The following is a 57,671-nucleotide window of genomic DNA, read 5'->3' on the forward strand; positions in this document are numbered from 1 at the left end:
GCTGGCAAATCATTTAATGATAGACTCATTAACGCTTTCGCTGTTCAGTTTTCAAAGAGCATTTTCACTAGCACTTCAAAAGCGCTAGATTCACAATATACCATGTATCATTACTTAAAATCAACAGGTAATAATTGGTGTGTTTCATTTTGTTCCGCTCTTTTTGGAAGGCGGATTTTTAATATAACATGAGCGGTTCGTTTGATCAAATGCAATATTTGGTAATTAGTTATAGAAGAAGGCTACATCATAAGAGAAGCAGGAGATGCCTCCGTCTGACTACAGATAAAACAGAGACTGGAAGCCCGTCTTAATAGCAAAGGGATGCCCCACGAGTCTCCAACTTTATTTTCTCCGTCAATAGATTTTCACGCTACAACTATTAAAGAAGAGAAAGAATATCAACTCTTCCTCTCTTCGGACCGCTCCATTCTCTCACGAATCATCTCCACGAGAGCGTCCATATAGTCAGCCGAATCATTCAGAAATTCAGTGGAGACAAACTCCAGCCCGCAAGCTTCTGCTTTCACCCGGCAATGGATTCTGCAATCGAAAATCGCCTCTACATTTTCGGTCAAAGACAGCAAGTCACAGACAACGACTGCCTTGCCGCCTGACTCGGGCACTTTTTCAATCATTGCATGCACATCCGGTCCTAACCATTTCTGCGGGGCCGGGCCTGCGCTTCGGTAAGCGAGTTGCCACTTCTTGCAATCAGCTCGCATGGCGACCTCTTCAGCCAATTCTTTAAAAGCTTGGATGAACTCGTTGTTCACTTCTGGCACCCCCGGTTGACTGTGGGCTGTAAACAACACAGTCGCTTCGGAACGGTTCTCCACGGAGAGCCATTGCAGTGCCGTTCGTAGACGAAGACTGATCGCTTCTGCAATCCCCGGATAGCGGTGCCAATGATTGATTTCCACAACCGGAATGTTTGCACCGCTAGCTTCGAGCGCTTTTCGGACACTTTGATAATAGGCTGCTGTTCCCGTTCTCGAATACAAGGGGGACGTCGGAAACGCGTACAACTCAGTAACACCGTCTGCGACCATTTGTTGAACCGTCTCGTGCACAAAAGGAGACGTATGCTTCGTAGCTTGATAGACTTTGATTCGCTCGCCGCCTTCAGTTTGATTCAACCGCCGCTCCAAGGCCAGCGCTTGCCGAGCTGTTACCGAGCCAAGCGGATCTGCAACGCCAATTGATTGAAAGCGTGTCTTGGCAGCCTTCAACGTATCCGACGAAGGAACTTTGCCGTGAAACAGATGGGTATAAAAAGGCAGTACATCATCGATTGATTGCAGTGAGGCGTAAGACAACATGAGCAGGGCTTTCATCTGATTTTCGCAGCTCCTTTTGGCTATTTTACATGAAGTCCTTGCTCTTGAACAAAAAAGACGACCTCTGATCGCTCGGAAGTCGTCGGTGTGTTATTTCCGTGTGTCTCTTATTTTTTTACAGAAGGCATAACACCCTCTGGAATCGGGCACTCATACGTTTGACCGCCCAGACGCTGTTTCAGCTCAGCTTTTGCCTGTTCAATCAGCTCTGGGTTTTTCAGCATGTCAATAGCTGTGGAAGCCATGACTTTCCCCGCATGCAGCATCCCTTTATGTGCCATGGATGTCGCCCCGAGGGACACCCATTGCCAGGAGTGCAGGGTGGAGCCGTTTATATAGCACGCAGTTGTGCATTGCGCAGTTGGCGTAATCCAGCTCACATCCCCTACATCTGTGGAGCCGTTCAGCGGGATTTTTGATCCGTCGTATGGATTGAGCCATGTCACCATGTCTGGTGCAGGCATGTCCGGTGACTGTTTTTCCGAAGTAGCGAGTTCCTGCTTGGACAGCGTCGCACGCATTTCTTTTGCCAATTGCAGTTCCGCTTCATCATGCACAGGGACGCCAAGCTCCTTGAAGTTTTTGTACATGACCTCTTCGAGCAGCTTGTTTTGCACCAGATTTGAGCACGCTTTGTCGAATACGATCTCTACCTTTGTTTCGGTCATGAGCGCAGCGCCTTGGGCAATTTTGCATACGCGTTCGTAAATCTCCTGTACTTGATCAACCTTTGGCGCACGTATGAGGTACAGTACCTCTGCTTTTGGTTGAACCACATTTGGCGACAAGCCGCCGGCGTTCGTGATGGCATAATGCACACGCGCTTCCGGGATGATGTGCTCGCGCAAGTAGTTCACGCCGACGTTCATCAATTCCACCGCATCCAATGCGCTTCGACCGAGATGTGGACTTGCTGCCGCATGGGCGCTTTTTCCTCTAAACTTGAAGTAAATTTGATAGTTCGCAAGTGAATCGATGGACATGATACTGTTATACCCCATTGGGTGCCAGCAAAGTGCGAAGTCCACGTCGTCAAACAATCCTGCTCGCGCCATGAACGCTTTCCCGGAGCCGCCTTCTTCACCTGGGCAGCCGTAATAACGAACTGTCCCTGTCATGTTGTTCTCTTCCATGTACTCTTTCACGGCAACGGCTGCCGCAAGAGAAGCGGTACCGAGCAAGTTATGTCCGCAGCCATGGCCGTTTGCCCCCGCTACGAGAGGCTCTTCCGTAGTTTGACCTTTTTTCTGGCTCATGCCCGACAGTGCATCGAACTCGCCCAAGATCGCCACGACGGGATTACCGCTGCCAAAGCTTCCGATGAAAGCTGTTTTGATCCCACCTACACCGCGTTCAACCTTGAAACCCTCTCCTTCGAGTGTTTGAGCCAGCAGTTCAGCCGATTGGTACTCTTCAAAACGCGTCTCCGCAAAGTCCCAAATCTGGTCGCTCACCTTGATGAAGGCATCTCGTTTTTTCTCAATCATTACTGCAATTCGCTCGGTATGCATTCGCAAACATCCTCCTCTGACCTCGTTGTCCACATGCTTTTTCGCTCAGGTAGGAACGTTTTTTACGTCAGCAATCGTCTGGCAATTCGGTTCAAAAGCGCTACGCTGCGTGGCAAAATCTCTTCTTGTATATCGAACTTCGGATGGTGGTGAGGCGCCGGGATATCCGTACCGATTGCCATATACGTTCCTTTTCCGCCACGATCCTGAACGCGTTTAATCATAAAGCTGGCATCTTCACTGCCCATCGAGTTGTACTCGCCGTGCTTAAAGGAATGGAAGCCTTCTACTTGCCGTGCTTCTTCCAGTGCCAGTTCTGCCATCTCCACATCGTAGCTGATCGGGATTGCTCCCCCGACGACTTCGATCTTGTAATCGAGCTCATGCATAGCGGCACTATGCGCGATGATGTTGCGTACACGGTTTTCTACTTCTTCATTTACTTCTTCGGTAATGGAGCGAGTCTCTACAACCATCTTGGCATAGGCCGGAATGATGTTCGCTGCTGTTCCGCCTTCTAAAACACCCACATTGATTCTCGTATCACCCGTGCTGAAGCGGGGAATCGCATGAATGTTCAACAGGGCAGTAGCCGCTCCGAGCAATGCATTTTTCCCTTGCTCTGGCGACGCACCAGCATGAGAAGAAACACCGTAGAAATGCGCCATCATTTTCGTGGTAGCCAAAAATCCATAGGAACCGCCGTGTACCTCACCCAGCGGTACATTGACACCCAAATGGTTGCAGAAAATATAATCAACATCGTCCAAATGACCTTTCTCCACGATTGCGTATGCACCGCGAACACCTTCTTCGGCTGGTTGAAAGATCAGTTTGAGTGTACCGGAAAAATCTCCTGCTGCAAGCGCTTCTGCCAGTCCCAAGCCAATCGTGGTATGACCGTCGTGAGCGCAGGCATGCATGTTGCCTTCATAGTGGGAGCGGAAGCCATTCGCTTGTGGAAAATGGTCTTGCTCCCTACTTTCCAATACAGGCAGTGCATCCATGTCAAAACGGAAAGCAACCGTTGGTCCAGGTGCCTTCCCTTTCTTTACACCGATCACTGCTGTATAGCCACCGCGCATTTTTTCAGCGATCGCCGGGTTTGCACCGTCACGCAAAGCTCTTTCATACGTTTCCTGGAGAACCGCCTCGGAGGGCAAGCCCCGACGGGAATCTCCATCGATTGCTTCTTGTCCGTATATGACCTCATAGCCGAGGGACGTCAAAATCTCTACTACCTTGGAAGCGGTACGGAACTCCGTAAACCCCACCTCTGGATGTCTATGAAAATCTCTTCGCAACGAAACCAGATCCAACATCGTTCAATTCCTCCTGTTAACTCTGGAGCATGTCTTTTTCCATGCCCAGGTCCGATAGGCAAGCTGTAGAAATATGAGAAGACTGGCGAATGTAAACCCTTACAATATACGAATATTAAAAGACAATTTCGCTTAATTGAATTATATAGTTGGCTCGTTCTTTTTTCAATAGGAGTTGTTAGACTTATTGAAAAATAGAAAAATTTCGTCTCGTTGTTGTGGAGGGGAGGAAACAGGAGAAAACGCTCAGATTCTAGGGCCACCCGCTGGGGGATTGACTGCCCGACTCCATGCAAAAAGCGAAACCGCGTCCAAAGTGGTCCAATCAGGATGTGTTTCAGAGGTGGACGCTTAAGAGCGTGTTTCGCTTTTGGCATTGCGTCTCGGTCGGTGTCCCTAAGCTCTTCGCTTATTTCTCCTGTTTCCTCTACGAGCTTTCCATGTTTAAACGAGCTTTTAAAGATTTATATGAATGAAGAAATATCATCAGTTACGACAGAGAAGAATATTTCCAGACGTAGCGACTTGTGGAGTCCTACCGAGCGGAGAAGGGATTCGCGGGCAAAAGAAACGCAACCGTGCCCATACGACGTAGCGGCTACCACTTTTGCGTTTCCCCGCGAATCCCTTCGGAGCGGACAGTCATAACCCCCCAGCAGAACGGAGCCTGGAGCCTAGTCTGGAAATGTTCTTCTCTCCACTGCAGCCCCATGACATGAAAAAACACCCGAAACCTCTCGTCGGGTGCTTTCATTTCTTTAACTGATAAAGCTTCTTCGGACGCCCACGCACAGCCTGCTGCTCTTCCCCGCTGAACTCGGCCAAATCCACTTCGCACAAGCTGCCCATGATCCGCTGGGCATTTCGTACCGTCATCGACAGTTGCGAAGCGATATCCGTCGTCGAAAACGACTTCCAGCCCATACGCTGAACCAGCGCACGCAGCTTGTGATACGATTTGACACTTACATTGGCCCGGTTTAGCTTCTCCAACAACTCGCGATCACTGGAGCGGAACGAATAGGCGAGCTCCTCTGTTTCTCCCACCGATTCCATCATGACGCCATTATCCTGTACGACGACAATGCCCGCCCCCGGTCGTTCTTTTGCATGCTGGATTGCTTTTCGCGCATTGTTTTCCGCAGAAAAAGCTGTATCCCCAAAGCCCACACCTACTGCAACCGGAACCTCTGCCTCCAAAGAGAGCTGTTCCACTGTTTGTCGGAGCATTTCAATTTCTCGTTGTATCGCACCACGCGAACTGAAAATCTGGTAGCGTCCGTTGCCATTTGCCAACAGGGAGCCGTCCAGCCGATCGCAGAGCGCAAGCAAAATTTGTCTGATCTTCAGCTCCAGATGCTGCAAGTAAAAGCGCGTGCTGGCCCGCTCAGGAATTTTGTCAAACTGTTCCAGCTCAATGATTTCTACCCCGATTTGTGTGTCCTTGAAATAGGAGCTTTTCACCTTTTCAATGACGATTTTCATCGCCTGACGAATCTCCATTTTCGTCATCAGGACACGATAGACAGGAATACCTTCCTCGCGCAGCGCATGTTCAACCACAGAAAACGTAGTGAATGCTCCTTGTGTCTTGCCTTCACGCCACAGCGATATATGAAACTGCGTGATCGCATCGAGGTCAAAATGCTCGTCGTACGTAGTAACGTAAATCTCCTCGTCCGGTATGTCCAGCTCCGACATCGACTCTCGCAAATGTGTCCCCTCCGACTCAATCATATCGATGGAAACACGGTTCACGGCTGTATTTTGGTCAATCGACATCTGAATGAAGCAGCGATACAAATTCGAACCGTTCGGCGGGCAATAGACGATATTGGCATCCGGGGTGAGCACGTTTTTGGCGATGGTAAACGGAACCGGCCCTGAGAAAAACCATCCGTTTAACTCTGGATGATGCTCCCGGACGATTTTGCTCACTTCACGTACGTCTTCATAACGAAAGGGGACAAATTCGATTTCATGCTCAAATTCATTGGCGACCGCCAGTATCCGCTCCACCGAAGGAAGCGGTCCTACAACACCGATTCTATACATAAGGGCGTTATCTCCTACCTGTTCTTGATCGACACCTTTTCCTCATTCATATCATGTACGCTTCTCTTTGTCCATCGAATGCCAAATGCGTTACTGAACGAAAAAAAGAACTGATGGCAATATACCCCTTAACCATCAGTTCGAACTTTATTTGAATAGGACTACTAGCGATTCAAGTTTTTAATGTACATGCCAGCAGCCACTTGTCCCTCGTAAACCCATCCTGGCGGAACAGGTGAATATTTGCTTACTAATAATACGGTTCCATAAGGAGCTCCAACGACATTCATGATGGTCTTGCTATCATAATTTTCTCGCGATACAACCCATCCAGTTGGAATGGGGGAGAACTTGGTCACATTGAACTCCGTACGATAAGATGCTCCTATTACATATTTGATCACTCGACCAGCTACTTCATCTCTTAAAACTACCCATCCCGCTGGAACGGGAGAATATTTGCTAACTCGTAATTCCTCACCATAGGGAGCACCTGCTGTATTTTTAATGAGCTTGGAGCCTAGATCTTCACGGATGACGACCCAACCTGCCGGGACAGGAGCAGATTTTCGAATCCATTCCTCATCTGAGCTCCATCTGGCAGAAACGAAAGATTGTTCTTTCTGCTCGCCAACACTAGTTGATGTGTTTGCGGCTTGAATCGGAGACGTTAGCACTGCAGAAAATACGGCTACACTTAATGCTGAAAAAACCATTTTCTTGAACATAGTGATTCCCACCTCTCCTATCATTAATATCTACCAAAATATACCATAAATTTAAAAACGAGTAAATTTTTAAGAAAAATCAATTAACTCCCTATCAGTATTCCTATCAATCAATAATCTAAGTAAATATTTTTTATCGAGAAACTAAAAAAATTTCTTTGCTATCGAAACCCTCAGCAAATATTCTGAATATACGTTTTCTATCATTTTAAGGGGGGTATTTATGAAAAAGGGACTGGCAATTGCAACCTGTCTTACCTTGCTTTTCGGGGTACTAGCGGGGTGCTCGAACTCTTCCGCACCTGCTGAACCCACTGGCTCCACTACACCTGCAGAAGCGACAAAAACAGAGCCGATGGTGTTAAAATGGAGCATTAACAGCGAGCCTCCTTCGATGGACCCTGGGATCGCCGTCGACGCGGATTCGTTTGACATGATTTACGCTGCCTTTGAGGGTTTGACCAGCTATGACCTGAATGGACAACTCGTCAATGCTACGGCTGAGAGCTTCACCAACTCGCCGGATTACATGAACTACACCTTCAAAATTCGCAAGGACGCCAAATGGAGCAACGGAGATCCTGTCACCGCCCATGATTTCGTCTATGCGATCAAGCGCAATCTCGATCCGAAAACAGCGTCCGAGTACGCCTATCAGCTTTACTACATTAAAGGAGGAGAGGAGTACAATACGGGGAAAGGCAAAGCAGAGGATGTAGGCGTCAAAGCTGTAGATGACTACACCGTCGAATTTAACCTAAAGGCCCCGACTCCGTTTTTCCGTGAACTAACCTTCTTCCCGACCCTCTTCCCGTTGCATCAAAAAACGCTGGAAGGAAACCCGAAATGGGCGAATGAAGCGAAAACCATCGTGGGAAATGGTCCCTTCATCATGGACACGTGGGAGCACAAAAGCAGAATCGTCTTTACGAAAAACCCGAACTACTGGGACAAAGACAACGTCAAGCTCGACCGGATTGAAATCGCTATGATCGAGGACAACAATACAGCGTTCTCGATGTTCGAAAATGGCGACATCGACTGGGGCGGCTATCCTGCCTCAACTCTTCCGACCGACGCAATCCCTACACTCAAAGATGCTGGCAAGCTGATGGTCGCGGATAATCCGGGCACGCAATCCGTTGTTTTTAATACAAACAAACCACCTTTCAATAACAAAAAAATTCGCCAAGCCTTCGCGTATGCCATCAACCGTCAGGAAATCATCGACAATATTTTGCAGACGGGTGTTCCAGCCGCCTATGGTTGGGTACCGACTTCCATGGGATTAAAGCCAGACGGCTACTTTAAAGAAGATCAGGCGAAAGCAAAAGCATTACTGGAAGAAGGTATGAAGGAGCTCGGACTCTCGACCTTCCCGACTGTTACCTACACCTTTGACACAAATGATACCAACAAAAAACTGGCAGAAGCCCTGCAAGATCAGTGGAAAAAGGCACTCGGTGTCAACGTGAAGCTGTACACGGCGGAGCTGAAGGTGTACCGGGACATGAGATCGCAAGCGAACTTTGACATGATCCGCTTCCAATGGGGCGCAGACTTCAATGACCCGATCAACTTCCTGGAGATGTTCCGTGATAAAACGGGCGGAAACAACCACCCGGATTGGGAAAATGCCAAGTTTAAAGAGCTGATCGATAAGAGTTACAACGAGCCTGATCTGGACGCGCGCAAAAAAATTCTGCTCGAAGCTGAGACGATTCTTATGGAAGAAATGCCGCTGGCTCCAATCAACTTCCGTGGAAGCCCTTATGTGAAAAACGACAAGGTGAAGGATTTCATCATCTTCCCGCTGGGCGGCGCTTACTTTAAGTACACCTCGGTTAATCCGTAGGGAATGAAAACATCTTTGGTTTGTGCGAACATAGTGGTGGGGAAGAGAAAAACGGGCTTCCTCCGTTCGTGGCACGCCAACAAGGAAGCGGAGATGTCCGTCTCCACTCCAAAAAGCGGTACGTCGACCAAAAGCCACCCGATGGGCGGAAGCTTCTCAGCGAAGAGGTTGGTCGAAAAGCGTGTACCACTTTTTTCCGTTCCGACTGGGTAGGCCCGCCAAGGCCTCCAGTCGCTCCGTTTTTCTCTTCCTCTCCGTAGCCTTTGTATACACGAGTTAGTTTCTTGAAACCACATAAATCAAAACAAAACAGGCTGTACCTGTCGCAAGAGACGGTACAGCCTGTTTTATTACAATTACACAGTCAGCGTTTTTTGGTCGGTTCCGTGGTAAGCATTGGTATCCAGCTCTTTTGTCACTCTGCTCGTCAAGAGACCGGACGTCATGCTGCCGCTTACGTTTAGTGCTGTGCGGCCCATGTCAATCAACGGCTCAACGGAGATGAGCAGACCGACAATGGCAATTGGCAAATTCATCGTGGACAAGACGAGCAGTGCTGCAAAGGTCGCCCCGCCACCTACGCCTGCAACCCCGAAGGAGCTGAGTGCCACAACTGCGATCAGTGTCAGGATGAACGATGGTGTCAACGGATCAATTCCTGCGACAGGTGCTACCATGACAGCCAACATGGCTGGATACGTACCGGCGCAGCCGTTTTGTCCGATGGAGAGTCCAAAGGAGCCTGCGAAGTTGGCAATTCCCTCAGGAACCCCCATGCTTTGCTGCGTTTTTACATTCAGTGGCAACGCGCCCGCGCTCGTACGCGAAGTGAAGGCGAACGTCAGGACAGGGAATGCTTTTTTCACATAGGTGATTGGATTCAATCCCGCAAACGTCAACAGCAGCAAATGAACGATAAACATGATGATCAGCGCCACATACGATGCGACAACGAACTTGCCCAGCTGCCAGATGGCATTGTAATCGCTGGTAGCTGCGACTCTGATCATGATTGCCAGTACACCATATGGCGTCAGGCGCAAGATCAATGTCACGATACGCATAGTGATCGTATGGAATGCATCGACGATTTTCGCAAACAATTCAGCTTGCTCCGGATTTTTGCGCTTTACCCCTAAATATGCTACACCGATAATCGCGGAGAAAATCACAACAGCAATTGTAGAAGTCGCCCGGTCTCCAGTCAGGTCGAGGAAAGGATTGGCTGGAAGCAGTTCCAGGATTTTCGCCGGCATGCTCAAGTTCTCGATATCACCCAAGCGCTGCTCCACCTGTTCGATCCGAGCAGATTCCGCATCCCCTTGCTGGAATTGTGCCCCGTCGAGATTAAATGCCAAGGTAGCCGAAATCCCGATCGCAGCCGCGACAGCAGTCGTCCCTACCAAAAGTCCGATAATCAGCGTACTGATTTTCCCAATGTTATTGGTTAGTTTCATTTTGGTGAAAGCCGATAAAATAGAGATGAATACTAGTGGCATTACGATCATTTGAAGCAGTTTCACATAGCCTTTCCCTACTATGTTGTACCATTCGATAGTGGATTTGAGTACATCCGATTTGGCTCCGTATACGTATTGCAAAATGAGTCCAAATAAAATCCCGAGTCCGAGACCGACAAATACCCGCTTGGAAAAAGAAATATGCTTCTTTTGCATGGCATACAATCCAGCAATGAATAAGAGCAATAAAACAATGTTTACGATGATCAATAACGTCGACATATATTCCCCTCCCTTTCGTTTTATGTACCTCTCATTATTGTATTCGGTATAGATATAGTTATATTACCAACAATCCCTACTGGTCAAGTAAGAATTGTTTTTATATTATTCCAAACTGTCTTACAGAGGTACATAATGTCCGGCTGCAGTGGTGGGGAGGAAACAGAAGAAAACGCTCAGATTCTAGGGCCACCCCCTGCGGATTGACTGCACGACTCCATGCAAAAAGCGAAACCGCGTCCAAAGTGGTCTCTTTCTCGAAGTTATTTCAGAGGTGGACGTTTAAAAGCGTGTTTCGCTTTTTGCATTGCGTCTCGGTCAGCGTCCCTAAGATCTTCGCTTATTTCCCCTGTTTCCTCTGCGAGCTATCGTTTTTAATGCTTTAAAAGATGGAAGAATGCACTCTCGTTACGTCAGAGAAGAATATTTCCAGACGTAGCGACTTGTGGAGTCCTACCGAGCGGAGAAGGGATTCGCGGGCAAAAGAAACGCAACGTGCTCTCGCTACGGAGCGGCTACCACTTTTGCGTTTCCCCGCGAATCCATTCGGAGCGGGCAGTCTTAACCCTCAGCAGGACGGAGCCTGGAGCCTAGACTGGAAATATTCTGCTCTCCACTACAGCTCCGCATAAAAAACCAGGAACCGCCCATTTGGACGATCCCTGGTTCGTTAGTAATACGAAATTGTTTCGCTTATTTTAATTGCTTCACCACCAAACACCACAACCAAGTGATGACGACCGCACCAATGGCTCCGGCAATGACGTTGAAGCCGGCCCACATCCACAGCCAATCACCCAGTACCAAATCGCCCAGCCAGCTACCCAAAAGAGCAGCAATGAGCGAAGCCCACCAGCCTGATCCTGCCGCTTTTCCTGTACAGATCAAGCTCATTGCCCACCAAACGACCACACCGACGACAGCCCATACGAACCAGAACATTCGTACACACTCCCTCTCTCATGATGGTGACGCTTACATAAGGGCCAAAATAATGACTGATTATCTGTTACCATCATATTGAACAAAAGAGAAAGTGTGCATAGGCATTTAATTGGTATACAGTTCCGCTCGGCGGTTGGCTACGCTTGGCAATTTGCCCCGTACTCGCTCAATCCGACTTACATCCAGTTCTGCGATCAATAACGTTTCTTCTTCCCCTGCACTCGCTATCACGACACCCATCGGATCGACGAACATGCTGCGTCCGGCAAAAATATTTCCGACCTGGTCAGCCGCACATACGAACATTGTGTTTTCAATGGCACGCGCACGAACCAGCGTCTCCCAGTGATCCTCTTTCATCGCTCCCGCTACCCAGCCTGCTGGCACAAACAAAATATCGGCACCCTGGAGCGCAAACTGTCTCGCGATTTCCGGGAAGCGCACCTCGTAGCATACCATCAGCCCGATTTTGCCGAATTCCGTTTCCACCACTTGATACGGATTATCCCCAGGCGCGATGAAGTCCGATTCTGTGTAGGAAAAGGCATCGTATAAATGTGTCTTGCGGTACGCATGCAGCAGCTGTCCATCACGTCCTAGAAAAACAGTTGTATTGTAGGCACGATTTTCATCACCCTCGATGGATTCGAACACACCACAAACCACATAAACTCCGTGCTCCGAAGCGAGCTCTGCCAAGCCGGACACAAATGGACCATCCAGCTTTTCCGCTACCTCCGCTGGGGTTACTCCCGACTTTGGCGTGGCAGGTGTGCTGTACATTTCAGGCAAGATGACAAAATCTGCCCCTGCTGCCTTTGCTTTGGCAATGTAATCGGCTGCTTTTTGCAAATTTTGCGTCTTATCCATCGTCGCTGTCAGTTGTGCAATGGCTACTTTCACGAATATCCCCGTCCTTCCCATTCATACAAAGCTCTCGTTTTCTTACTTGCTAGTATAACTGATTTTGACAGAGTTCCAAGTAAATCTGCTTTACCAACTGGACGTCTTGTATATAATGGACTTGTCATCTTGCGTATAAATTTTCACCCTATTGAAAGCAGGTGAGTCCATGTCCATCCGTATCAAGCTGCTGCTCTCTTACACAGGGATGCTAGTCATCAGCTTGCTGACGTTTTTTGTAGCCGCCAGCCTGTTTACGATTGCGGCGACAGGCGATTTCAACAGCTTTCGCGATTTTTATAAAGTGCATTATCAGCTCAATCCGCTGACAGAACAAGAAGAGAATATTTTCCTTGAATTGAAATATCTCGCCAAGAATGAGCCGGATCAGTTGCAAAATCAGGAGCTGCTTGCCGATTACGATTTCAAGCTCAAAACGGTACGGGCCGGCCTGTATGTCCGCAGAGAGAGCAATCAAGTCTTTACCTCTCCAACCATCAATCAGCCCGAGCTAGAAAACAGCTTGCCGCCCTATGACTTGAACAACAACCAGATTCGCAACACGTTCAACATCGGCGAAAGATTTTATGCGTATGCCAAGTTTGACTTCAAGTTTTCAGATGGCGCAAAAGGCAGTGTCTTTGTGATCCGCGAACGCAGTCCATTTGGTGAGGTTATCCGCAAACTGCTGCCGATGCTCGTGTTCCTCCTCCTCGGCGTCATTGTCATCGCAAACGTCCTGTTGTACCGCTGGATTACTCGTAGCGTCGTAAAACCGCTCGATTTACTGCGCAATTCGGCTGAGAACATCAAGGAAGGCAATCTGGACTTTGAGCTCCATCTGTACACGAAAGACGAGATTGGACAACTGAACGAAGCTTTCGAAAACATGCGCAAACGATTGCAGGAATCGGTGCGACTGCGCCTTGCGGACGAAGAAAGCCGCAAAGAGTTGATTTCCAACATCTCGCATGATTTACGGACACCGATTACCAATATCAAAGGCTACATCGAGGGAATCCGTGATGGCGTAGCTGATACCCCGGAGAAAATGGACAAGTACGTCAATATCATTTACTCCAAGGCAGTAGACCTCGACTTGCTCGTCGATGAGCTGTTTCTCTACTCCAAGCTCGATCTGAAGCAAGTGCCCTTTACATTTGAACATGTAGATATCGTGCGGTTTTTGGATGACTGCATCGACGAGCTGCACTACGATTTGGAAAAGAAGGGCATCACGATTCAGTGGAATCAACGCGCAGCAGAAGGCACCCTGGTCATCGCCGATCTGGAAAAAATCAAGCGCACCGTCTTAAACATCCTTGGCAACTCACAAAAATACATGGATAAACCTGAAAAAATCATCTGCGTCTCGGTTCAAGCAGACCCTCATTGGGCCACCATTGAAATAAAAGACAACGGCACCGGTATTCCGCAGGAAGCCATTCCTCACCTGTTCGAACGATTTTATCGAGTGGAGCAATCCCGTAATTCTTCCACGGGCGGTAGTGGTCTCGGACTGTCCATCGCGCGCCAGATCGTCGAGGGTCACGGCGGCAGAATCTGGGTGGAGAGCAAGCAAGGTGTAGGTACCAGCCTGTTCTTTACGTTAAAACGTACCCACAAACAATAGGAGGTGCACATTCCCATGTCTTCACGCATCCTCATCATTGAAGATGAGACGACCATCGCTCAACTGGAGCGGGATTATTTTGAACTGAACGGCTTTCAGGTCGATTTATGCCACTCCGGCAGCGAAGGCTTGCCGCTTGCCATCAATGGCGACTACAGTTTGATCATCGTTGATTTGCAGCTTCCGGGCATGGACGGCTTCGAATTGTGCAGCCAGATCAGACAAGTCAAGGAAGTGCCAATCCTGATCGTCTCCGCCAAAAAAGAAGAGATCGATAAAATCCGCGCCTTTAATCTCGGTGCCGATGACTATATTACAAAGCCGTTTAGTCCCAGCGAATTAGTAGCCAGAGCCAAAGCCCATCTGACAAGATACGAGCGTTTGACAGCCCGACAAACTCAACCAACGAACGCAGAAATTCACATTCGCGGTCTCGTCATCGACAAAGTATCGCGGAGAGTCTATGTACGCAATCAGGAAGTTATTTTCACGACAAGAGAATTCAATCTGCTTGAATTTCTAGCGACTCACCCGAATCGGGTTTTTAATAAAAATGAGCTGTTCGAACGAATCTGGGGCATGGATTCCAGCGGAGATATCGCGACCGTTACGGTGCATATTCGCAAGCTGCGGGAAAAAATCGAAGTCGATCCATCCAATCCGCAGTACATAGAGACTGTCTGGGGTGCCGGTTACCGATTTACTGTCTAAGCGTAAACGCGAATACCATGATTATTACAAAAACCTTCAGTGAAAACGAGGACGGATTTTCCGCTCCACGTCAAAGCTGGAGGATTTTTTTTCAATAAAGGTCAGTTTATCTTTTTTTAAGAACCTTTTTAGATTCTATTAATCTCTTGTTTCTTGGCAGTTTAGGTCTCTCGACTATTCTACAAGTAGTCAAGCAACACCCATTCAACCAATCTAAAGGAGGACCAACTGATGAAAAAGTTTTCCAATAAAATCGCGATCATGATGCTCGCAACTATTATGGGCACAGCATCCCTTCCTTACGCTGCATTAAACGTACAAGCGGCTTCCACTCCCCTGAATGCACAAGAAATTCAACAAGCCGTTACTGAACTCTCCAAGCTGAAAGTTATGCAAGGCAGTAACATTCACAATCAAGTTACGCGTGCCGAGCTGGCAAAAATGGTCGCACACACCTTTGGCTTGCAAGGCGGCAAAACAGATAAATCCGTAACGTTTACGGATGTGAAAGCAAATGACTGGTTCTATAAATACGCGGTTGATCTGGTATCCCTCGATATCATGCAAGCAAAAGATGGCCAATTTGATCCACGCGGAACCGTAACAGATGCTGAATTCGTGCAAATCGTCGCAAAAGCGCTCAAACGTGATGTGAAGTCGGTTAACTACTGGGCGGAACGCTTCTTCTCCGCAGACAGCAACGTTACGCGCGGTGAAGCCGCTTATCTGTTGAATGTGGCTCGCCAGGCAATCCCTTCTGATAAAGCAACCATCACGAGCGTACAATCCTTGAACGAAATTACATTGATTGTGACTTTCGACGCTCCGTTGACAGCAGAAAACGAAGCATTTGCCAAAGCAAAAGAAGACTTTGTCTTTAGCGATGGGCTGACACTGACCAATATGCCACGTCTGAAAACAGGTTCTACCAATACCTACATCGTGCCGACCTCGGTTCAAAAGCCAGGAACCACCTACACCCTGACATACAAAGGGAAAAAGGCGGGCACATTCGCAGGTAACGCAACCAAGATCGACATGACAGAAGTGCGACAAGTAACAAACGACACGTTTGAAGTCGAGTCCCTGCGAGCAAATGGTGTCATTGATTACGGATATGTCATCTCTGCCTACAGTGGAGGGCGCGGTGCAAATGCATTGGTGCTGGATCAAAACAACAGTGCAGACGGTAAAACGTATCAAATCATTTCTTCCATGCAAGCAAGACAAGTGATCATTACACCGGAAGGGGGACAACCAATCGTAGCGAAGTACGTGCCTTTCACACAATCAACAGACGGCAAGCAAGAAATTAAATTCCGTCTCCCAGAAGGCCAAGTCCTGACTCCAGGCGTTACGTACACCATTACGTCCGACTGGGCGAATATCGCAAATCCAACCTTCGTCGCAAAAGAAATCGCTCCGCTCGAAATTAGTGAAGCCAAAGCAGTTAATGAAACTTCTATCACCGTTTCCCTCACAGAGGACCCGGGTGACGAGCTGTTCTCCGGACGCAGCGTAGAACTCACTAGTGCAGACGGAGAAAAACTGCTGGCGACGTACAAATATTCCAGCCGCAAAGGTACAACAGGCGTGTTTGACATCCAGCAAGATGGTAAACTGAAAGCAGGTACCACATACACGGTAACACCTGTCGGCGATTGGGCTGGCAAATCTTCTGCCGAGCTGACAGTCGAGTAGTCTTTGTAAGTGTTCAAAAACTGACTTTATGAACTACCTCTTTTGTGTGATGCAGGTATCCAAATCAAAAGAAAGGTGTGGGCTCGCTGTGCTGTATGCAGGTCTTTTGACCGCCGTCATTATTCTGTCAGGGTGTGAAATGAATTGGAATACCATCCTGACGAGTGGCGAGCAGCAAGCAACCCGGGCGGTGAAAGTTGAAATGGATAAGCTGAATCAAGCCTTATTGACAGCAACCAGTCAAGGAGACAAAGCAGCGATTGAGAGGCTGCTTGCAGAAGGCGCGGATATTGACGCCACCGATAGTAGGGGCCGGACCTCTGCAATGATCGCGGTCCACTCCGGTCAACTAGACGTTTTCAACTTGTTGGTTGAACGCGGAGCCAACGTCAACATCCGAGACAACAACTTAGACAATCCCTTGCTCTTCGCTAGCGCAGCAGGCCAGCTCGCATTCGTAAAAGCCTCGATAGCAGCAGGTGCCGACACTACCATTACGAACCGTTTTGGCGGAACGGCCTTGATTCCTGCGGCTGATCGTGGACATGTCGAGATCGTCAAGGAACTGCTCACCACCTCCGATGTCAACATTGATCATGTCAACAGATTGGGCTGGACCGCTCTCTTGGAAGCAGTGATTTTGGGCGATGGTGGCAAGAAGCATCAGGAAATCGTTAAGCTGCTGATCGAGCACAATGCCAATGTCAATCTCGCTGATCACGATGGTGTGACGCCTCTGGGACATGCGAAGAAGCATGGCTACAAAGAAATGATCGAAATGCTCACGCAGGCTGGTGGAAAATAAGAACATCTATAATGGAAGAAACAAAGGATAGGATCGTCAGAACTCATCTGACCCCTATCCTTTTTCTTATTTCCTAGACCAAAAGCCCCTGCAAAACTCAAAACTTTTTCCATATTCAGGCGTCAATTACTAGTGGACTATTCCATTATACCTACACCATTTTGATAGGAGCCTGTTTTACATGACCGTCAGCTCGTATACATCGATTTTGGAAACGGACAAACGCATCCGAAAAGCTTCTCCTAACCTTGAAGCTAAGGTGGAGATGTACAAGCTCTTTCTTGCTTCTACAGACGCTATTGAAATCCATATGAGTAACCTGACGCATCCTTTGACTACCATCAGAATCTATGACATCCATCGAACAAAACTTGCAGAAGCTGAATATAGTCCGAACGCCCCCATCATCCTTCCGTTTTTTCCGGAGGAAGATGGCCTTTACTACGTGCAGCTGACGATTGGACCTGATCCGGACCCGCAGCACACCTACCAACTGCATGTGGATAAGTACAAACGCCTATCGGGAATCATCCATCAATCGGAGGAATTTTCCGCAGAAAATGGTCCGTACATGATCGGACCAGAGGATGCCATCATAGCTGCTGGGACCTCCATCAGCTTTGAAGCAGGTACATCCATCAACGTACGCTGCCAAAACAAGATCGTCGTCCAAAACGGGGCTTCTATTTCTTTTCGCGGGGAACCGGACAAACCTGTCGTCGTCATCGGCGCCATAGACGATACAACCCCGCACCGTTGGAATCAGCTCGTTTTATCTCCCTTGGCTGAGGCAACCTTCCAGCACATCATTGTGCAATACGACAACGATGAAGACGGCGTGGACTTCTTGACCTCAGCGGCCCCTTTCGTGGCAATCGCCTCATCCGTTGAGGAATTCGAGTCAACGGTTGCCAAAGCGAACTATGTGGAGCGGGCCGCAGTCATATCTCCCTCTTCTCGCCTGGACTTCATCAAAACTTGGTTCCAGCAGTCCAGCCCTTATCGTTTCCATATTTTTAGCGACCTCCTGCCTGAGCTTTATTTCGGCATTGATGTCGCCACCTTTGCGCGATGGGAAACGGATACGAAGCGGATTAACGAAGAACGTGTAGAAGCTGGCGAAATCAATTACTGGGATTTTGTTAACGGCAACTTCACTGCTGATTTGATAGAAGCGACGTATCTGTTTGCCAATAATGAGAGCAGCCCGGAGCTGCGGATCCAACGATTGATTGATTTTCTGATCATCGCGCAAAAATGGAGAAGAAAACACGGGTGCTTCAGCCTGTTTGACATTCTCGATCCGTTCCATGATCACGACGAGGAGTTTTACAAAACGTTTGAACAGATGTCGTCCGCCTTCTGGCTCGCGCACAATACGTCCATTATTCACTGGGATACTCTTTCACGAGAGCTCGGCATTTGGCAAAAAGAAAGTTTCTTCGAACGGCAATTCATCAACTCTGTCATGATTCGTCTGCACTTCGCAGCTGATCTGCCGTTCTCCCTTCCCGGGTACGGAAACAACATTCCACCCGTCGGCTTTCTCGGTATTTCCATTCACTTTGGCCCGTTCCGCTATCCAGAGGACTATCCGGCTCCCGAGCCTGAATTCGACGTCAATTACGGCGAACTCTCTACAGCTAGCTATGTGAAATTTATGTTCGAATCGTTGCTCAATGGCAAAACGAATCCCGTCTACACGTGGTGGATCCCTACACAAGCGGATAAGGAGCTGTTTCGAACCTTACAGGAAAAGGGGATTTCGCTGGATTCCCCTCCGGAAGATTGGGATCGCGAATTCGTGCAACCTGCTAGAAAAACGCTGGAGGAAATTCGGGCATTCTACCTTAACCCTACTGCAAGTGAAAGGTTCACCTCCAACTGTTGAGGTCGGGAGAAGCCATGCCACAAGTCTTTCGAACAGCAGATGATTATTTCGGGGGTTAGACCTTTTTGGTAGTTATGTCTGGAAGTCTTTTGGAGGAGATATTCTTTTGTTTCATCATCTTGGGTAATCTGTAGAAAGTATTTCGATTTAAATCTTTTGAATGAACGCTCAGGGAAGCACACAAAGCTACGTGGAAAGAAGCCTCCCCAAGTAGGAAGGCTTCCTCCTTAATTCACAAAATTTTTCCCATAGTAAATCTCGTCCATCTCTATTTGCAATTGCTTCGCAATATCCTCCTGCTCCTCCGGTGTCAGCCTATCCTTCGTGTATCCAAACAAATAATTGTTCAGATCAAATTCCCTGCGTTTGCATTTGGTATGGAAAATATTATCCTGGTACACATTCACATCAATCATGTGGAACAAGTCCTTAATTTCCTCGGGAATATAATTTTGGATGGAACTGATGTCGTGATCGATAAACAGCTTGTATCCATGTATATCCCGGGTAAAACCCCGCACCTTGTAATCAATTGTCATCAGGTCTGTATCAAACGAACGAATTAAATAATTGAGTGCTTTGAGCGGAGAAATTTCGCCACAAGTCGACACGTCGATATCAGCCCGGAATGTACTGATGCCCTCTGTTGGATGGTACTCTGGGTACGTATGAACCGTAATATGGCTCTTGTCCAACTGTAGCACTACATTCTCAGGTAAAGGCCCGGGAGATTCCTCATAAGATTCATTAGGGACTTCTACGACCGGCCCCTCGGATACAAGAAAAGTGACGCTCGCGCCTTGAGGTACATAATCTTGTTGGGCGACATTCAGTACATGTGCGCCGATAATATCCGACACGTTTTTTAGGATATTCGTCAATCTCTCTGCATTGTATTGTTCATCTATGTATTCGATATACGCTTCCCGTTCCGCTTTTGTTTTGGTGTAGCAGATGTCGTACATGTTGAAGCTGAGTGACTTGGTCAAATTGTTGAAGCCATGCAGCGTAACGTTTTGTTCTGTTTTTTGTTCCAAGCGTCATTTCCCCCTGTAGTAGCATCCAAAACTCGTTTGGTCTTACTTTTTCCTCCATCTCGTTCATAAATACCCACTACTTTTGTCCTATCAAAAATTGATTCAATAGCATCAGGGAAACTTAACAGAATATGGTTCTAATCCCCTTGGTTTAGTGATAAAATATCGAAGTGTGTCAAAATTTAGAAGAAAGGGGGAAATTATCATGCATTGGTATACAAGCGTATTGAAAAAATACGTCGCTTTTACAGGAAGAGCTAGACGTCAAGAATATTGGATGTTCACTTTGTTCAACATCATCGTATCTCTGGTAATTGCTCTCGTAGACTCATTAATTGGTACAGCATCTGTTTTGGGCATGATTTATTCACTAGCAGTATTACTGCCTAGTTTGGGCGTAACTGTTCGCCGATTGCACGATACAGGAAGAAGTGGTTGGTGGGTCCTTCTTGGATTAATTCCTTTTATCGGTGCTATTATTTTGATCGTATTCTTGTGCCAAGACAGCCAAGGAGACAACCAATACGGTGCGAATCCTAAAACTTCGCAATCCTTCTAATGTCTTCAACACCTCTCCTCATAAGGGAGAGGTGTTTTATTTTTTTGGCCCAAAGAAAAAACGGCAGTTCGGGGCTCCCCAAATGCCGTTTTTCCACTACCGTTTTACGCCTCGTCCCAAAAACGTCGCAGGTTGTCCATCCCGATCTTGGAACCTTCTCGACACTCCTCCATGCCTTCGAACTCAACCGTGATATAGCCATCATAGCCGGACTGCTTGACCAGCTTGACGACTTCGCGTATGTTGATGTCGCCTTGTCCGACTATCGCTCCACGCAGGAAGTTGCCATTCACGGTCTTGAACCATTTGCCAGCGCCTGGGTCATGGTAGGACGGACGGAAGTAGAAATCTTTAAAATGGACGAGCGAAGCATAAGGCAGATTTTTTTGCACACCAACCAGCGAAGCTTCGTCCACGCACATGAAGTTTCCGATATCGAGCGTTGTTTTGAAATTCGGGCGATTGACCTCATGCAAGACACGCTGCACACGATCACTTGCCTGCACCAGCCAGCCGTGATTCTCGATTGTCGTCGTTATTCCGAATTGCGCGGCATAATCAGCGATTCGACAGCTGCCCTCAACCATCTCAGCCAAATGCTTTTCAAAGTATTCGATCGTCGTCTCCTCTACGGGAACAGTAAAAGCAGACACGTCGTGGCGCATATGCTTGATACCCATGCGGTGCAGCAGATCGACATGTGTTTTTACACGTGCGACTTCTGCTTCGAAGGCTTCTTCGTCTGGTTGAATAAAGTTGGTCGGCATCGAGTAGTTGGACAGCTCAATCCCTACCGCTTTTGCCTTATCCCGAACAGCGTCTGCCAATTCGTAGTTATCAACTAGTGTAAAACCGTACGGCACAATTTCCATGTGTTCACCGCCGTTATCCGCGATCCATTGCACGACATCCAGTACATCCATTTCCCCAGCTCGGATTGCTGTCAGTAGACTGTAAGTGCTCAATCCAATTTTCATCCGTTCCACCTCGTTTGATTTATTTGTATAGAAAGGCTACAGCTCATCATGATGAGAAATGCACCTTGTTGATAGTCACGGCTTGCTTCAGACGATGAGATTCATAGGCTGCCTTCACCACTTCTAGCGTCCGCAGTCCATCCTCTCCTGTAATAGACGGAGGTCGGCTTTCCATGACATTTTGCACAAAATCAGATATAAGCCGTTCATCCATATCCACAGCCCAAGGCAGATTTTGCAGCTTCGAATCGCGGTCATTGTAATAGAGCGCGTGTTGCTTGAAGACATCGATTTCCAACGTGCCTTTGGTGCCGACAATCCGCATCATCACATCTCCCCACGTCGGGAACGTCTTCGGCCTCGACCAGCTCGGATCGATTCCAACAATTACGCCAGACTCCATTTCCACAAAAACCAGTCCACAATCCTCTACCTCCAACTCGTAAAAACGTGTGTCCAGCTCAGCGTAGACGCTTTTTACTTCGTCCTGGAGCATCCAGCGGACGAGGTCCATCAGATGGACGATGTGATCCGTCGCTGCTCCACCGCCAGACAGCTCCTTTTCAATGAACCAGCCACCTGGCATTTGTCCGTGGTTCGTGCCATCGATGGCGAGAATGTCTCCAAGAGCACCCGACTGAACGATCTGCTTGACACTTTCCATCACGGGTGCAAATCGGACAGGATAGGCAACCTGAAGCATGACACCTTCCTCTTTGCAAACCTGAATCATTTCGCGTGCATCCGCAATCTCAGTGGCAATTGGTTTTTCGCAGAGAATGTGCTTTTTCGCTCGCGCTGCCGCAATCACGTGCTCCTTGTGCTTGGCATTTTCCGAGCAAACAATGACCGCGTCGATACCGGATTGCAAAAAGGCATGCAGATCTTGATAAAAATTAAGCTGGTAGGCAGTGGCCACTTCCTCTCCACGGCGAGAATCATCATCCCAGACTGCTATCAGCTGCGCATCCGGGTGCTTCTGCAAATAAGTAGCGTAGCTATGGGCATGCATATGGGCGAAGCTGATAATTCCTACTTTCATCCTTCGCCACCTCCAAGCATGAGACTCACAGGTTGTCCCGTCCTGACCGATTCTCTCGCCGCCGAAGCGATATCGAGAGCCGCGAGCAGATCTCGAGAATGCAGACGTGGTACTTCCTGTTTCTGTACACAGCGAACGAAATGCTCCCGCTGTCGCTGCATCAGATCCATCCGTAGGAATGTTGTCGAAAGAAACTGCTCTCCCCGACTCCAGCGAATGGGGGTGCTTTCCCGGCTATCATGGGCAATCATACCTTGATCACCGGTAAGCTCAAAGGAACCATGTTCTGTCTCCTCGGCCCAAGATAGCTCTACATGCGCAATTGCCCCGCCTGCCATTCGAAGCATGACTAACGCATAATGGACGATCTGTCCTGACTCATTTATGTGCTTGACCTCTCGCGCCATCACTCGCTCAACCTCGCCGAACGTCCAGCGCAGCCAGTCGAATTCACCTATTCCAAGCGCTTGAAAAATGCATTTGTCGGCATTCCGGGATGATGGAGGAGCACCTCTTCGCAAGCGAATGACGCCTGCTTTGCCTACTGCCCCATTCTTTATTTGCTCCTGTGCTTGCTCGTATTCCGGAGCAAAACGCAGTGTATTGGCGAATTGCAGCACGATATCATACTGATCGCACAAACTGATTCCATCACGTCCTAGAGCAGTACCGTCTGCGCATAAAATATGCTTTCCCGCCTGGGCCGCAAGCGTCACCCATGGGTCAGCGCTGTCCGCAACCCAGCCAATATCCACGATATCCACTTTTGTTCCCTGCAAGATTTCGCGCAAAGAAGACAAGCTGTCGGCCACACCTACAATCTCTGCCTCTTTGATCCGAAGCCAAGCCTGCGATTCTTTGACGCTTGTTCCCGCTTCCCCTGCGACTACAACTTTTACCATGATCCCGCTCCCTCTCTTATAGCGAAAACTGAAAGGTATCCTGCAATAAAACAGCGGCAGCTCCTGCGACCTCTACATTTTCACCCAACGAATTCGGCCGAATCTCCAGTTCCTCCGTCAGGATTCCATGCGCATATTCCCCCACGTAGTCTTTTACTTTGGCGATCAACAGCTCATTTTCGAAGGCAATCTCACCGCCTAGAATAATGACCTCCGGATTGAACAAATGAATCAGATTAACCAACCCCGAAGCCAAATAAGAAGCGGTTTCCTCCAAAATGCTGATGGCAAGCGGGTCCTGCTCTGCCAACGCCTGACGAAACACCGCAGGAGTAATCCGGCCAACATCCTGCTCCACCAAATCAGAGATGCGGCTCGCTTTTCCTTTCGCAAGCGAGGAGACGAGCTTGGAGTAAATGGTTGGCCAGCTCACGTAATTTTCCAGACAGCCAACATTTCCGCAGTCGCACCGCACACCTGCCCGATCAATCGTGGTGTGACCGAACTCACCGGCCCCGCCTTTAAAGCCCCTGTAGATGGCACCGTTCATCAAAATACTGGCTCCCAATCCATCCCCAATTGTGACGTACAGCATGTTTTGATAATGACTGAAATCCCCGATGGTCTTCTCGGCTAGCAAGTACGCATTCGTGTCGTTATCCAGCCATGTTTTCAACTGGAACCTCCGCTCGATCATTTCTTTAACAGGAGAATTCTGCAAGCGGAGCTTCGTATTGTAGCGAATCACTCCATGAACCGAGTCCACGATACCTTGAGTGACGATCGAGATTCCCATACATGTCTCCAGACTCGCGGCTCCACGCAAAAATTGCTCAATAACCTCCAGCAAAAAAGCAAGGATACTCTCCCCTTGGTACGGCTTGATCGAGTGAACTTCCTTTCGTTTGACCGCGGCTTCCAGATTCATTTCGGCAATCGTAATCTTCGAGCCAGAGATCGAGATGCCTATCAGAAAACGGCTATCAGGAGAAAACTGGATCAATATCGGTTTGCGTCCGCCATTTGACTCCCCTGTTCCCACCTCGGATACGAACGCGTCACGAATCAACTCACTGACAGCTGAGGTCACGGTAGTAGGACTCAGTTTGTTCCGCTTCGCTATTTCACTCCGGGAAATGGGCCCGTAATGACGGATCGTATCGAATATGATGGAGCGATTCAGTTCCTGGATCAGCTTTAAATCACCCGTCCTACGCATGTAACCATCCCTTTTATTCAAGTCACAAATGGCAAGCGACAAAATGATCTCCGTCTGCCGCTTCCCTCAATGCTGGAGGTGTCGTCTTGCATTTATCCATCACGAACGGACATCGCGTATGAAACAGACAACCTGACGGCGGATTCACCGGGCTCGGCACATCTCCCTGCAAAATGATCCTCTCCCGCTTCGCCCGTGGATCAGGAATCGGAACCGAAGAGAGCAGCGCTTTTGTATACGGATGCCGGGGATTGGCAAAAATTGTTTCCTTCGGGCCGGATTCTACGAGACTCCCCAAATACATCACGCCGATCTTGTCGCTAATATGCTCCACCACGCTCAAATCGTGGGAAATAAACAAATAGGTCAAATGAAATTCTTCCTGCAAATCTTTTAGCAAATTCAAGATTTGCGATTGAATCGACACATCGAGAGCAGAGACTGGCTCATCCGCGACGATTAGCTTCGGCTTCAAAATCAAGGCGCGAGCGATTCCGATGCGCTGCCGTTGCCCTCCGCTGAATTCATGGGCGAATTTCTCCGCATGATAGCTGGAGAGCCCGACGACCTCGAGCATTTCTGCGACAATCCGATCACGCTCTTGGGCAGACAGCTTCGTATGAATGAGAAGAGGCTCTGCTACCACATCGCGAATTTTCATCCGCGGATTCAGTGAGGCGTACGGGTCCTGAAAAACCATCTGTACCTGCTTGCGCACTTCCCGCAGCTTTGTTTCGTTCATCTTGGAGATTTCCTCGCCATTGATCCAAATCTTGCCCTCATCTGGCAACAAAAGCCGTGTAACCAAGCGCCCTGTCGTCGACTTGCCGCAGCCACTCTCTCCGACCAAACTGAACGTCTCGCCTTCCCTGATCTCGAACGAAACGTGATTCACTGCCTTTACGCTTTTTTTGCTGCTGAACAGACCGCTATCAATCGGGAACGTTTTTTTAATACCGTCTACCACGACCAGTGAGTTAGACATGAACATCCCTACCTTCCTCTTGATAGAGCCAGCAGCGGCAAGAACGTTCCTCTCCCACCGTCGTTATGGCGGGCTCCTTTTCCCAACAGACAGACATGACATCCCTGCAGCGCGGAGCGAATTTGCAGCCCTTCGGCATATTGTTTGGTGTCGGTACGTTGCCCGGAACCGAATCCAGCCGCACGCGCTTTTGCCCGATTTTGGGGACGGAGCCGATCAAGCCTTTTGTATACGGATGCTTGGGTTCGTCGAACAAGTCGTAAACAGATGCTTCCTCCACGACACGCCCTGCGTACATGACCACGACACGGTTGCACATCTCTGCCACGACGCCCAGATCATGCGTGATCAATAGCATCGACATATGCTCGTCAGCCTGAAGCTGCTTCATTACGTCGAGGATTTGTGCTTGAATCGTGACATCGAGTGCCGTCGTTGGCTCATCGGCAATCAACAGGTTAGGATTGCAGGACATCGCCATCGCAATCATAATGCGCTGCCGCATACCGCCTGAGAGCTGATGCGGATACTCACCCATGATTTCGCTCGGGCGCGGAATCCCCACCTTTGTCAGCATGCTCACTGCTTGTTCTCGCGCCTTTTGGTCGGAATAGCCGAGATGCAAACGAATGGCTTCCATTAATTGCTCTCCGATTTTCATCACCGGGTTGAGCGAGGTCATCGGCTCCTGAAAAATCATCGAGATTTCTTTTCCGCGAATACGGCGCATATCACTCTCCGAAATCGAGAGCAAATTCGTACCGTTGTAAACAATCTCGCCATTGGTAATCTCACCAGTCGTGTCCTTGAACAGGCGCATGATCGACAAGGAAGTCACGCTCTTGCCGCAGCCCGATTCGCCAACCAGTCCAAGCACCTCGCCTTTTTTTATATGAAAGCTGACATGGTCGAGGACGACTGTCTTCTGGTTGTCTCTCGTAAATTGCGTCTGCAGATGCTTTACTTCCATGATGTTCTCACTCATCTGCCCCATCTCCCTCGTTTAGTTCTTCGTTTTCGGGTCCAAAATATCGCGCAGGCCGTCCCCAACCAGGTTAAACGCCAGCACGGTCAAAAAGATCGCAATCCCTGGAATGATGACCACATGAGGAGAAGTGGCGAGATAGTCACGACCCATACTGAGCATCGCCCCCCAGTCGGGACTCTCGGGCGCGGCTCCCAGACCGAGAAAGCTGAGACTGGATGCTGCCAAGATCGAGGTACCGATTCGCATGGAAAAAAAGACGATCATACTGGAGACGGTCTCTGGAAAGATGTGACGAAACATAATTCGGCTGCTTTTTGCCCCCATGGACCGCGCCGCTTCTACAAACACCGCTTCCTTGGCAGCCAATGTATTGCCCCGGATCAAACGCGCAAACGATGGAATACTGAACACCGCTACCGCTACGACGACATTCGTTAATCCCGGACCGAGAATTGCAACGATGGCGATTGCCAGCAGCAAATCAGGAAAGGCGAACATGACGTCACTCCACCGCATGATGAGGCGATCCATCCACCCGCCGTAATATCCGCTAATCAAACCGAATACCGTTCCAACCACTGCACCGACCAGCACAGAAGAAAAGCTGACGCCAAGAGAGATTCCCGTTCCTACGATGATACGGCTCAAAATATCTCGACCGTATTCATCTGTCCCTGCCCAATGCTGCATGGAAGGAGTATGCAACGTCACATCATAGTTCGGCTCGTACGGATCATAAGGCGCGATCCACGGGCCAAACAACGCGATGACAAACAAAAACAAGATAAAAAACCCCGCCCAGAAAGCTGTCTTTTGCTTCTTCCACTTCTTCCAAAACTCGCGGGCTCTTGATTTCTTTTTGTTGGAAACCGCTACGTTATGCCCGATTTCTTTTACTACCTCCATTTACGTCACCTCCTTGCCATTAGCTGTCATAACGGATTTTCGGATTCAGTGCCTTGTACAAAATATCTACCAGCAGATTCACGAGAATGAACTCCAGTGAAAACAACAGGATGACTGCCTGTACGACCGGATAATCGCGAAAAGCAATGGAATCAATCAACAGACGCCCCATACCTGGAATGCTAAACACCGTCTCCACGACAACCGATCCGCCCAAGAGAAAGCCGAATTGCAATCCGGCGATGGTCACGACCGGAATCATCGAGTTTTTCAGGGCGTGCTTGCGAACGACTACAGATTCCTTCAACCCTTTTGCCCGACCTGTTCGAATAAAATCTTCCTTTAATGTTTCGAGCAGGGAGGAACGTGTAAAACGAGCCAGCATCGACATGATTCCAGCTCCCAAGGTTAACGAAGGAAGCACGTAGCTCTTCCAGCTCTCGACCCCACCTGTGGGAAACCAGCCCAACGTGACAGAAAAAACCTGTATGAGAATGAGCCCCAGCCAAAATCCAGGCAAGGAAATACCGGATATCGCCGTCAGCATTCCTACGTAATCCGGCCATTTATTGCGGAAAACAGCAGAGATCGTCCCAATCAGCAATCCGAGCACCAAGGCCCAACCCAGGCTCATAAATGTCAACGTCATCGTTACGGAAAAACGGTTTTCAAACATATCACTAATAGGAAGCCCCGTCTTCAAGGAGTGTCCCAAATTTCCTGTCAGCAGGTTTTGCATGTAATTGACGTACTGGGTAAGCAATGGCTTATCCAAGCCCAGCTCCTGACGCACCCGCTCGATCTCTTCCAAGGTCGCTTCTTTTCCCGCCGCCAAGCGAACAGGGTCACCCGGAACCAGATGGATAAAGAAGAAAATGAGCAACGACACAACAAAAATAATCGGGATGATCTCGATGAGTCTCTTCACGATATAACGGAACATGGTACGGTTCCTCCTAGAAGAAAAGCAGCGCCCAGCGGCAGACAATGCCCGAACGCTGCTTCAAGTATTATTGGAACGCCGCTTCCCTTACATAGATGCCGCCACTTGGTGTGATATAAACACCGTTCACGTTCGCGCGTTTTCCGTACAAGATTTCATCGACTGCGAGGAAAATCCATGGTGCATCTTTAAACACATTTTCTTGCACGACGCCATACAATTGTTTTTGCTTGTCTTGGTCTGACGATTGTGTCGCTTCCTTGATGCTTTGGTCGACAAGGTCATTTTTGTAGAAAGCCGTGTTCGCTCCCGCAGGCGGGAAGTTCTCGCTGCTAAACAACGAACGCATCGCATTGTCTGGATCAGCAGAGGACCAGCTTACGTACCACATGTTCATCTTCGCTTCTTCTGGCGACTTGATGCCGTAGATTTCATCGGATAGCGTGGCTTCTTCCATCGATTTCACTTCAACGGTGATGCCGACCTTTTGCAACTGCTGCTGAATGAATTGCATGCCCTTCATCGTATCCGAGTTCGTATTGCCCCAGATATCGGTAGTGAAGCCGTTCTCGTAGCCTGCTTCTTTCAAAAGCTGCTTCGCTTTTTCGATGTTGTATTCATACGCGCCTTGCTTCGCATAGTGGGCAATCGTCGGGGACATCACGGATTCCAGTTGTGCGCCATACCCGGATTTCACGACTTTTATGAACGCGTTTTTATCGACTGCATGGTTGATAGCTTGGCGAACGCGTGGATCATCAAACGGCTTTTTCAGCATATTGATCGAAACATACCGGGTGATAGTGGAAGGTGTGCGCTCTACCTTTACTCCCTCTTCACCGTTCAGTGTCTCTACTTGCTGCTCTGGCAACGGATAGATGACATCGGCTTCACCCGTCTTCAGCATGGCTACGCGGGAACCGTTTTCAGGAACGGGTTTGTAGACGATTTTACCGACCTTGGCAGCTCCCTTGTTCCAGTGATCCGGATTAAGCTCTACCGTCAGATGGTCACCCTGTACCCATTCCACGAATTTATATGGACCTGTACCGACTGGATTTTTGGTAATGTCTTTGCCGTACTTCTCCAGAGCCGCCGGGCTGATGATTCCGGTCGTGAACTTGTTGATCATCGCGGAAAACGGCTGGTTCAGCGTCACTTTTACTGTGTGCTCGTCGACAATCTCTGTGGACTTGATGTATTTGTAGTTACGATAAGCTCTCAGATTGTTGTCTTTGTTACTCATCCGGTCGAAGTTGATTTTGACTGCTTCGGCATTGAAAGGTGTGCCGTCATGGAACTTTACATTTTGCCGGAGCTTGAAGGTGTACTCTGTCGCATCTTCATTCACCGAATATTCAGTCGATAAACCCGGCATGAGCTTCAAATCCTTGTCGTAAATCAAAAGCCCTTCGAACATCGCGCTTTGGACACCTGATGACAGTGCATCCCCTGTATTTTGCGGGTCCATCGTGATGAAGTTTTCGTTTACGGCGATGACCATCTGATCCTTTTGCGGCGCTCCCGTCGTTGTCCCCCCATTGGAAGCTGCAGGAGTTCCACTACCATTGCCACCGCCACTGGAACATCCGAAAAGTAAAGCCACTGAAAAAAGTAAGACGGATGCGGTTCGCAAAAACGATGCTTTTTTCATTTTCTTTTCCCCCTTGTCTTCATGTACGCTATGGGTGTTATCTGGATGTCCATGGATAGGTCTAGCCTGCCGGTTATCGGGTAAATACGATTTCTCTTCCGGTCGCAGCTGATTCGTAAATACCGCACAGAATCTTCATCATCTCCACACCGTCCTGCACTGGGCTAAGCGTTTCCTTTTCACCCAATATACATGCGATAAAGTGATCAATCTCATTTTGGAAGCCTCGCTTGAAATCAAACGATAGTTTATCCATCTGCGGGCTGACATTCAGGATCGTGTCATGCTTTTCTGCAATGATGGACAACTCTGGCTCTACCTCTGCGCCTCCCTTGTCTCCGTACAGCTTGACGGCCAGCTCGTCTTTTTTTGCATGCAGTGTATAGCTCACATCCACGAAAAGAGACGCTCCGTTTTCAAAGCGAATGAGTGCATTGGCCATATCCTCGACAGTGTTTTGGGAAGGGTCGTAGTCAGCGGCTTTGTAAAAGGAAAGATTTTTGACGTTGGCGCGATTGCCCAGCTTGTTGTATGTATTGCCACTGACGGTCGTTACTTTTGGGCAGCCCATCAAATACCAGCACAGATCAATGACATGTACCCCGAGATCGATCAGCGGACCTCCACCAGATCTGTCCTTGTCAGCGAACCAGCCTCCCGGATTTCCCAAGCGACGCAGACAGGATGCCTTCGCGTAATAAATCTCGCCCAGCTCGCCCGCATCGATGAACTGCTTGAGCAATTGCGCATTCGTATCGTACCTTCTCACAAAGCCCACCTGGAGAAGCTTGCCACTTTCTTTTACGGCCTTTTCTATCAGGAGAGCGCTTTCAACTGTTGTACTTAAAGGCTTTTCCAAAAGCACGTCTTTACCCGCCCTAAGGGCAGCAATGGCAATATCAGCGTGCGTGTTGTTCCACGTACAAATACTCACTGCGTCTACCTGCTCATCTGCAAAAACATCCTCAAGCTTGCTGTAATAGGTCTCGGCCCCGTACTTCTGAGCTTTTTCCCGAGCGCGCTCCTCGTTGAAGTCGACGACGGCACGAATTTCTGTACGCTCGTTTTGCTGGTACGATTGCAAGTGCATGTCTGAAATAGATCCTGCACCAATCACCGCAACTCTCACTTTTGCCATGATGCTGTCTTCCTCCTTGGTTCTCATTTGTTAATTAATTTTTTCAGTGGAGTAATTAATAAAATGATACAAAATTGTTTTAATTTTTGCAATACGGATTTCAATTAAAAATTGGATTCAAAAACTCCCCCTGCCGCTCCCATCACTCCGGCCTCCACCCCGATTTGGCTTGTGACCACCCGCACTTCATTCGCCAATCCAGAGATGGATCTATCTCTCATACTCTTTTCGATTTCTGGAAGCATTAGTCCAGATGCGTTCATAACCCCGCCTCCAAAGACAATGACCTCCGGATTAAACATATAGATTAGATTGGCTGCTCCTATGCCTAAATAAAACCCGGCTTGCTTTACGATTTGCGCGAAAAATGGATCTCCTGCCAGCGCAGCTTCACTGATCTCTTTTGCCGACAGCTCTCCCTTTTCAACAAGGATTCGATTGGTACCGGGCTCCTTCGTAGATGCCAATTTTTGACGGGCGGCGTTTTCGATAGCAGTACCAGAAGCGTAGTTTTCCAGGCATCCACGATTACCACAGCGGCATGGCGGTCCGTTCCAATCGATTGAGATATGGCCGAACTCACCCGCACTTCCATCTCTACCTGAAACCAAACGTCCGTCGCTAACGATTCCAGCCCCAACCCCTGTGCTGACTGTGACGTAAATCATATTTCGTGTACCGACACCTGCACCCCATAGCCACTCCGCAACCGCCGCAGCATTCGCATCATTGAACAGTCGAGCAGGCAATCCGAATCTTTGCCCAATCAACGTGCCAATCGGAACATTTCGCCAGCCCAGATTGCTCGCAAAAATGACCTCGCCACTATCGCTGTTAATCACACCAGCGGAAGCGATTCCAACCCCGCATACTTCTTCGGAATTGATGCCGCTTGTTGACAGGACATCGTGCGTGGCGGACAACACCCTTTCAATTACTGCCTTTTCTCCCTCTTCCGCGTACGTAGGCAGTTGCTTTCGTGCAATCAATCGACCAGTACGGTCCACCAGGCCAGCCAATATTTTTGTCCCACCCAGATCCAGCCCAATCGCATATTCCTCTTTTGCCATGCTCGTCTCTCCTTTGTTTACCGTAACGCATGATATTAATTTCTCCAATGGTTTTATAAATGTAACTTAGCTTTATTTGTAGCACACACACCTCCAAACGTCCAGACTATTCAAAAAAATCCACCTCGCCCGGAAACTTCTTTCGAATACCAGGAAGTACATAGGACAGAATAAAACTGTTAAAACGCCCAAAAGGAGGATGGTACATGAATAAACAGACGCTGGCTGCCCATGAATCACTGGATATTCATGAAGTACTTAACTTTAAAACACTCTGCCTCGCCAAATCCAAGCTGATGCAAGGCATCGTATTCGATCAGGATTTACGAGCATTGATGCAAAAAGATGTAGAGCAATCCTTGCAAGCAATCGCGGAGCTTCAGGCTATTTACAAGAACGCACCCTTTCAGGCACCGATCCCGCAAACTCGTCCGACCCCCATCATAAACTGAAGGTGAAAATCTGATGAACAACGATTATCAAGATCCCATAAATGCATTAAACATGCCGGAAAAGGCAGATATGACTTTTGCTATGGACTTCCTCATGCGAGCCAAAGAAGGCGTCCGAAACACAGCCATCGCTCTAACTGAAACCGTTACTCCGGAAGCGAGAGCCATATTGCGGAAACAGCTCCACCAAGGAATTGCTCTTCATCAAGAAATCGCGGAACTGATGCTTAGTAAAAAATGGTTCCATCCCTACGAGCTTCATGAACAATATCAACTAGACCACCTCTCAGCCTTGGAAACGATTCAAATCGGGCAAATGAATCTCTTCCCAGAAGATACTTCGCGAAAAGGCATGTTCGATCGGACACCAGATGAACACCAATGATGGAGGAACTTATCGATGAAAGCCGTTACCTACCAAGGCATTAAAAACGTAGTGGTAAAAGAGGTGCCCGATCCGAAGCTTGAAAAGCCCGATGATATGATCGTGAAATTGACAAGCACCGCCATTTGCGGGTCCGATCTCCATTTAATTCATGGCATGATCCCCAATTTGCAAGAGGATTATATTATCGGTCACGAACCAATGGGTATTGTTGAAGAGGTAGGCCCCGGTGTAACCAAGCTGAAAAAGGGCGACCGCGTCATCATTCCATTTACGATTGCTTGCGGCGAATGCTTTTATTGTAAAAACGATTTAGAAAGCCAATGTGACAATTCAAATGAGAATGGCGATATGGGTGGTTTTTTCGGATATTCCGGCACAACTGGCGGTTATCCTGGGGGGCAGGCGGAGTATTTGCGGGTGCCCTTTGCGAATTTTACCCATTTCAAGCTCCCCGAAAACTGTGAAGTAGAAGATGAAAAGCTATGCTTGATTGCCGATGCTATGCCCACTGCCTATTGGAGCGTAGATAACGCTGGTGTCAAGAACGGAGATACCGTGATTGTTCTGGGCTGCGGCCCCGTAGGCCTCCTCGCCCAAAAGTTTTGTTGGCTGAAAGGTGCAAAACGAGTGATCGCGGTTGATTATATCGATTACCGCCTGCAACATGCGAAGCGTACAAACAACGTAGAAATCGTTAACTTTGAGCAAAAGGAAAATATCGGTAACTACCTGAAAGAAATCACGAAGGGTGGCGCTGATGTTGTCATCGATGCTGTTGGTATGGATGGAAAAATGTCCGATCTGGAGTTTTTGGCAAGTGGTTTGAAGCTGCAAGGAGGCGCCATGGGGGCAATCGTCATCGCTTCCCAAGCAGTTCGCAAAGGCGGCACAATCCAAATTACCGGTGTTTACGGCGGGCGCTATAATGCCTTCCCTCTTGGAGACATCATGCAACGCAATGTCAACATACGTTCCGGACAAGCTCCTGTGATCCACTACATGCCTTATATGTACGAGCTCATTACCACCGGAAAAGTCGATCCAGGCGACATCATTACGCACGTCATTCCCTTGAGTGAAGCAAAGCGTGGCTACGAAGTATTTGATACCAAAACAGACAATTGCATAAAAGTCGTTTTGAAGCCTTGATGAAATGAGAAGGAGGGTGCTGCTGCGATGAGTTACGGATTGCATGAACAGCTTGAACTACACGAAATTGCTACTTTTAAAACCATTTGCATGACCAAGTCCAAGACAATGCAAGGCCTGGTTTCCGATGAGACGTTGGGACAGCTGTTGGCTGACGATGTTCTCGTATCCACCAGACAGCTCCAGGAACTGAGCTCTCTACTGACAAAAGCAAATTCATAGGGGGACAACAAATGACTGGCATTCTTCAAAGCTTAGCTGGTATGGGTGGCCTCACGGATCAAGTAATCGCCATGGACTTTCTCATCTCCACAAAGAGCGGTGTGCGGAACTATGCGATGGCACTGACGGAAACAGGCACCCCAGAAATTAAGGAAATACTAACCAAGCAATTGGAAGAAGCAATCGATTTGCATGAAAAGATCAGCCTGTACATGATTGAGCGTGGCTGGTATCATCCATGGAATATTACCGAGCAGATTCAGTTGGATCAGCAAAATATCCAGACCGCGTTAAATCTTTCGTGAAGTGAAAGCACCTTTTTTGGGTGCTTTTTAATTTGTCTACCATTCGACAATATCTCCTAAAGTAAAAAGAAAATATATCCTATAAAATGGTATATATAGCTTTTGTTGGAGGGAAGCAATGATATCCATCTACTATTTTTGATGGAGTACCGCAACTTCTGGCATCCACTCGATGAGCGTTTCAGAGCTACATTACCTCTGTCATGAAAGGTTGATGTTCATGTTTAAAAAAGCCTTGATCATCCTGACATTAAGCTCAGTTGTCGCCGTACCAAGCTTAGCTGTAACAGCCCACGGGGCCGCTCTACCTTCACAGGAGAAGGCACCAGCCTCCTCAAAAACAATAATCAAAAATGCCGCATTTGGTCAAGAAGTCTGGGTAATGCTCGGCTCGCCTATTCCAACCGGATGGGTCGTCATCAGATCTTCCGGCAATATGAACCTGATTAAAGATATGAACAACGCTCCGACTGGTTACGAAGTTTGGGTAATGCTCGGTTCCCCTATGCCAACTGGATGGGTCGTGATTAGAAGTACCGGAACCATGAACCTGCTTAAAAACCTGAACAGCGCCTCTTCTAATCAGGAAGTTTGGGTAATGCTCGGCTCCCCTATGCCTGACGGATGGGTTGTAATCAGAAGTACTGGAACCATGAACCTGCTTAAAAATCTGAACAACGCATCCTCTGGTCAGGAGGTATGGGTGATGCTAGGCTCGCCTATTCCTGACGGATGGATTGTTGTCAGGTCATCGGGAACAATGAACCTGATCAAGCGCCTATAGACTAATCAGAATAATAGGATAAACCGCTTCCCCAATAGCTAGACTCATGGCATGCATCCTGTCCACAAGCTGACGTCGAAACTCAATCGACATCAGCTTTTTTACTTTTCTTGTTAGTTTAAATATGGTATAAATTGTTAATTATTTCGTAACTGCCTTGAAAATACTGGATGCTTATTTTACCATTGGGAAAACAATTTCAAATTACTAAAAAGAGATGGACTAGTAGGAATGGAATTGTTTTTGTAATCAAAAAAATGAGAAGGAGGTCCACAGAGAACTGTACTGGGAACAATGAAAACTCTTATTTGGAAAGGAGCCTCATGATGTTAGAACGAATATTGGGTAAACTTTTATTGCTCACCATTACTCTTGTCACTCTTGTAAATGGATATTTTGTTACGCCGACAAACGCACAGGATCAATCCGAATATCGTGTGGATTTTAGCGGTGTATCCGCACCGATCCCTGTCAATATCCGTACCGGACCGACTACTTCTGCTGCTATCATCGACAGTCTTCAACCAAATACCCGAGTACAATTTTCTGGTTGGACCCGAGGTACCTCGCTAACCGACTATTGGACAGGCTCCCCTGATAATAGATGGTTCTTCTACGAGAAAAACGGCATGAAATACTATGTTGCTTCTGCTTTTATTAACGGAAACCCACCTGCCACCGATCAAAACAAGGTCTTGGTTTCGTATCAGGTAACCATTACGACGAATATCCCTGCTCTTAGACAGGCCTATGAAAATGCCATACAAAACTGGAACAACACAGGCATTGTTTCCTTAACACCAACACAAAACGCCCCCATTACATTAGGTGAAGGCTATGCAAGGGGGTATGATGGATTTGGCTGGTGGCAATCGAATGGCTCCAGAGTTACCGGTGGCACAGTCATTCAATGGAACAGAGTAAGCAACAGAAACGCCGCTTATTTAGAAGCCTTGGCTACTCATGAGATTGGCCATGTATTACGACTAAATCATAGGTCGGATCACTCCATCATGAATAACTCTTGGTTAACGAGAATCACTACTCCTACCCAAAACGACATCAATGAGCTTCGAAACATCTATAGTCGATAACGCTATTGCCCACAAAATAGACTATACAAGGCACTCTTTTGGCTGTCGAAAAAATCGACGGCTTTTTTTGATGAACAGCCCGCCTCTTGGTAATCCCCCCTTTCCTTCTCATGCATCAGCGTATACGATTATGAATATTCCTTACCATTCCCAAAGGAGAATCCCCATGAATAATCAAATTCTCAGTGCACGCCTGACTCTCACTAAAGTGGCATTACCCGATTGGGAGCTGATCAGCTCCATCTATTCCACCCCGACACTGATGGAGCATATCGGAGCAACCATGAGTGACGAAGATATCCGCCGTAACTTTGAGAAAGAACTCGCTCCGTGGAGTCTCGAATCGAACCACTGGCTGACCTGGATCATACGTGAAACCGACTCCGGTAGCGACGTTGGCTTGATTAGTATCTGCACCCGTAACCGAGAAACCCTCACTGCGGAAGTCGGCTTCATCATACTGGACGGATTCAAAGGCAAAGGCTATGCAACGGAATCAATCAGACGCGTATTTGATTTTGCAGTAGATACATTTGGCTTCAAAAAATTTACGGCTGTTTGTTCCGAAGAGCATGCCGCTTCACGCCGTGTTTTGGAGAAGGCTGGAATGAAGCTGGATAAAATCGTGCCCGAAAGCACTGAAATCGCTGGCAAGATGGTGAATGACTGTTTTTATACGTTGGAAAAGTAAAAGATCTTACGCCTTTCACAACGCAATAAGCCACCATACCTGTGAAATGGTTTGCTTATGTCGCTTTTGAACCAATAGAGCGATTTCTGGCTGCGCCTAGCCCAAATATAAAGAGCAAGATTGACGCACCGACCAAAAGTAGCAGGGGAACCGTCCAGCTATCCGTTACATCATGCAGATATCCGAAAAGGGTCGGGCCTATTGCGGCAAGTAGGTAACCAACTGATTGAGCCATACCGGATAGCTCTGCAGCCTGTTGAGCATTCTCTGTACGTAAACCAAAAAACATCATCGATAAACTAAATGCAAAACCTCCGCCAATTCCAAGCATGATGATCCACCAAACAATGAAATTCGCGCTTCCGTAAAGTAATCCAAGCGTTCCCATGAAAAGTAAAATTGCCGTAATCGTAACTAATGAACGTTGACTGGACATACGCCCCGCGATAATCGGAACGATAAAAGTAAAGGGAAGCAAGGCTAACTGCATAATGGATAGGAACCAACCAGATTGATCTGAACTTGTTCCTTGCTGTTTTAAGATTTCAGGTAGCCATGTAATCAGTACATAGAAAAACGTAGATTGAAGTCCCATAAACAAGGTTACTTGCCACGCTAGTGCGGAACGCCATAAATTCACACCACTATCCGCCGATTGATTTTGAACGGTGGCTGTTTCCCTAGTGCGGCGTTTCATTTGAGGTAACCAAAATAATACGGATACCACACTAAGAATGCCCCATATTCCCAGTGCCCCTTGCCATCCAACTCCTAATCCAACTGCAATGGGAACACTAATGCCAGATGCGATTGCCCCTAATATATTCATAGAAATGGAATATACACCAGTCATTAAACCAATTTGTCCAGGAAACTCCCGCTTTATAAGGCTAGGCAACAACACATTAGAAACGGAAATTGCCAACCCAAGAACAGCAGTACCGATATATAAGGTAGCGATTCCTGGGAGAGAACGCAAAATAATCCCAAAAGTAAGAAGGAGGATGGAAATTAGAATCATTACTTCTACGCCAAACCTTCGTCCTAATTTAGGAACAATGGGAGAAAAAAGTGCAAAAGCTAATAGGGGCAACGTGGTAATCATACCTGCCAGCGTATTCGAAATATGAACATCGTCCCGAATAAGACCAACTAGAGGCCCCACCGAGGTTAAAGGGGCCCGTAAATTAGCTGCAATAAATATGATCCCTACAATAACCACCCAAACTGCTGATCTAGTAACATTTGAAGTTGATTTAATCTTTTGCGTGCTCATTATTTTCCCTCTTTGTCTATTAGATTGAATACAGGAGTTCATTCGAAACCAAAGAAAAATATATTATAATATACTTTTACACCAATATCGTATATTATAATACAATAAAAACCCTCTAGCAACCATTCGGTCGATAAAGGGTCATAGTCGTGGTAGTCTATGAACATACAGGGGATCGATTTTTAGACCCCGTATTTCAATATAATATGGAGCACAACAAGCTCGTCAGACTGGTTTATATAGGAATGTGTGCCATCTGCACTAAAACTAATCGAATCATATTGGTTCAAGGTGTACGACTCATTATTTACATGGATGGAAAGGGTTCCTGACATTACTGTCACAATTTCCGTTGTATTGTGGTGATGCTTCTCTGGATGGTATGAGCTATTCGGTTGTAAATAAGCTCTACACGTTTCAATTTCATTGCTTACGTTTTGAAAGATTGGCTCAATGACCCACTCTTTATTATCCCCGGCAATTCTGAGTCCCTTCCCGGCTCTGGACAGATTCACACTGTTTTCGGTTGAGAATAACGCCAAGAGTGGAATAGATAAGCATTTCGAAATTTTCCACAGCACCCCGATTGTTGGGTTGGTTTCTCCACGCTCAATATTTCCAAGTGTCAGCTTGCTCACACCGGATAATTCTGATAAATCTTCCAGGCTCAAATGCTTCTCTTTACGGATTTTTTTTAATACCCCTCCAACCTGAAGAACAACTTGTTTAGGGTCATCGGTTTCTGGATTCATTTTAAGCCTCCCTTTACTATAGATGGAATCTATAAAAAATATGCTAGTAGCATGCCTATACGATAGTGGATGAAATCATATTAAATATACCAGATCATCAATCATAACCCCATAAAAAAGAAACCCTTCCTGCCAAAACAGAAAGGGCCTCCTTCAACTGGTCTGCTACTTAAACCAGCCTTTTTCCTTTGAATGCATAATAGCCTCGATCCGATTGCTCACACCGAGCTTGTCGAGAATGACGGAGATGTAATTCCGCACAGTCCCTGTCGTAATGTACAGCTGACTGGCAATCTCCTTGGTGTTCTTCCCGTCAGCGACCAAAAGCAGGACTTCCTTTTCTCGCTCCGTCAGTGGATTCTCCTGCCCATACGCCTCATCGATCAGCTCAGGCGCATAGATCCGCCGCCCAGCCATAATGCTGCGAATCGAGCTGGCCAGCTCTTCGCTCGGACTGTCCTTGAGCAAGTAGCCGTTTGCGCCTGCCTTCAGTGCTCGTTCGAAATAACCTGGGCGAGCAAAGGTTGTAAGAATCATCACCTTGCACCCGCTACCTTTCAATTCCTCGGCAGCGTCCAATCCGCTTTTGACTGGCATTTCGATATCCATAATGCAAATGTCGGGCTGATGCTGATGCACGAGCTTGACCGCATCCTCACCATTACTTGCTTTTCCGACGACCTTCATATCCTCTTCCAAATCGAGCAGGGAAGCAAGGGCTCCCAAGAGCATCCGCTGGTCCTCTGCAATGACAATGCGAATCATCTTCCCGCCTCCTGTTCCGGTTGTTTGAAGATGTTGGGTACCCGAATCACTAGCTGTGTTCCAGACACGGAGGACTGGATTTCCATGCTTCCGTTGACAAATTCCAGCCGTTCCTTCATTCCACGCAAACCGTTGCCTCGGTAAACCAATTCCTCCGCCATTCCGATGCCATTATCCGTTACGCTTACGACGAGATCGGTACGAGCGGGTTCAATGACAATGGAACAGGCAGTGGCGTTGCTATGCTTCACAATATTGTTGACCGCTTCTTTCAGGCACATGCACAACACGTTTTCTGTCATCAGCGAAGTGTTGGTCAGATTCGTGTTACCTTCCAACACGAATTCAATATCCGCTGCCTTGAAAATTTGCTTGATCCGAAACATCTCATCCTCTAGCCGCGTCCCACGCATTTGCGTGACCATTTCCCGTACTTCCTTCAAAGCGATTCGCGCTGTTTGCCTGATCTCCTCCAGCTCTGTTCTCGCCAGAGCAGGATTTTTGTTGATCAGCTTGTTCGCCAAATCGCTTTTCAACCCAATCAGGGAGAGCTTCTGCCCCAACGTATCGTGCAGGTCGCGGGCAATGCGTTGGCGTTCCTCGAGCTTGACCAGCTCTGAAATCCGCTTGTTCGCATGCTCCAGCTCTCCTTGCAGCTTCTCTCGCTTATTCCAGTTGTACGTAGTCACGGGCAAGAGAATGACAGCAACCATGCTAACCAAAACAAACGGAAGCTGGCTAATCAATTGCGCGTTTTTGGTGAAAAAGCCGATGTTGACCGATATGGCGGTGCTAATCAAATGAACCGTGTACAGCGTAACAAAGCCGATCTTGTTCTCGATATTCCCGATAAAAAACGCCAGAAAGAGCGAGAAATACACATAGCCGAACATCAAGGTCATCGCGATGGATATGATGATCTGCACACCCGTCCAAAAGTAAATCAGCCAGCCCTTTGACAGAAAGGAGAATACATAGCAAATAAAAAACAGAATGATCATGATGATTCCGATCACCGCTTCGTACGTCGATGATGACCGGAAGATGAAATAGAATGGCAGGATGTAGAAGACAACCCACACATAAGGGCTCAAGCCCGTATTTTTTTGAAGAATGTGATACCACTTCTGCTTTTGCATGCTTGCCCACCTTTTCTTCGGCACTCTCTCAAGTGTATCGGAAATCAAGGGTTTATGGCAGGCTTATTTTCCTTCCAAACTCGGTTTGGAGCCTTGGAGTGCATCCATGATCACTTCAGATCGAGCAGCAGCCAATCGCTTGATGCCTTTGAAGCTCACAAAGCGCTTGTTGCTCTCATCCCACAAATGAAAACGCAGGCACTGCACGCTTGCCGCCAGTGTAATCGTTGTCGCCTTCTGAAGCGGCGGTGTCTCGTTATGTGCTTTTTCCAGGTTGTAATTCGGTACACGTGGGCTTAAGTGATGGACGTGGTGAAAGCCAATATTGCCTGTGATCCATTGCAAAACCTTCGGCAACTTGTAGTAAGAGCTTCCTTCTACTGCTGCTTTCACGTAGCTCCACTCTTCTTCGTTCTCAAAGTACGAATCCTCATACGTATGCTGCACATAAAACAGCCAAATCCCAAACAATCCCGAGACAAAAAAGATCGGACCTTGAATCAGCAGGAATGCTTGCCAGCCAACCGCCCAGATTAAGAGCCCATAAAGACCGACCAGCAATACATTCGTCAAATACGTATTCAACCGCTCTTTGCGGCGAGCTCGCTTTACATTAAAACGATATTGGAGCAAAAAGACAAAAATAGGACCCAAACCAAACATAACGATTGGATTACGATACAGCCGATAAGCCATTTTACGCCAGGTAGGAGCTTCGAGATATTCATTAACAGTCAGCATCCACAGATCGCCTACACCTCGTTTGTCGAGGTTGCTGCTCGTTGCATGGTGAATATTGTGACTATTTTTCCACTGTTCATACGGAATGAGGGTAAGCACACCAGTAATCGTCCCCACGATGTCATTTGCCCGACGATTTTTGAAAAAGGATTGGTGGCAGCAATCATGGCAAATGATGAAGGTACGGATGACGAAGCCACCTGCGACAATGACGATAGGCAGCGTCAGCCAATAGGACACAGATAAGCTGAGATAAGCTCCGTACCAGAGAAGAATCAGCGGAACTAGCGTATTGATTAGCTGTCGGATACTCTTTTTCATGTCTGATTTTTCAAAGGGGGCAACATTCTTTTTCAACTCGGCAATATTGGCTTGATGCATCAATTGTTTCCTCCTCGACCGAAGCGCATAGAGACGTGGAGTGCGCCGGACACTTTATTCTATCTTTATTGTAGAAAATAGCGTCTGGCCGCTGTAGTCATAAACGTCAAGTCGAGGACATGACAAATGTCATGGTTGAACAAGCGACTTGAAAATTTAAGGTACATAAACTAAGCAGTCATCCCATATTATGCCAAGAAAAGACCCCATCCATACTTCGGATGAGGTCTCTCGCTTTGACGCCGTATTGTTCTTACTTCACATCGAGGCGCTTCACGATATCTTCGAGCAGCAAATTCGCTGCCTTGATGCCGCCTGCTTTGTTCCAAACCGTTTCGTCTACTTGGAAAACTTGATTGGTCTTCGCCACATTCAGAGATTGGAAGACCGGGCTTTCCATCCATTTTTTTGCGTTGTTCGCAATGTCTTGAGATTCTTTTGTTGGCTCCGTTACCCAGTAGAACAGGATGTCCCCGTCCATAGCAGACATGCCTTCTTCACTGATCATTTCTGCAAAGTTATTAACGTCCTGGGAAGCTGGACGTGCGAGTCCCAGCTGATCGAGCAGCACACCGCTAAATGTATCTTTTTGATAAATTTGTACACCTTTTTTGGAGAATTTCGCTACGGATACTTTGGTAGAAGCTTTAGGACCCAGCTTTGCTTTCACAGCAGCTACGCGGTCGTCGAATTCTTTCAGGACTTGCTCGCCTTCCGCCTTTTTGTTCAGTGCTTCAGCATAGAGTGTGAAGTTGCTTTTCCATCTACCGGACAGCTCTTCGGAGAATACGGTTGGAGCGATTTTGGACAGTTGATCGTAAATCTTTTCATGACGTACTTTGTTTCCGATGATCAAATCAGGGCTCAGGCTTACAATCGCTTCGAGATTTGGCTGGTCTTCGAAGCCCAACACTTCTACGCCTGTCATCTGATCTTTGATGTGAGGATACCAAGGATCTTCATCCCAGGACTGTACAGCAGCGATTGGCTTAACGCCAAGTGCTAGCAAAGCTTCCGTACCTTCATTCGTTAAAATAACTACGCGTTCTGGTGTTCCCTTAATCGGAGTGGTACCCATTGCGTGTTTCACTTCACGTACTTCAATGGAATCGGTTGGTGCTGGTGCCGGAGTAGCCTCAGTCGTCGTGCCCGATGCAGCTGGCGTCTGTTGAGCTTGATTGGCATTGCCTCCGCAACCGGCAAGGACAACCAGCAAGCACAGCGCGAAGAAGCTGGTCATGAGGTGGCGCATGGTACATAAACTGGTCTTACTTTTCATATCGAGAATGCCCCCACTTCTGCTTATCAACTTAGTGATAACAATTATCAATTGATAGTATATAGAGACTCCTCTTCCTTTTCTATGGACGTGATTGTCCAATTGCCATGGACCAGATTATCTCTGTGCGACCTGGAGAAAATACGCTGTGCTCCTTTGAATCGTATGCTCTCTGCCAAACGGTCCCCATGGGTCCCATTCGTGATTGGCGGGATGGTACACTTTGTTTTCCCGCACCGCACGCATCTCTCTCCACTGCGGGTTGTTCCACAGCGCTGCCACATGCTCCCGTTCACTCCAGAACACGATGATTCTCTCCGGGTTCAATTCGATCAGATCGTTGAGCGCATTTGGTTTATAGGCTGCGTGATTCACATTCTGATCAGGCGCAAACCCAAGCTTGTGATAAAACAAGTCAGCGAGGGCGTGCCCCTCTACACCATACAGGCGCACCTCATCTGCAAGGACGCGAATCATCGTCCATTCACCCGTGCGTGTAACCGGTAACAGTGCATCCCTTGCTTGTTTTTCCACTATGTCGATGTGCTTGATGATTTTCTCTGTCAGACTCTCTTTCTTGAAAAGCGTCGCCAATCTCGTTTGGTAGTCAATCCAGTTCGGATAGCCGTCAAAGAAGACCGTTCCTTTTATTTTCTCCCAGTCTCCTGCCTCCCGATTGTGAAAAAAATTCATTTTGACAATCACATCAGGCGACAAAGTCAAAATCTCTTTCGGATCAATCAACCGCTCTGCATTCAGTGCTTTTGTCCCGCGCAGCTTTTGCTGCAAATAAGAAGGAAAGCCCGTCCTCGTTTCAAAGTAGTTCGGGAAGGAGGGGGCTGCAATCGGCTGAATTCCCATCGCGAGAAAATGATCCTGCAAGAACAGCTTGCTGACCACGACTACCCGCTGGTCACCTTGCTTCATATAAATTTGCGGCGACAATCCTTCGCGTTTTTTGAAGAGTCTACTAAAATACAGCTCATCGGCATAACCCACGTTACGAGCTACATCCTTCACACTTCCTCCAGAATGGGCAAGCAGCTCCTTGGCATGCTCCATCCGCAGCCCAGTCAAATACTCCCCAGGTGTCATTCCCGTCGCACGTTTGAAAGCACGGCAATAAGAGCTGGGGGTCAACCCCGCCAGTTTTGGCAAGCTTCCCAATTCCAATGACTCACGGTAGTGTTTTTGCATGTAAGCGATGGTCTCCTCAATCGCTCCAATGCCTTTTTCCTCATTCTTTTTCTGTTCATCATGAACAATACCAAGCAGCTCGTATAGCAGCGCTTGGCTCCGCAAAAAAGAAGAGTAGTCCCGCTTCCGTGTCAATTGCGAGAGTTCCTCCAATACCGTCAGAAATGAAGCGGGAGTAGAGACAGCCAAAACCTCGACTTCTTTCCTCTCGGGAGCGCTCTCGTGCTGATCGTGTCTCGTTTCCGCGTAATGCAGCCTGTATATGTGCAACGGTCCTGATTGGCACCGCAATTCTTCTATCTTTGTCGTCGGGCTAAACAACAAGAGCTTTCCGGCGTCGAGCACCTGCTTTTGACCATCAACTGTCATCTCCGCACGTCCTTCTGCCACATAACAAAGGACATGGGTGTTTACCTCCACATGACGCAGGTGAAAATTTTTCAATCGCTGTTTGCGAAAGGCGGTCATCAAGAAGCCAGGATAATCTTGATTAATCGTCAACAGACTCACATCCTTCTATCACCGGAAAATAGCAAGAAAAAGTAGACAAGCTGATTGCAAGAATCAGCCTGTTCTACTTTTATCATGTTGGAGATCTCTGTATTTGGCAAGTACTTACCTTGCCTACGTTATTGTGAGGAACGATTTGAACGAAACATCAGCAAGAACAGATAAGGCGCACCTAGCAACGCCACCACTACTCCCGCCGGAATATCTTTCGGGATCATGACGGTTCTTCCCAACAAATCAGAAGCAGCCAGCAATACAGCTCCAAGCATGGCTGAGACGACAACTGCACGGCGATGATGCGGTCCAACCAGCATACGGGCTGCATGCGGAGCGAGAAGACCGATAAATCCTACGGCTCCGACACTGGCAACTGCCGCTGAAGCGAGCAACACTGCGATGACTGCCACAGACAACCTCGTCATCCGCACCTTTAACCCCAATCCAGTCGAGCTCTCGTCGTTAAATGACAAAAGGTCCACCCGACGTCCCAGCCACCATGCGATCGGTGCTAAAACGAGGATCGCAGGCAAAAGGCGGCCTACTTCCATCCATCCCCGCCCATATGTACTTCCTGCCAGCCAAGTAAGTGCGGGCGCTGCCAGAATCATGGAATGTACGATCAAGATATTGATCAAGGCGGCACCTGCGGCAGAAACCGCAATACCTACAAGCGTCAAGATGATTGGATTGAGCCCTCTTCTCCAAGAGACCGCGTACACAATCGCAGCAGAGATGATCCCACCTGCCACGGCCCCTAGCGGCATCCAAGCCGAGAGTTGAGGAAACACGAGGAGCACGATAATCGCCCCTACACCCGCACCGCTCGTGACACCGACAATCTGCGGATCAGCTAGTGGATTACGTACTGCACTCTGCATGAGACTTCCGCTGATCGCGAGTGCCACACCTGCCAACATCGCTGTCAACAGTCGCGGCATCCGAAGCTCAAACACCAATTGACTGTACATCTCGTTTCCTTGTCCCATGAAAATGGCGATGATCTCAGTCCACGGCAGGTACATGTTTCCGCTAGACAAGCTGATCATCCAAACGACCACAAGCAACACAGCAAGAATGCACACAATCAACGGATACGAAACTTTGCGTTGTGCTCCACCGACACTCATCGAGCCTCCAGTACCAGCACTCATGCTGCGCGAAACACGCAAAGCCAGCCAAATCAACCATGGGCCACCGATAGCAGCCGTGATGGCTCCTGCCGGAAGTTCACCATAATGATTGATAAACATACGTGCAATCGTATCAGAAGCCACAAGTAGCGCTGCCCCCCAGATGGCACATAGCGGCAGCAGCCATCTATGCCGGGTGATGCCTGACAATCGCACCAGATGCGGAGCGACGAGTCCGATAAAACCGATTGGCCCGACCACACTGACACTGACGCACGTAACCAGGATCGCAATAAACATGGTGAAAAGCCGTGTTTTTGCTACCTTTTGCCCCAAGGATTTCGCCGTTTCTTCATTAAGGCTAAGTACATCAAGCTGCCTGGCCATGAAAAAGCTGACCAAAATCCCCGCTACAATCCAAGGCCAACTGAATTCTACACCCGACCAGTCATTTTGCTTCAAGGAGCCTGAGCCCCAGAGGAAAATGCCATTTGTCGTTTCTTCGTTAAACAAGATGATGGCACTTGTCAAGGAGGAGTACACCAAGGTGACAATCATCCCGGACAAAGCCACACGCACAGGCGTACCTTTTTGCCCGCCAGACATGAAATATACGGTAACAGCTGCAAGTATTCCGCCCGCCATCGCAAATGGAAGCGGATGGTCATGCAAGAATGATGGCCAGAAAACCATCCCGAACACCACGAAGAAATAAGCACCTGCATTTACGCCCAATGTCGTTTCCGAAGCAAGCGGGTTTCGTGTCACTGTCTGCATCAAAGCTCCGGCAATCGCCAAGGCTGCACCAGACAAAAGCCCCATGACCGTTCTCGGAAGCCTAACACCTTGAATCATGTGGTGATCGGAAATGTCTTGTGGAGCAATAATGGCCTGAACAACAGAACGCAGAGAAATGTCTGCCATTCCCTGTGTCAAACTGACAAATATAAGCACCAACAGAGCGACCAGTCCACTCCCTACCATCAAGAACAATCTCCAGCCCCCTCTTTGTGAGGAAGTGGCTGGAGTGATGTTAGATCGTGTAAACATTTTACTTTTGGCTAAACTCATTATTTTGCCAACAGATCAACAGCTTTATTCGCGAGAATCTTTGCAGACATGGTACCACCATACGGCCACAGATCTCCGCCCAGAGCATAGACGCGATTTTCTTTCACAAAAGTAAGGCCGTTCCAAACCGGGTTGTTCTTCAATTGATTCTCAATCACGTTATCATCATTTTGAATGATATGGAGGAAATTCGCATCCTGCAACGCTGGAAGTGCCTCCACATCTGCCAGTGTCATTCCTGTTTGCTCAAATTTCTTGGGCTTATACTTATTTGTCAGACCGATATGAATCAAGATGCTTGCTGCTGTAGAGTTGTCCGTAGACAAACGGAATTCTACCGCATTTTGACTGCTGTACCCCATCGCAAGGACGAATGGAACTTTATCTGCACCAGCCTTGGTCAGCTTTTCTTTTGCTTCCGCATAAGTCTTGTCGAGGTCTTTCAAAGCGGCTTCGGCTTCAGCATTTTTACCCGTAATATCCGCAATTTGCTTGAAGATCTCGATCATTCGATCATACTGTGATCCCTGACCTTCAGCAGGATTCGTATCAAAAGCAATCGTTGGAGCAATTTTACTCATTTCGTCGTAATTGGCTTCCACGTTTCTTTTAATACCGATAATCAAATCTGGCTTCAACATCATGATCGATTCCAGGTTTGGGGAAGTACGACTCCCTACATCCACTACTTCTGGAGCAATCTCCACCGGGAGTTTGACCCATTTTTTCATATTTGGAATATCTGCAATCCCTACAGGCTGAATACCAAGAGCCAACAAATGCTCTGCTGAGCTCCATTCCAATGCAACGATACGCTTTGGAGTGCCTTTGATAGTCGACTCTCCCATCATGTGCTTCACTGTGCGCACTTGCTCTTCAGCCGGCTTCGCCGCGTCAGGCTGAGCTGTAGCAGCTTGGTTGGAACCAGATTGTGCAGATGACCCTGCATTGCCGCAAGCAGCGAGTAGCAGCATCGCAGACAAAAATACAAGCATCACTGGTAATTTCATAAGACGCATGAATAATTTCCCCCTTACTTTTCTAGGTGTTACATCAAATGATAAAGGATGTTGCATAATGGACATGATTTCCAATCAACCACTGATTATGATAATGATTATCATTATCCTTGTCAACAGCGGGATGTGTTCATTATTTTTGTCTTTCCAACTGTTTTGATTTGAAGAACGCTTCTTGAAGCGGCTCTCCGTTTTTAACAATAGCTCCGTAGAAGAAGCGTATTTCCAGTCCAAGCGCCTCTGGAGCCCGACAAAGCGGAGGGCTGAATGGAGGGAGTGCTTTTAGCTTCAACTCTGCGAATACCTCATCGAAACTGCTACTTTTGAAGCGGCTCCCGCCATTCAGCCCGGAGCGGACAGTCCAACCCACAGCGGGGCGTAGGCCGAAGCGTAGACTGGAAAGACGCTTCTTCCCCACAACAGCTCCGTTATAAAAGACAAAAAAATCCCCCTCAAATGAGGAGGATTGATTCTTTACGCTTCTTTCGGCAACACAATTCCACGATAAAGCTGAACCGTGATGTAATAGTAAATCGCATAGATCACAACGAAAATCAGCGTCGGAATCCAAATGTTCAGATACGGGTCCAAAAGGATGAACGAGAACATCTCCATACCGATCAATACGTGCATCAGACCGATGATCGCCGGGAAAATGAATACCATGAACAGCTCTTTATAGATCGAACCTACGAGCAACGATCGACGTACGCCGATTTTTCTCAGCATACTGTAACGATCTTTGTCACGGGAAGCACCGGACAAGATTTTGAACATCAGGCAGCTCGCCATCATCGCCAGGAAAGCAATTCCGAGGAAGAAGCCCATGAACATCGTTCCACTTGTGAAAATATACATCCCCGCATACGTGCTGTATTTGGAAGAAGTGTATACGTCTTTCGCTTCCACATTTGCGATAGACCCAATCAACTGCTTTTGACGTTCATCCATTTCTTTTAATTCGTGCGTGTATTTCAAATAGTCGTCAACCTGGGCAAGGAGAACCTTATGTTCACTTCCAGCGGTTTTCTCATACGTCGCCTGATCCACAACCAAAACAGATTTGCCCTCAATCATCTGGTAGTTGATAAAATTGGTGAATATCGCTTTGTCCCAATCCTCAGGAACAGCATCGTACTTACCTTTGTCATCTTTTGACGAACTAACGATATACGTCTCTTTTGGAAGCGGATCTGTCACAAGTTTTGGCTTGTTGTCAGCAGAGTAATTTTGAATGCTGTTCGTGGAAATCAGTAGCGGATTTGCCAGCAAGTCTTCCTTCAAGTAGTAATACGCCTTGTCGTCGACTTTGTATCGATACGTATTTTGCGTTAGGACGTTCATTTTTTTCAGTGCTTCATAATCCGCTTCTACCGGATCATGCAGATTCATGTCATACACATGGAATACCGAGGTAAACAAATTGACGTTTTGCTGGAAGGCCAAGCCCCCTGCCATCGCACCGACACCAAGCCCGATCAGCATGGCTACTGTACCAAGGATTTTGGTCAGGTTGTTCACCCGAAAACGCAGCTGAGCAAAAGTGAATGCGTTCAACTTGCTATCATTCAGCTTTTTATTTTTCTTCAAAGCCTGTACAAGCACTGGCAACAGCGAGATGAATATCAAGTACGTCCCGACTGTGCATGAAATAGCGCCTACGATAAAGCCGAGAGCTTGCAGGTACATAATCAAGTGCAAGCATGTATAGCCCAGAGCCAACAGGATCACGCCAAGGATGGCTACCAAAACGGCTCCGATTCCTTTTGATTTGATTTGGTCATTTTGTTGCTCGGCACGGATGAGAGCGAGCTCAGTAGCACGAGCCAAACGAGTCGCATTGATCGTGGATGTGATGATAAACAGGATGAGGAAGAATCCCCATGTCATCCAAACGGCTGGCAGATAAAAAGGATAGTACCCATCCGTAGAAATCTCCAGCAGGTTCATGAGCAAGACGCCGATGCCGCTTGCAAGTGCAATACCAACCAGACTACCGATCACCAGGGAAATGATCCCCATCGTCAATGTTTCCAGGAACAAAATCTGGCTGATTTTCCCCTTCTTCGCCCCCAAGACCATGTACATTCCAAGCTCTTTGCGCCGCAGTGAGAGTAGGAATGAGTTGGCATAGAAGATATAAAAAATCGTGATAAACGCCAGCAGGAATGCCCCTACATTGAAAACGATCTGAATCGAAGAGATCATCGCGTTGTTCTTCGTGTAATCAGAATTGAGGGCAAGCGTCTGGAACATGTAAAAAATCGAAATGGAGATGACCAGACCCACGAGCAGAACCAGATAGTCCTTCATCATCTTCCGCATACTGGACAAGGATAGCTTGAAAAGCATGAAACGTTACCTCCTAGCGTACATCATGTGATGCACCTAGCTCGGCCAGTACATCCAGAATTTGTTTGAAAAATTGCTGACGATCCCCCGTACGTTGAATCTCGGTGTACAATTTGCCGTCCTGAATGAACAAGATCCGTTTGCAATAGCTCGCGGAAAAGGCGTCATGCGTAACCATCATGATGGATACCTGGTGGTTCTCGTTCAAATCTGTCATCGTTTCCAGCAAGCTTTTTGCATTCTTCGAGTCGAGAGCGCCCGTCGGTTCGTCCGCCAGCAAAATCGCAGGATCATGCACAAGTGCGCGTGCTGCTGCGGCACGTTGTTTTTGTCCCCCGGAAATTTGAACCGGATATTTTTGCAAAATCTCTTCGATCCCGAGTGTTTGTGCTACGTTACTTACTTTGGTGCTGATCTCTTTGGAAGGGACTCCTTGCAGAGACAGTGGCAATGCAATGTTCTCATACACGGACAAATTCTCTAGCAGGTTGAAATCTTGAAAAATGAAACCGAGCTTTTGTGAGCGAAAATCTGCAAGCTGATTACGCTTCATCTGTGTAATGTTCGTTCCCGCAATTTCAATAAAGCCTTCTGTTGGACGATCCAGTGTAGAAATCACGTTGAGCAGAGTTGTTTTACCCGAACCGGATGGCCCCATGATTCCTACGAATTCACCTTTGGCTATGGTCATCGATACGCCTTTTAAGGCATGCGATTGGCTTTCACCTTTTGTCCCATATATTTTTTGAACGTCTTTCACTTCTAGTACAGCAGTACTCATTCTACGTTCCTCCATTCTATCTATTGGCTAGCGCTCGTTGTTTCTGTCGCTATCAACTGTAACCAAATTCCAGAATAGGAGCTATTGATGTTCCTTACAGTTTTCTTTACATTTTGTAAGGTTTATTACGTGAGACGAAAAAAAGTCATCCGGCGAGGGATGACCTTTTCTTGTGATCTATTTTTTGCTCTTGTTCTCTTCATGCCTTTTGATCAGCATATCTACGAACATATCGATATGTGCTGTGATCGCAATTGGGTCATAGCGATAGAATGTATCGTAGTCGTTGTAGAAAATCTGATTTTTTTTCGCCGCAGGGGTGGCATTCCAGACAGCGGACTCCTGTAAGGTTTTCAAGGCTTCGCTATTTTTTTCCGGATTGTAGAAAGTCACGAACATGTAATCCGCAGCGTATTCTGGCAAGGTTTCCATGGACAGCTGTACGGTTTGCTCTTTGGATTTGTTTGCGTGCGGCATTTTCAGCTTCAATGCATTGTACACGGTTTGACCACCGCGACCTGCGTGATCGCCGAAAATCCACAAATCTCCTTTGTTCGTCAGCTCGTAGAGACCAACCGTCGCGTTCTCATCCACGATGCCTTTCAGCTTTTCGCGACCCCAGGCAGCCTTCTTGTCAAAGTCTGCAATGAACTTGTCTGCCTTTTCTTTATCGCCAACCACTTCTCCGAACAATTTGACCGTATCGTAAATGTTTGTCGCCGTACCATACGGGAGATAAACGGTTGGAGCGATTTTGGACAAGGCTTCATAATTGTCATCATACATGACGACGATAAGGTCAGGAGCGAGCTCTAACGTTTTCTCCACATTGATCCGCGGGCTACCTACGTCCTGCGCATTTTTTAATTGTTCCACGGTAAACGGGCTTTTGAAAGCTTCCGTCTCTGCACCGATTACATTTCCACCTACTGCAATCAGCTCGCCTGCGTAGTAGTCCGTCACAATACGTTGTGGCTTGTCAGGAATTTGAATGGTCCCTTTTGGTGTTTCGATACTGCGCATTTTGTTTACCGTAGGGGCTTCTGTTGACTTGTCAGCTGGCTTGGAAGCAGAATCCGTGGCGGGTGCTTGCGTTGCCGTATTTGCTCCACCGCATGCCGTCAAAAAAAGCGAGAACACAAAAATGACAGCAAGGACAGCTTTGACTGTTTTGTTCGTAAGCATGATGGGCCTCCCTTATGTACGTTTGTAAAATAGATATATTATCGATATTGATTATCATTATCGACAAAACTATAACAAAGAGTATTTTTACTGTCAATCGCCCCCAGCTTTGCGAAAAAGGCAAAAAAAATCCCTTTCTGAGAAAGAGATTAGTTGCCAAAGCGGCTTTGTTTAAGCATATCGTCCATCTTTACAAAGGTGTAGCCTTTGCTTTTCAAGCTTTCCAGTACAACGGGGAGTGCCTCAATCGTGTGGATGTCATCGAGCATATGCAGCAAAATGACACTGCCATTTTTCGTTCTGCTCATGACGCCATTTACAATATCTTGGGCGCTGTTTTTCTTGTCCCAATCCAATGTGGTGACATCGTACAACGCAATGACCTTGTATCCCGTAGCTGCTATCACTTTGGCTGTGTGATCGTCTACTACGCCAGTCGGCGGACGGAACAGCATGACAGGTTGCTGTTGGATCGCTTCGGTAATGACTTGATGTGCTTTGACCACGTCCTTTTGCAATTCTTCTGGTGTCAGCGTCGTTATGACTGGATGGCTATACGAATGGTTGGCCACATCATGGCCACTTTCTACCATCGCTCTCGCCAAATTCGGATTGTTCTCCACCCCTTTTGCCCGCAAGAAGAACGTCGCTTTTACATTATGCTCTGCCAAAATGTCCAATAGTTTCGTTACGGTTTTGTCGCTTCCCCAGTCATCAAAGGTTAGCGCGATCTGTTTTTTATTTGTGTCGACCTGAGAGATGATCTCGTACTCGGCATTTTCAAATTGCGGGTTCAATTTTGCTGCGTCAAAGCCTGGAATTTGTTCCAGCGGCTTGCGTTCACCGCCGTTTTTCACCATCTCACTGAGTGGGACAAACTGATAGCCGATATCCGCTGCTGCCTTGGCGATCATCGGAATGGCTGGGATCACCTCAGGATTGATGTCTGTATTGAGTGAGATAATGCTGCCTCTGGACATGTAGCGTGTTATGTAATCTCCAATGGTTTTGGCGTCTTTTTGCAAATCACGGTCCTTCGGGTTGATGTTGTAGCTGACGACCGCTTCCATCCCGAGATGGGCGGCTGCCAAACGAACGTCATCTGTCACATCGCCAGATTTGGTCCTCACATAGCGAGGTGAAATACCCGTCTCGCGTTTGATTACCTCATTACTCAACTGAATCTCTCGATATATTTGCTCGTAGCTGAGCTTGCTCATATCCAATTGATTCAATGTGTTGTTTTGGATTTCATGACCGCGGGCCAAAATGTCCTTGGCGATGTTTGGCTCCTCGGCGACACGCATACCAGGGAGAAAAAAGGTAGCTTTTATTTTATGAGCATCTAGCTGCTCCAAAAGACTTTTCATCATTTTATCGTCGCCCATGCCGTTAAACGTCAGAGCCAGTTCCTTGCGCCCCGTGTATACATAAGGTAGCGCCTTGCTTTTTTCACCCGTGTATCGAGTGATTTTCTGTTTCTTCTCTATCTTCAGGCGCTCAGTGGATTCTTCTTTGCTCGCAAACATCGAGCATCCAGAGACGAGCACGACTGTCATGAGCAGTGCCATTCCTTTGGATAGTTTGGCGGATATAATCATGTATGACTCCTTATCCCTTCATTTCTTTGATGTCGAAATTAATCATAGCTAAAATTATACTCTGTTTGGCATTTTTGGTAGAGTAGATTTTCTTTCCATTTCATAACAAAAAAAGGCGGATCTGCTCCGCCCCTTTTTCTTTCCTATTAACTACTCCTGAATACTCACCTTTCCGCCATCCACAAGCAGCGTCTGACCTTTTACCACGACTTTATCTCCATTCGCTAGGCCGGATACTACTTCAATCAACTCGCTTGTCGAGTTGCCCGTCGACACTTCCACTTGCTTGGCTGCTTCCCCTTCCAGCTTGAACACGTATTGTCTGCCTTCACGCTCAAATACGGCCTTGCGAGGAATGACCAGTGACTTCGCTCCTTCTGAGCTTTGCGGGAAGGTAACATTCACGACCATATCGGACTTCAATTCATTGGAAGCATTCGGGATCGTGATTTCTACTGGATAGGCCTTGAGCTGCGAATCCATGACAGGACTAATCGCCGTTACATTTGCATCAATCGTTTTGCCTGTAGACTGCACGTTTACTTTGACGAATACTCCTACTTTTACTTTCGTCACATCTGCTTCGGACAAATTCGCTTTGACCACAAGTGGATTCGTTTTGACGACGGTCACAATAGGTTGCTGGCCTGCCATCTGTCCCACTGCCCCAGTCACGCTTGCGACAAATCCGTCGATGGGGGAGACAACCTTTGCATTTGCCAATTGCTCACGAGCGTTTTGCAGCCTGACCTCGGACTCCGTTACACTTGCCGCCGATACTTGCACACCCGTTTTTTGTTTCGCGCTTTGCAGCTTCTGCTTGGCATTGTCATAGGAAATTTGGGCTTTTGTGAGCGTTGTATTAGCCTCTTCCATTTTCTCAGTAGCAATCGCTCCCTCTGCGAGCAGCTTCTGATTACGTTGTTGATTCAGTTTGGCGTCAGCAAGCGCTCGCTCTGCTTCTGTCAAATCATTTTGTGCTTCCACCAAGCTTTGGTTAGAAGTACTGCCTGCTTGGGTTAAGTTCGCTTTTGCCACACGGAGAGCTGCTTCTTGTTCTCTTACGCTGTTAGAGAGCTCATTCGTATCGAGTGTAAACAATAATTGTCCTTTTGTTACAGCCTGACCCAGCTTTACGGGCAGAGACGCAATTTTCCCACCGGTTTTTGGTGACATTTGGACTTCCTCACTCGGTGCCAATTTTGCAGTGAGTCCAGCCTCAGAAGTGACCATGCCTTGTGCCACCGTTGCAACCTGTACAGGGGTAACCGTTTCTGCTGGTGGGGCAGCAGTCGTCGCGGCCTCTTCCTGACTTGCGCAGCCTGTGATCAAGGTAAGGGAAAGTAGCGCCACAATCGCGATTCTTTTATTTATGATCATGAATGGTTCCTCCTCTTTTCTCATGCATTTGTCGATTCCAAAGTGGTAAGGCTTTTCTTTTCCTGCTTTTGCTTGCGTTTGTTGCGTCTCTTTTGTCCCATCTCATCAAACCATACGGTAACCACAGGTACGAGTACGAGTGTGATCATGGTGGAGAAAATCAAACCATACATGACGGTAGTAGCCATTGGCGCTTGCAGTTCCAAACCAGACCCAGCAGCAACCGATAGAGGAGCAATGGCCATAATGGTTGTGAGAGTTGTCATCAAAATTGGGCGCAGACGAGCAGGTCCTGCATGTAAAATCGCTTCATGTAGCTCCCAACCTTTTGCACGCAACTGATTGATCAAATCGATTAGCACAATCGCATTGTTCACAACCAGACCGATCAGCAAAATGTACCCGATCAAAACAGATACGGTAATAGGCGTGCCTGTAAACAAAAGCCCCAGTATAACCCCAGTAAGGCTCGGAGGAACCGAGAACATGATAATAAATGGACTGAAAAGCGATTCAAACTGAGCAGCCATGACCATGTACACAAGCACGACAGACAAGATAATCGCGAGACCCAGATTCACAAAAGAATTTCCCATATCCTCGCTCTGCCCGCCCATTTCGATGGTATATCCGTCTGGAACATTCAACTTATTGATGATATTCGTAACTTCCGTCGCGGCCGCTTGCAGGTTATCCCCAATCAAATCGCTTGTGACTGTCACTTCGCGCGTCATGTTTTTGCGCTCAATCGATGGTGGTACATCGACTTTGCTAATGGTCGCCACGGAAGTGAGGCTGATTTGAGCGCCTGTTGGCGTGGAAATGCGCAGATTCTTCAAGTAATTGATATCTTCCTTATAATCTTCTGGCAGTTTGAGATTGATATCAATTTCATCTTCGCCCGTACGATACTGGGTAACCGTTTGACCTTGGAAAGAAGTTCGCACAGCAGAAAGGATTTCATTTGTTGTCACTCCATACAAGCTCGCCTTCTCTGTATTGACCTTCACATCGAACTCCTGACTCATTTCCTGAACACTGGTAGATACGTTGATCGTTCCCGGTACCTTGGCTATTTCTCCTTTCACAATCTCACTCAGTTCCGTTAAGACGTCCAGATCATCTCCGCGAATTTCAATCGAGATGGCTGCTCCGCCCCCCATACCACCGGAAAGGGATTTCACCTTGATATCTGCACCTGCAATATGCTTGACTTGCTCTTGCAGGCCCACAGCAATTTCCTCTGTCGATCGCTGTCTCGTAGAAATCTCTCCTACGTGAAGTTCGATCGTTGCGTTATGAGAAGTAGATGCACCGCTCTCTGAAATACCGTCGCTACCCCCGACAGAGGACTTGACCAATTTCTTTTCTGGCACTTGATTGACCACTTCTTCTACTTGCTTCATTACTTTTTCTGTTTCCGTCAAGACAGTACCCTTTGGCAACTTGATCTCTACCTGGATTA

51 protein-coding genes (1 of these 51 running past the window's edge) are annotated in these 57,671 nt (G+C 47.7%); 16 read left to right on the top strand and 35 right to left on the bottom strand.

Annotated elements, in window-relative coordinates:
- Positions 1-192: hypothetical protein (locus tag KB186_RS15500; RefSeq protein WP_232773933.1), on the top strand; the 192-nt coding region annotated here is incomplete at its 5' end.
- A 209-nt stretch (positions 193-401) separates the two neighbouring features.
- Here KB186_RS15500 and hemH read toward each other — a convergent pair.
- The 5 genes from hemH to KB186_RS15525 all read right to left on the bottom strand — a co-directional run bounded on the left by hemH (position 402) and on the right by KB186_RS15525 (position 6,956).
- On the bottom strand, positions 402-1,337 hold the full coding sequence (hemH, locus tag KB186_RS15505; RefSeq protein ID WP_221866888.1) for a ferrochelatase: 936 nt from the start codon (positions 1,335-1,337) through the stop codon (positions 402-404).
- Positions 1,338-1,447: 110 nt separating this feature from the next.
- The gene (locus KB186_RS15510; protein ID WP_221866887.1) at positions 1,448-2,851 is read right to left on the bottom strand and encodes a M20 family metallopeptidase; all 1,404 of its coding nucleotides are present in this window, start codon (positions 2,849-2,851) and stop codon (positions 1,448-1,450) included.
- A gap of 62 nt (positions 2,852-2,913) precedes the next feature.
- On the bottom strand, positions 2,914-4,173 hold the full coding sequence (locus tag KB186_RS15515; protein WP_232773934.1) for an amidohydrolase: 1,260 nt from the start codon (positions 4,171-4,173) through the stop codon (positions 2,914-2,916).
- 750 nt (positions 4,174-4,923) lie between these two features.
- Entirely contained in the window at positions 4,924-6,228 is a 1,305-nt protein-coding gene (locus KB186_RS15520; protein ID WP_232773935.1) for a hypothetical protein, read from the bottom strand.
- Between the two features lie 164 nt (positions 6,229-6,392).
- Positions 6,393-6,956 carry a hypothetical protein gene (locus tag KB186_RS15525; RefSeq protein WP_232773936.1) on the bottom strand — a complete coding sequence of 188 codons (564 nt, stop codon included), beginning with the start codon at positions 6,954-6,956 and terminating at the stop codon, positions 6,393-6,395.
- 223 nt (positions 6,957-7,179) lie between these two features.
- Here KB186_RS15525 and KB186_RS15530 point away from each other — a divergent pair, with 223 nt between their 5' ends.
- Positions 7,180-8,811, top strand: a complete 1,632-nt coding sequence (locus tag KB186_RS15530; RefSeq protein ID WP_173610510.1) for a peptide ABC transporter substrate-binding protein — start codon at positions 7,180-7,182, stop codon at positions 8,809-8,811.
- A 356-nt stretch (positions 8,812-9,167) separates the two neighbouring features.
- Here the strand turns inward: KB186_RS15530 and KB186_RS15535 are convergent, their stop codons facing one another.
- The 3 genes from KB186_RS15535 to KB186_RS15545 form a co-directional block, all read right to left on the bottom strand.
- Positions 9,168-10,553 carry an L-cystine transporter gene (locus KB186_RS15535; RefSeq protein WP_232773937.1) on the bottom strand — a complete coding sequence of 462 codons (1,386 nt, stop codon included), beginning with the start codon at positions 10,551-10,553 and terminating at the stop codon, positions 9,168-9,170.
- A 693-nt stretch (positions 10,554-11,246) separates the two neighbouring features.
- Positions 11,247-11,495: a hypothetical protein gene (locus KB186_RS15540; protein ID WP_056490663.1), complete on the bottom strand. Its 249-nt coding sequence runs from the start codon at positions 11,493-11,495 to the stop codon at positions 11,247-11,249.
- A 108-nt stretch (positions 11,496-11,603) separates the two neighbouring features.
- Entirely contained in the window at positions 11,604-12,401 is a 798-nt protein-coding gene (locus KB186_RS15545) for a carbon-nitrogen hydrolase family protein (RefSeq protein WP_232773938.1), read from the bottom strand.
- A 169-nt stretch (positions 12,402-12,570) separates the two neighbouring features.
- Between KB186_RS15545 and KB186_RS15550 the strand changes: the two genes are divergently transcribed.
- The 5 genes from KB186_RS15550 (at position 12,571) to KB186_RS15570 (ending at position 19,142) form a co-directional block, all read left to right on the top strand.
- Positions 12,571-14,034, top strand: coding sequence for a sensor histidine kinase (locus tag KB186_RS15550; RefSeq protein WP_232773939.1), 1,464 nt, complete (start codon positions 12,571-12,573; stop codon positions 14,032-14,034).
- Positions 14,035-14,049: 15 nt separating this feature from the next.
- Positions 14,050-14,745: a response regulator transcription factor gene (locus tag KB186_RS15555; RefSeq protein ID WP_173610514.1), complete on the top strand. Its 696-nt coding sequence runs from the start codon at positions 14,050-14,052 to the stop codon at positions 14,743-14,745.
- 231 nt (positions 14,746-14,976) lie between these two features.
- The gene (locus KB186_RS15560) at positions 14,977-16,446 is read left to right on the top strand and encodes an S-layer homology domain-containing protein (RefSeq protein ID WP_232773940.1); all 1,470 of its coding nucleotides are present in this window, start codon (positions 14,977-14,979) and stop codon (positions 16,444-16,446) included.
- A gap of 139 nt (positions 16,447-16,585) precedes the next feature.
- Positions 16,586-17,251 (top strand): ankyrin repeat domain-containing protein, encoded by a 666-nt coding sequence (locus KB186_RS15565; RefSeq protein ID WP_221866901.1) that lies wholly within the window; start codon positions 16,586-16,588, stop codon positions 17,249-17,251.
- A gap of 181 nt (positions 17,252-17,432) precedes the next feature.
- Positions 17,433-19,142, top strand: coding sequence for a hypothetical protein (locus KB186_RS15570; protein ID WP_221866880.1), 1,710 nt, complete (start codon positions 17,433-17,435; stop codon positions 19,140-19,142).
- Between the two features lie 227 nt (positions 19,143-19,369).
- Here the strand turns inward: KB186_RS15570 and speD are convergent, their stop codons facing one another.
- Positions 19,370-20,179 carry an adenosylmethionine decarboxylase gene (gene speD / locus KB186_RS15575; RefSeq protein ID WP_173610517.1) on the bottom strand — a complete coding sequence of 270 codons (810 nt, stop codon included), beginning with the start codon at positions 20,177-20,179 and terminating at the stop codon, positions 19,370-19,372.
- Between the two features lie 205 nt (positions 20,180-20,384).
- Between speD and KB186_RS15580 the strand changes: the two genes are divergently transcribed.
- Entirely contained in the window at positions 20,385-20,738 is a 354-nt protein-coding gene (locus KB186_RS15580; protein WP_173610518.1) for a DUF805 domain-containing protein, read from the top strand.
- A 104-nt stretch (positions 20,739-20,842) separates the two neighbouring features.
- Here KB186_RS15580 and KB186_RS15585 read toward each other — a convergent pair whose 3' ends face one another.
- The 11 genes from KB186_RS15585 to KB186_RS15635 form a co-directional block, all read right to left on the bottom strand.
- Entirely contained in the window at positions 20,843-21,715 is an 873-nt protein-coding gene (locus KB186_RS15585) for a sugar phosphate isomerase/epimerase family protein (RefSeq protein WP_221866879.1), read from the bottom strand.
- 46 nt (positions 21,716-21,761) lie between these two features.
- Positions 21,762-22,757, bottom strand: coding sequence for a Gfo/Idh/MocA family protein (locus KB186_RS15590; RefSeq protein ID WP_221866878.1), 996 nt, complete (start codon positions 22,755-22,757; stop codon positions 21,762-21,764).
- Entirely contained in the window at positions 22,754-23,659 is a 906-nt protein-coding gene (locus KB186_RS15595; RefSeq protein WP_232773941.1) for a Gfo/Idh/MocA family protein, read from the bottom strand. Before KB186_RS15595 ends, KB186_RS15590 begins: the two co-directional genes overlap by 4 nt.
- Positions 23,660-23,675: 16 nt before the next feature.
- Entirely contained in the window at positions 23,676-24,878 is a 1,203-nt protein-coding gene (locus KB186_RS15600; protein WP_173610522.1) for an ROK family transcriptional regulator, read from the bottom strand.
- A 22-nt stretch (positions 24,879-24,900) separates the two neighbouring features.
- Complete coding sequence (locus tag KB186_RS15605) at positions 24,901-25,863, bottom strand: ABC transporter ATP-binding protein (protein ID WP_173610523.1); 963 nt, start codon at positions 25,861-25,863, stop codon at positions 24,901-24,903.
- Complete coding sequence (locus KB186_RS15610) at positions 25,856-26,848, bottom strand: ABC transporter ATP-binding protein (protein WP_173610524.1); 993 nt, start codon at positions 26,846-26,848, stop codon at positions 25,856-25,858. The genes KB186_RS15605 and KB186_RS15610 overlap by 8 nt, the downstream gene beginning before the upstream one ends.
- Positions 26,849-26,866: 18 nt before the next feature.
- Entirely contained in the window at positions 26,867-27,757 is an 891-nt protein-coding gene (locus KB186_RS15615; protein ID WP_232773942.1) for an ABC transporter permease subunit, read from the bottom strand.
- Positions 27,758-27,776: 19 nt separating this feature from the next.
- A complete protein-coding gene (gene nikB / locus KB186_RS15620) occupies positions 27,777-28,700 on the bottom strand; it encodes a nickel ABC transporter permease (RefSeq protein ID WP_173610526.1) in 924 nt (307 codons plus the stop codon).
- Between the two features lie 67 nt (positions 28,701-28,767).
- Positions 28,768-30,354, bottom strand: a complete 1,587-nt coding sequence (locus tag KB186_RS15625; protein ID WP_221866873.1) for a glutathione ABC transporter substrate-binding protein — start codon at positions 30,352-30,354, stop codon at positions 28,768-28,770.
- A 73-nt stretch (positions 30,355-30,427) separates the two neighbouring features.
- Complete coding sequence (locus KB186_RS15630; protein ID WP_173610528.1) at positions 30,428-31,492, bottom strand: Gfo/Idh/MocA family protein; 1,065 nt, start codon at positions 31,490-31,492, stop codon at positions 30,428-30,430.
- A gap of 104 nt (positions 31,493-31,596) precedes the next feature.
- A complete protein-coding gene (locus tag KB186_RS15635; RefSeq protein ID WP_221866871.1) occupies positions 31,597-32,562 on the bottom strand; it encodes an ROK family protein in 966 nt (321 codons plus the stop codon).
- 206 nt (positions 32,563-32,768) lie between these two features.
- Here KB186_RS15635 and KB186_RS15640 point away from each other — a divergent pair, with 206 nt between their 5' ends.
- From KB186_RS15640 to KB186_RS15675, 8 genes are all read left to right on the top strand, one after another.
- Positions 32,769-33,014, top strand: coding sequence for a spore gernimation protein GerQ (locus KB186_RS15640; RefSeq protein WP_173610530.1), 246 nt, complete (start codon positions 32,769-32,771; stop codon positions 33,012-33,014).
- Positions 33,015-33,027: 13 nt separating this feature from the next.
- Complete coding sequence (locus KB186_RS15645; protein WP_173610531.1) at positions 33,028-33,399, top strand: spore coat protein; 372 nt, start codon at positions 33,028-33,030, stop codon at positions 33,397-33,399.
- 15 nt (positions 33,400-33,414) lie between these two features.
- On the top strand, positions 33,415-34,551 hold the full coding sequence (locus tag KB186_RS15650) for a zinc-dependent alcohol dehydrogenase (RefSeq protein WP_173610532.1): 1,137 nt from the start codon (positions 33,415-33,417) through the stop codon (positions 34,549-34,551).
- Positions 34,552-34,578: 27 nt separating this feature from the next.
- Complete coding sequence (locus KB186_RS15655; RefSeq protein ID WP_173610533.1) at positions 34,579-34,773, top strand: hypothetical protein; 195 nt, start codon at positions 34,579-34,581, stop codon at positions 34,771-34,773.
- An 11-nt stretch (positions 34,774-34,784) separates the two neighbouring features.
- A complete protein-coding gene (locus KB186_RS15660) occupies positions 34,785-35,078 on the top strand; it encodes a spore coat protein (RefSeq protein WP_173610534.1) in 294 nt (97 codons plus the stop codon).
- Between the two features lie 220 nt (positions 35,079-35,298).
- Positions 35,299-35,862 carry a hypothetical protein gene (locus tag KB186_RS15665; RefSeq protein ID WP_173610535.1) on the top strand — a complete coding sequence of 188 codons (564 nt, stop codon included), beginning with the start codon at positions 35,299-35,301 and terminating at the stop codon, positions 35,860-35,862.
- Between the two features lie 323 nt (positions 35,863-36,185).
- Positions 36,186-36,956, top strand: coding sequence for a matrixin family metalloprotease (locus KB186_RS15670; RefSeq protein ID WP_229087954.1), 771 nt, complete (start codon positions 36,186-36,188; stop codon positions 36,954-36,956).
- Positions 36,957-37,122: 166 nt separating this feature from the next.
- Complete coding sequence (locus KB186_RS15675) at positions 37,123-37,647, top strand: GNAT family N-acetyltransferase (RefSeq protein WP_232773943.1); 525 nt, start codon at positions 37,123-37,125, stop codon at positions 37,645-37,647.
- A 55-nt stretch (positions 37,648-37,702) separates the two neighbouring features.
- Here KB186_RS15675 and KB186_RS15680 read toward each other — a convergent pair whose 3' ends face one another.
- From KB186_RS15680 to KB186_RS15750, 15 genes are all read right to left on the bottom strand, one after another.
- Positions 37,703-38,923, bottom strand: a complete 1,221-nt coding sequence (locus KB186_RS15680) for a CynX/NimT family MFS transporter (RefSeq protein WP_173610537.1) — start codon at positions 38,921-38,923, stop codon at positions 37,703-37,705.
- Positions 38,924-39,105: 182 nt separating this feature from the next.
- The gene (locus KB186_RS15685; protein WP_173610538.1) at positions 39,106-39,675 is read right to left on the bottom strand and encodes a helix-turn-helix domain-containing protein; all 570 of its coding nucleotides are present in this window, start codon (positions 39,673-39,675) and stop codon (positions 39,106-39,108) included.
- Between the two features lie 165 nt (positions 39,676-39,840).
- Positions 39,841-40,440: a response regulator transcription factor gene (locus tag KB186_RS15690; protein WP_173610539.1), complete on the bottom strand. Its 600-nt coding sequence runs from the start codon at positions 40,438-40,440 to the stop codon at positions 39,841-39,843.
- A complete protein-coding gene (locus KB186_RS15695; protein WP_173610540.1) occupies positions 40,437-41,579 on the bottom strand; it encodes a sensor histidine kinase in 1,143 nt (380 codons plus the stop codon). Before KB186_RS15695 ends, KB186_RS15690 begins: the two co-directional genes overlap by 4 nt.
- 63 nt (positions 41,580-41,642) lie before the next feature.
- A complete protein-coding gene (gene desA / locus KB186_RS15700; RefSeq protein ID WP_173610541.1) occupies positions 41,643-42,701 on the bottom strand; it encodes a Delta(5) desaturase DesA in 1,059 nt (352 codons plus the stop codon).
- A 253-nt stretch (positions 42,702-42,954) separates the two neighbouring features.
- Positions 42,955-43,980, bottom strand: coding sequence for an ABC transporter substrate-binding protein (locus KB186_RS15705; RefSeq protein ID WP_232773944.1), 1,026 nt, complete (start codon positions 43,978-43,980; stop codon positions 42,955-42,957).
- A 117-nt stretch (positions 43,981-44,097) separates the two neighbouring features.
- Positions 44,098-45,678 (bottom strand): helix-turn-helix domain-containing protein, encoded by a 1,581-nt coding sequence (locus KB186_RS15710; protein ID WP_232773945.1) that lies wholly within the window; start codon positions 45,676-45,678, stop codon positions 44,098-44,100.
- A 128-nt stretch (positions 45,679-45,806) separates the two neighbouring features.
- Positions 45,807-47,888: a Fe(3+)-hydroxamate ABC transporter permease FhuB gene (gene fhuB / locus KB186_RS15715; protein WP_370646687.1), complete on the bottom strand. Its 2,082-nt coding sequence runs from the start codon at positions 47,886-47,888 to the stop codon at positions 45,807-45,809.
- Positions 47,888-48,907 (bottom strand): ABC transporter substrate-binding protein, encoded by a 1,020-nt coding sequence (locus KB186_RS15720; protein WP_221866864.1) that lies wholly within the window; start codon positions 48,905-48,907, stop codon positions 47,888-47,890. Before KB186_RS15720 ends, fhuB begins: the two co-directional genes overlap by 1 nt.
- A gap of 474 nt (positions 48,908-49,381) precedes the next feature.
- Complete coding sequence (locus KB186_RS15725) at positions 49,382-51,259, bottom strand: FtsX-like permease family protein (RefSeq protein ID WP_173610546.1); 1,878 nt, start codon at positions 51,257-51,259, stop codon at positions 49,382-49,384.
- A gap of 13 nt (positions 51,260-51,272) precedes the next feature.
- Positions 51,273-52,040: an ABC transporter ATP-binding protein gene (locus tag KB186_RS15730; protein ID WP_173610547.1), complete on the bottom strand. Its 768-nt coding sequence runs from the start codon at positions 52,038-52,040 to the stop codon at positions 51,273-51,275.
- Positions 52,041-52,217: 177 nt separating this feature from the next.
- Positions 52,218-53,225: an ABC transporter substrate-binding protein gene (locus KB186_RS15735; protein WP_173610548.1), complete on the bottom strand. Its 1,008-nt coding sequence runs from the start codon at positions 53,223-53,225 to the stop codon at positions 52,218-52,220.
- 149 nt (positions 53,226-53,374) lie between these two features.
- A complete protein-coding gene (locus tag KB186_RS15740; protein ID WP_232773946.1) occupies positions 53,375-54,826 on the bottom strand; it encodes a polysaccharide deacetylase family protein in 1,452 nt (483 codons plus the stop codon).
- Between the two features lie 150 nt (positions 54,827-54,976).
- Entirely contained in the window at positions 54,977-56,206 is a 1,230-nt protein-coding gene (locus KB186_RS15745) for an efflux RND transporter periplasmic adaptor subunit (protein WP_232773947.1), read from the bottom strand.
- Between the two features lie 20 nt (positions 56,207-56,226).
- Positions 56,227-57,671, bottom strand: partial view of an efflux RND transporter permease subunit gene (locus KB186_RS15750; RefSeq protein WP_232773948.1) — the 3' portion only. It continues 1,687 nt past the right edge of the window; the window shows 1,445 of its 3,132 coding nt (coding positions 1,688-3,132); its start codon lies beyond the right edge, outside the window; it ends in the stop codon at positions 56,227-56,229.

The sequence above is a fragment of the Brevibacillus sp. AF8 genome (assembly GCF_021270385.1).
Taxonomy (GTDB): Bacteria; Bacillota; Bacilli; order Brevibacillales; family Brevibacillaceae; genus Brevibacillus.

Bases quoted from the DNA above. Each gene is read 5' to 3' on its own strand.
- hemH (WP_221866888.1), bottom strand. From the start codon at position 1,337: ATGAAAGCCCTGCTCATGTTGTCTTACGCCTCACTGCAATCAATCGAT.
- KB186_RS15510 (WP_221866887.1), bottom strand. From the start codon at position 2,851: ATGCATACCGAGCGAATTGCAGTAATGATTGAGAAAAAACGAGATGCC.
- KB186_RS15515 (WP_232773934.1), bottom strand. From the start codon at position 4,173: ATGTTGGATCTGGTTTCGTTGCGAAGAGATTTTCATAGACATCCAGAG.
- KB186_RS15520 (WP_232773935.1), bottom strand. From the start codon at position 6,228: ATGTATAGAATCGGTGTTGTAGGACCGCTTCCTTCGGTGGAGCGGATA.
- KB186_RS15525 (WP_232773936.1), bottom strand. From the start codon at position 6,956: ATGTTCAAGAAAATGGTTTTTTCAGCATTAAGTGTAGCCGTATTTTCT.
- KB186_RS15530 (WP_173610510.1), top strand. From the start codon at position 7,180: ATGAAAAAGGGACTGGCAATTGCAACCTGTCTTACCTTGCTTTTCGGG.
- KB186_RS15535 (WP_232773937.1), bottom strand. From the start codon at position 10,553: ATGTCGACGTTATTGATCATCGTAAACATTGTTTTATTGCTCTTATTC.
- KB186_RS15540 (WP_056490663.1), bottom strand. From the start codon at position 11,495: ATGTTCTGGTTCGTATGGGCTGTCGTCGGTGTGGTCGTTTGGTGGGCA.
- KB186_RS15550 (WP_232773939.1), top strand. From the start codon at position 12,571: ATGTCCATCCGTATCAAGCTGCTGCTCTCTTACACAGGGATGCTAGTC.
- KB186_RS15555 (WP_173610514.1), top strand. From the start codon at position 14,050: ATGTCTTCACGCATCCTCATCATTGAAGATGAGACGACCATCGCTCAA.
- KB186_RS15560 (WP_232773940.1), top strand. From the start codon at position 14,977: ATGAAAAAGTTTTCCAATAAAATCGCGATCATGATGCTCGCAACTATT.
- KB186_RS15565 (WP_221866901.1), top strand. From the start codon at position 16,586: ATGAATTGGAATACCATCCTGACGAGTGGCGAGCAGCAAGCAACCCGG.
- KB186_RS15570 (WP_221866880.1), top strand. From the start codon at position 17,433: ATGACCGTCAGCTCGTATACATCGATTTTGGAAACGGACAAACGCATC.
- KB186_RS15580 (WP_173610518.1), top strand. From the start codon at position 20,385: ATGCATTGGTATACAAGCGTATTGAAAAAATACGTCGCTTTTACAGGA.
- KB186_RS15585 (WP_221866879.1), bottom strand. From the start codon at position 21,715: ATGAAAATTGGATTGAGCACTTACAGTCTACTGACAGCAATCCGAGCT.
- KB186_RS15590 (WP_221866878.1), bottom strand. From the start codon at position 22,757: ATGAAAGTAGGAATTATCAGCTTCGCCCATATGCATGCCCATAGCTAC.
- KB186_RS15595 (WP_232773941.1), bottom strand. From the start codon at position 23,659: ATGGTAAAAGTTGTAGTCGCAGGGGAAGCGGGAACAAGCGTCAAAGAA.
- KB186_RS15600 (WP_173610522.1), bottom strand. From the start codon at position 24,878: ATGCGTAGGACGGGTGATTTAAAGCTGATCCAGGAACTGAATCGCTCC.
- KB186_RS15605 (WP_173610523.1), bottom strand. From the start codon at position 25,863: ATGTCTAACTCACTGGTCGTGGTAGACGGTATTAAAAAAACGTTCCCG.
- KB186_RS15610 (WP_173610524.1), bottom strand. From the start codon at position 26,848: ATGAGTGAGAACATCATGGAAGTAAAGCATCTGCAGACGCAATTTACG.
- KB186_RS15615 (WP_232773942.1), bottom strand. From the start codon at position 27,757: ATGGAGGTAGTAAAAGAAATCGGGCATAACGTAGCGGTTTCCAACAAA.
- nikB (WP_173610526.1), bottom strand. From the start codon at position 28,700: ATGTTCCGTTATATCGTGAAGAGACTCATCGAGATCATCCCGATTATT.
- KB186_RS15625 (WP_221866873.1), bottom strand. From the start codon at position 30,354: ATGAAAAAAGCATCGTTTTTGCGAACCGCATCCGTCTTACTTTTTTCA.
- KB186_RS15630 (WP_173610528.1), bottom strand. From the start codon at position 31,492: ATGGCAAAAGTGAGAGTTGCGGTGATTGGTGCAGGATCTATTTCAGAC.
- KB186_RS15635 (WP_221866871.1), bottom strand. From the start codon at position 32,562: ATGGCAAAAGAGGAATATGCGATTGGGCTGGATCTGGGTGGGACAAAA.
- KB186_RS15640 (WP_173610530.1), top strand. From the start codon at position 32,769: ATGAATAAACAGACGCTGGCTGCCCATGAATCACTGGATATTCATGAA.
- KB186_RS15645 (WP_173610531.1), top strand. From the start codon at position 33,028: ATGAACAACGATTATCAAGATCCCATAAATGCATTAAACATGCCGGAA.
- KB186_RS15650 (WP_173610532.1), top strand. From the start codon at position 33,415: ATGAAAGCCGTTACCTACCAAGGCATTAAAAACGTAGTGGTAAAAGAG.
- KB186_RS15655 (WP_173610533.1), top strand. From the start codon at position 34,579: ATGAGTTACGGATTGCATGAACAGCTTGAACTACACGAAATTGCTACT.
- KB186_RS15660 (WP_173610534.1), top strand. From the start codon at position 34,785: ATGACTGGCATTCTTCAAAGCTTAGCTGGTATGGGTGGCCTCACGGAT.
- KB186_RS15665 (WP_173610535.1), top strand. From the start codon at position 35,299: ATGTTTAAAAAAGCCTTGATCATCCTGACATTAAGCTCAGTTGTCGCC.
- KB186_RS15670 (WP_229087954.1), top strand. From the start codon at position 36,186: ATGATGTTAGAACGAATATTGGGTAAACTTTTATTGCTCACCATTACT.
- KB186_RS15675 (WP_232773943.1), top strand. From the start codon at position 37,123: ATGAATAATCAAATTCTCAGTGCACGCCTGACTCTCACTAAAGTGGCA.
- KB186_RS15680 (WP_173610537.1), bottom strand. From the start codon at position 38,923: ATGAGCACGCAAAAGATTAAATCAACTTCAAATGTTACTAGATCAGCA.
- KB186_RS15685 (WP_173610538.1), bottom strand. From the start codon at position 39,675: ATGAATCCAGAAACCGATGACCCTAAACAAGTTGTTCTTCAGGTTGGA.
- KB186_RS15690 (WP_173610539.1), bottom strand. From the start codon at position 40,440: ATGATTCGCATTGTCATTGCAGAGGACCAGCGGATGCTCTTGGGAGCC.
- KB186_RS15695 (WP_173610540.1), bottom strand. From the start codon at position 41,579: ATGCAAAAGCAGAAGTGGTATCACATTCTTCAAAAAAATACGGGCTTG.
- desA (WP_173610541.1), bottom strand. From the start codon at position 42,701: ATGCATCAAGCCAATATTGCCGAGTTGAAAAAGAATGTTGCCCCCTTT.
- KB186_RS15705 (WP_232773944.1), bottom strand. From the start codon at position 43,980: ATGAAAAGTAAGACCAGTTTATGTACCATGCGCCACCTCATGACCAGC.
- fhuB (WP_370646687.1), bottom strand. From the start codon at position 47,888: ATGAGTTTAGCCAAAAGTAAAATGTTTACACGATCTAACATCACTCCA.
- KB186_RS15720 (WP_221866864.1), bottom strand. From the start codon at position 48,907: ATGCGTCTTATGAAATTACCAGTGATGCTTGTATTTTTGTCTGCGATG.
- KB186_RS15725 (WP_173610546.1), bottom strand. From the start codon at position 51,259: ATGCTTTTCAAGCTATCCTTGTCCAGTATGCGGAAGATGATGAAGGAC.
- KB186_RS15730 (WP_173610547.1), bottom strand. From the start codon at position 52,040: ATGAGTACTGCTGTACTAGAAGTGAAAGACGTTCAAAAAATATATGGG.
- KB186_RS15735 (WP_173610548.1), bottom strand. From the start codon at position 53,225: ATGCTTACGAACAAAACAGTCAAAGCTGTCCTTGCTGTCATTTTTGTG.
- KB186_RS15740 (WP_232773946.1), bottom strand. From the start codon at position 54,826: ATGATTATATCCGCCAAACTATCCAAAGGAATGGCACTGCTCATGACA.
- KB186_RS15745 (WP_232773947.1), bottom strand. From the start codon at position 56,206: ATGATCATAAATAAAAGAATCGCGATTGTGGCGCTACTTTCCCTTACC.